The following is a 57,116-nucleotide window of genomic DNA, read 5'->3' as shown; positions in this document are numbered from 1 at the left end:
GCGTCCGGCGAACCGGACGCCGCGCGGATAGGCGTTGATCAGACCTGGTAGTAGCGCTTGGCGCGCTCGGCGGCGCGCGCCGCCGCCTGCTTCGGCGTCGCCGAGCCGGAGGCTGCTTCCGCGAACATGTCGACGACGACGAAGTCGCCCATCACCGCGGCGGAGGCATAGCCGAGATCGCCGGCAAAGCCGTTGTCGCGGCAGCGCTTCAGGCAGTCGCGATACGGGGTGATCTTCGGATCCGACGTCCACACCGGGTTGTCGTTGTAGGCCGGCAGCGGCGGCGACACGTAGCCGTTGGAAGCGACCTCCCAGGCGTCGTAATTCTCCTTGTCCATCATGAACTTGATGAATTCCTTGACCGCCTTGGGATACTTCGAGTGCTTGTAGCCGTAGTAGACCAGCACGTTCTGCTGCTCGGTCGACACGCCCACGGGGCCGATCGGCATCGGCGCGTGGTTCATGTCCTTGGCGATCTCCTGCTGCTTCGCATCGGTGGAGTTCTTGCCGACGGTCCAGATCGAGATGCCGTTCAGCGTCAGGCTGAGTTCGCCGTTCAGGAACGCCTTGTTGTTGTTCGAGTCATTCCACGACAGCACGCCCGGGATGAAGGTCTCGTAGAGCTGCTTGACGTATTCGAGCGCGGCGACCGTCTCCGGGGAGTCGATCACGACCTCGTTCTTGTCGTTGACGACCTTGCCGCCGAACGCCCAGAGCGCCCACTGGCACCAGCCATTGGCATCGCCCGTGGCATGGCCAAGCGCGAAGCCGGCCGGCGTGTTGTTCTTCTTCAACGCCTGGCAGAGCTTGAGGAAGCCGGCGGTGTCCTTGGGGAATTCCTCGAAGCCCGCAGCCTTCACGTGGCTGATGCGGTAGTTCAGGCAGCCGCCGGTCGCGCCCTGCGGAATGGCGATCCAGCTGTTACCCTTCTTGCCGTAACGTTCGGCAACCGGATACCAGCCACCATACTGCGCGCCGAGATAGTCGGCGACATCAGTCATATCGATCAGCTTTTCCGGGAATTTGTGGGGATCGTCGAGCGTGCCGATGATGAGGTCGGGGCCGGCGCCGACATTGGCGGCCACCGCGGCCTTGGGGCGGATGTCTTCCCAGCTCTCGGCCTCGAGCTTGATCTTGACGCCGGTCTTCTCGGAGAACTTCTTGGTCTGCTCGGCAAACTTGTCGAACTCGGCCTGGATGAACTGCTTCCAGCGCAAGACGCGGATGGACGCGTTCGGTTCGGGCGTGTTGGTCCACTCCGCGGCGCGGACCGGCACGATGCCCGGGCCGGCCAGCAGCGCTGCGCCGCCCAGGCCGGCCTTAAGCACACTTCGCCTGTCGAAATTGCTCATCGTTCTCTCCCTGAATTTTATATTTGTATTGGGTCGTTCTTGAACAGTCGTTGGGCAATCCTTAGGCGCGGCTACATGCGTTTGCCCGTCGCCTCGTCGAACAGATGAACCAGTGACGGGTCAGGCTTCAGCTTGACCTTGTCGCCCGGATTGAACTGGTGACGCTCGCGGAACACCGCGACGACCTGCTCGCCACCCACCTTCGCGAACACCTGCGTCTCCGAGCCGGTCGGCTCGACCACGATGATCTCGGCATCGGCGCCGTCGTCCGCGATGGTGAAATGCTCGGGTCGCACACCGTAGACGACAGGACGACCGTCGGACGCCGCCGGCGCGTTCTTGAGCGGCAGCTTGACGCCGTTCGGCCCCTCGAAGGTCGCAACGCCATTGACGCGCACATGGCCCTTCAGGAAGTTCATGGCCGGCGAGCCGATGAAGCCGGCGACGAACTGGTTGTCGGGCTTGTCGTAGAGCTCGAGCGGGGTGCCCATCTGCTCGACGATGCCGTCATGCATGACGACGATCTTGTCAGCCATCGTCATGGCCTCGATCTGGTCGTGGGTGACGTAGACGGTCGTCGTCTTCAGCCGCTGATGCAGCTCCTTGATCTCGGTGCGCATGGCGACGCGCAGCTTGGCGTCGAGGTTCGACAAGGGCTCGTCGAACAGGAACACCTGCGGATCGCGCACGATGGCGCGGCCCATCGCGACGCGCTGGCGCTGGCCGCCGGAGAGCTGGCGCGGATAGCGCTCGAGCAGCGGCGACAGCGCAAGAATTTCGGCTGCGCGCTTGACGCGCTTGTTGATCTCGTCGGAGCTCGCGTTCCGCAGCTTCAGCGAGAAGCCCATGTTCTCGCCGACGGTCATGTGCGGATAGAGCGCGTAGTTCTGGAACACCATCGCAATATCCCGCTCCTTGGGCTGGATATTGTTGACGACGCGGTCGCCGATCGAGATCGTGCCGGAGGTGATGTTCTCGAGGCCTGCAAGCATGCGCAGAAGCGTCGACTTGCCGCAGCCGGAGGGGCCAACCAGGACGACGAACTGGCCGTCCTCGATCGGAATCGAAACGCCGTGCAGGACTTCAAAATTGCCGAACGATTTCCGCACGTCGCGGATTTGCACAGACGACATCTAGCTCCCTCCTCGAAAGTCCACGACGCCTCACGCGCCGCGACCGTCTTGTTTTTCAGACTTCACCGAACGAAGCCCGATCTTAGCGAGCGACATTGTCGGCAGTTTGTGCGGTTTTGGCAATTTGTCTTTGGTTAGTCGTTGCTGGTAGCGCTGTCAACGTTCCTTTGTTTGCCGGACCGACTGTGATAAGAGCAACTAATGGGTCGAAAACGCACCAAGTCAGGTAAAATCCGGCTGGCGGAAGTTGCCGAGCTTGCCGGCGTCAGCCCGATCACGGCGTCCCGGTTCTTCCGCAATCCGGAGGCCCTGTCAGTCGCCAAGCGGACGCGGGTCGAGAGCGCGGCCAACGAGCTCGGCTATGTGCCGAACCTTGCGGCGCGGGCGCTGGCCTCGCAGCGCACCGAAGTGATCGGCGTCTTGATCCCGTCACTGACCAACAACGTGTTTTCCGACGTGCTGCGCGGCATCTATGACGCCTCCGAAGGCAGCCGGTACTCGATCCAGCTGTCCAACACACGCTACAGCATTCTCCAGGAGGAGAAGCTGCTGCGCCTGTTTCTCGCGCAGAAGCCGGCCGGACTGATCGTCACCGGCATCGACCAGACCGCGGAATCGCGCGCGATGCTGGAGGCGGCCGACTGCCCGATCGTGCAGATCATGGAGATCGGACCCAATCCGGTCGACATGATGATCGGCTTTTCGCACTATGATGCGGCCCGCGCGGCGATCGCCCACCTGTTCGCGCAAGGCCATCGCAAGATCGGCTTCGTCGGCGCGCGCATGGACCCGCGGGTGCAGCGGCGGCTGGACGGATATGTCTCGGCCATGAAGGACGCCGCGCTGTTCGAACAGCGCCTCGTCGTCACGACGGCGACACCGACCTCGGTGACGCTCGGCGGCACCCTGTTCACCGATCTGCTGGCGCGCGAGCCCGATATCGACTCGGTGTTCTGCGCCAATGACGACCTCGCGCTCGGCGTGCTGTTCGAATGCCGGCGCCGGGAGATCGCGGTCCCCGAGCAGATCGCGATCGTCGGATTCAACGACCTCGAATTCATGGCCTCCGCGGTACCCACCCTCACCAGCGTGCGCACCAACCGCTACGAGATGGGCAACACGGCCGCCACCATGCTGATCGAAGCGATCGACGGACGGCGCCCCGAGCAGCCGGTGCTCGATCTCGGCTTCAAGGTGATCGAGCGGCAAAGCTCGTCGTCGCGGCGGTCGGACGACAGGCCTGCCGCATCAGGCGCGGGCGCCGCGAACAAAATGATAGCGTTACCAAGTGGCCAAGACTAGTATCGCGCTTGTGAGGGAATGACCCGCCAACGGGCCTTTGAACCATGGATCGCGCCGTTGGGCATCGCACCAGCCGAAGCTGAGCTCCCGACGCCAGTGCGTTTGCATTGCAGGAGAAACCAATGACAAAAAAACCAACCAATGGGCATGCGCCCGCCAGCAACGGCGCTCGCCGCCACCTCCGCTCGCAGGAATGGTTCAACAATCCGCATAATCCGGGCATGACGGCGCTCTATATGGAGCGCTACCTGAATTACGGCCTCACCCGGGCCGAGCTTCAGTCCGGCAAGCCGATCATCGGCATCGCCCAGACCGGCAACGACCTTTCCCCCTGCAACCGCCACCATATCGAGCTGGCGCACCGCGTCCGCGAAGGCATCCGCGAAGCCGGCGGCATTGCGATGGAATTCCCGACCCATCCGATCCAGGAGACCGGCAAGCGCCCGACCGCGGCGCTCGACCGCAACCTCGCCTATCTCGGCCTCGTCGAGATCCTCTACGGCTATCCGCTCGACGGCGTGGTGCTGACCACCGGCTGCGACAAGACCACGCCCGCCTGCATGATGGCGGCGGCGACCGTGAACCTGCCCGCGATCGTGCTGTCGGGCGGCCCGATGCTGAACGGCTGGCACGCCGGCGAGCGCACCGGCTCCGGCACCATCGTCTGGAAGTCGCGCGAACGGCTCGCCGCCGGCGAGATCGACTATGAGGAATTCATGGAGATCGTGGCGTCCTCGGCGCCGTCGGTCGGCCATTGCAACACCATGGGCACCGCCTCGACCATGAACGGGCTTGCCGAAGCGCTCGGCTTCTCGCTGCCGGGCTGCGCGGCGATCCCCGCCCCCTATCGGGAGCGCGGCCAGATCGCCTACGAGACGGGAAAACGCGCCGTCGAGATGGTCTGGGAAGACCTCAAGCCGTCGGACATCCTGACCCGCAAGGCGTTCGAGAACTGCATCGTGATCAACTCGGCGATCGGCGGCTCGACCAACGCGCCGATCCACATCAACGCGCTGGCCCGCCACATCGGCGTCGAGCTCTCGATCGACGACTGGCAGAAATTCGGCCACGACGTGCCGCTGCTGGTCAACATGCAGCCGGCCGGCTTCTATCTCGGCGAGGAATTCCACCGCGCCGGCGGCGTGCCGGCCGTGGTGCGCGAGCTGATGAAGCACAAGCGCATCCACGAGGACGCGGTCACGGTGAACGGCCGCGGCATCGGCGAGAACTGCGCCAATGCGCCCGCGCCCGACAATGACGTGATCCGGGCCTACGACAAGCCGCTGGTGAAGGACGCCGGCTTCCTGGTGCTGAAGGGCAATCTGTTCGATTCCGCGATCATGAAGACCAGCGTGATCTCCAAGGAGTTCCGCGACCGCTATCTCAGCAACCCCAAGGATCTGAACGCCTTCGAAGGCCGCGCCATCGTGTTCGAGGGCCCGGAGGATTATCACGAGCGGATCGACGATGCCTCGCTCGACATCGACGAGAATTGCATGCTGTTCGTCCGCGGCACCGGCCCGATCGGCTACCCCGGTGGCGCCGAGGTCGTGAACATGCAGCCGCCGGCTGCGCTGATCAAACGCGGCATTCTCGCCCTGCCCTGCATCGGCGACGGCCGCCAGTCCGGCACCTCGGGCTCGCCGTCGATCCTGAACGCCTCGCCGGAAGCTGCCGCCAATGGCGGGCTCGCGATCCTCAAGACCGGCGACAAGGTACGCATCGACCTCAACAAGGGCAGCGCCAATATTCTCATTTCGGACGACGAGGTGAAGAAGCGCCACGCCGAGCTGATGGCCAATGGCGGCTTCAAGCATCCGGCGAACCAGACGCCGTGGCAGGAGATCTACCGCAACACGGTGGGCCAGCAATCGACCGGCGCATGCATGGAGCTCGCCACAAGGTATCAGAACGTCGCCGGCACGTTTGGTGTCGCCAGAGACAACCACTAACAGCCACGTCGTCATTGCGAGCGAAGCGAAGCAATCCTGAGATATCTCCAAGGAGACAGTCTGGATTGCTTCGTCGCAACAGTGCAAAATTGCTGCGCAATTTTGTCACGAGCTCCTCGCAATGACGAGCCGATAGACAAATTCAAGCCAAGGAGAAAAACAACATGGCAGACCGCCTCAAGGGAAAGCGCGCCGTCGTCACGGCTGCAGCGGCAGGCATCGGGCGCGCATGCGCCATCGCATTCGCGCGTGAAGGCGCAACCGTCATCGCCACCGACATCAACGAGGCTGGCATCGCGGGCCTGACCAAGGAAGGCATCGCCGAGGTCGCAAAGCTCGACGTCCGCAACACCGCCGACGTCAACGCCTTCGCCAAGCGCGTCGGCAAGGTCGACATCCTGCTCAACGCGGCCGGTTTCGTGCATCACGGCACCATCCTGGAGTGCTCGGAAGAGGATTTTGACTTCTCGTTCGACCTCAACGTCAAGTCGATGCACCGGACCATCCGGGCGTTCCTGCCCGAGATGCTGGCGGGCGGCGGCGGCAGCATCGTCAACATCTCGTCCTGCGCGGCGCTGCGGCCACCGGCCAACCGCTACGTCTACAGCGCGTCGAAGGCCGCGGTGTCGCTGCTGACGCGCGCGGTCGCGCTCGACTTCATCACCAAGGGCATCCGCTGCAACAGCATCTGCCCCGGCACCGTCGAGACGCCCTCGATGCTCGACCGCGCCGCCGCGCAGGGACCGCAGGGCAAGGAGATGTTCGTCTCCCGCCAGAAGATGGGCCGGCTCGGCACCGCCGACGAAATCGCATCCATGGCGGTCTATCTCGGCAGCGACGAAAGCGCATTCACCACCGGCGTCGACCTTGTCGTCGACGGCGGCTACATGCTCTGATCGCTCCTCATCCCGAGGAGGCGCGACAGCGCCGTCTCGAGGATGGGCCACGGGCTTCATGGTTCGAGACGCGCGCAAGTGCGCGCTCCTCACCATGAGGGATAGACAAGGGAGTTCTCGATGAACAAGATCGATCTCAACGGCCGCATTGCCGTCGTCACCGGCGGCGCGCAGGGCTTTGGCCGTGCCATCACCCGGCGTTTCATCGACTCCGGCGCCAAGGTCGCGATCTGGGATTTCGACTCGGCTCTCGCCGAGAAGACCGCGAATGAAGTCGGCGGCGAGACAAAAGTCTTCAAGGTCGACGTCACCGACCCCGCCGCCGTCGAGCAGGCGCGCGATGCGACGCTTGCCGCCTTCGGCAAGATCGACATCCTCGTCAACAATGCCGGCATCGCCGGCGTCAACAAGCCGGTCTGGGAGACCGATCTCGAGGAGTGGCGCAAGGTCCTGCGCATCAATCTCGACGGCCCTTTCATCGTCTGCAAGGCGATCGTGCCGACGATGCTTAAGCAGAAATACGGGCGGATCGTGAACATCGCCTCGATCGCCGGCAAGGAAGGCAATCCCAACGCCTCGCATTATTCGGCCTCCAAGGCCGGACTGATCGCGCTCACGAAATCGCTCGGCAAGGAATTGGCGGCACATGACATCCTCGTGAATGCGGTGACGCCGGCCGCGGCGAAGACCGCGATCTTCGACCAGATGACGCAGCAGCATATCGACTTCATGCTGTCGAAAATCCCCAAGGCACGCTTCGTGCTGGTGGAAGAGCTCGCCGCGATGGTGAGCTGGCTCGCATCCCAAGATTGTGCCTTCTCCACCGGCGCGGTGTTTGATATTTCCGGCGGACGGGCGACCTACTGAAGCTTTGGCCGCCCCTTGAAGGGGTGGACCATGCGGCTTGGACGTCGGGATTTTGGGCGTCGGGATTTCGTGAAGCTCGCAGCGGGCGCAGGCGCGCTGCCGTTGCTGTCGCGTGTTGCGCCCGCGCAACTGGCGCCCAGCCCGCCGAGCATCCGTCCGCCCTCGCCGGCCGAACGCGGCGCCATGGCGCGGCTCGCGCGCAGCTTCATGGACAAATACGACGTGCCGGCGCTGTCCTTTGCGATCGGCTATGCCGGCACTGTTGTCCACGAGGACGCCTTCGGTCTTGCCGATCGCGAGCGGAACGAGACCGTGACGCCGCGGCATCTGTTCCGGATCGCCAGCGTCAGCAAGATGATCACCTCGGTCACGATCTTCCGCCTGATCGAGGAGAACCGCCTCAAGCTCACGGATCGCGTGTTCGGCCCCGGTGCACTGCTCGGCACCGATTACGGGTCACCGCCCTACTCCGCCGGCATCGACCAGATCACGCTCGAGCATCTGCTGACGCACGCTGTCGGCGGCTGGAGCAACGACAACCGCGATCCCATGTTCACGCATCCGCGGATGGATCATGCCGAGCTGATCGCCTGGACGCTCGCCAACCGGCCGCTGGACCGGCCGCCGGGCCAGCACTACGCCTATTCCAATTTCGGCTATTGCGTGCTCGGGCGCGTGATCGAGAAGCTCACCGGCCAGGCCTATGCCGAGCATGTCCGCACCGAGGTGCTGGCGCGCTGCGGCGTCACCGACATGACCATCGCCGGTAATACCCGCGACCAGCGTCAGGCCGGCGAAGTCGCCTATTACGGTCAGGGCGAAAGTCCGTATGAGATGAAGGTGAGGCGGATGGATTCCCATGGCGGCTGGATCGCGACGCCGGCGGATCTCGTCCAGTTCCTGATGCATGTCGACGGCTACACGAGACCGGCGAACATCCTGCGGCCGCGCACCATCGAGGTCATGACCACCGCGCCCAGCTACAGCCCGAACTACGCCAAGGGCTTCTGTGTCAACAAATTCGACAATTGGTGGCACAATGGCAGCCTGCCGGGCACGAGCACGATTGCCGTGCGCACCCATGGCGGCTTCTGCTGGGCCGCCTTCACCAACACCAGACGCGGGAATTCCAACATGGATGGCGATCTCGACAATCTCAACTGGAGCATGGCGCGCCAGGTCGGCGAATGGCGGGTGGCCTGAGCCATGATCCGGGAAGGTGGATGCCTGTGCGGCGCGGTGCGGTTCAAGGCGGAGGGTGAGCCGCTCAACGTCCGCATCTGCCATTGCCGCCTGTGCCAGAAGGCGATGGGCTCGCCCTACTACGCCCGCGCGCAATTCGATCAACGCGCGCTGACCGTCGAGGGTGACATCGAGCGCTATGCCTCGTCCGAGAACATCGACCGCGTGTTCTGCAAGCGCTGCGGCACGCGCCTGTTCTCCTGGCGGCGCAACGGCACGCTGGCGGGCGTTTCGCTCACGACCTTCGACGATCGCAACGCCTTCGCGCCGACCGAGCACATCTGGGTCTCGGAGAAGGTCGCCTGGCTGAAGCTCGACGACGGCCTGACGCAATATCAGGGCACCATCCCGGCGTGACGTGGCGATCAGCCTGAGGCGCCAGCCGTTTCAACGCGCCGTCCCGTCGTCGTCGCGATCCAGATTCCGGCGAACACCGCGACAATGCCGGCCGCCAGATTCCAGCGCAGCGGCTCGTTCAGCAGCCAGGCGCCGACCAGCGAGGCCGTGATCGGGTTGACCGTCACCGAGATCGCGACGCGCGTCGGCGTGGTCCGCTCCAGCGCGAAGGCCCAGAGATAGAAGGTCAGCGCTGCGCCGAAGGCGCCGAGATAGAAAGCCGCCAGCCATTGCGGCGCACCGAAGCCGGCGACGGGCGCAAAACTGCCGCGGATATAAGAGAGCAGGATGAGGCAGGCTGCGCCGGCCGCCATGCTCATGGTCGTGAAGGCGATCGGGCCGGAGCGCCGGATCAGCGGCTTCGACCAAATGCCGTACAGCGCCATGCACAGCGCGGCCGCCATCATCAGGAGATCGCCGCGCCAGGCGCCGGATGGTGCCGAGGTCAGGTCGGAGAGCAGCGCGACGGCAACGCCAAACGTCGCGATCACCACACCGATCGATTTGCGCCAGCTCAGGGCCTCGGCGCCGAGCGCGGCGCCGATCACGAGCGACAGCAGCGGAAGTGTCGACAAGGCGAGCGCGCCGCGCGCGGCGGTCGTGAAGATCAGCGACGCGTTGAACAGGATCGGAAACAGCGCGAAGAACAGGATGCCGAGCCCGGTCGCGGCGGCCCAGTCCCCTCGCCCCGGCCAGCGGTCACCGCGGAGCAGCGTGAGGGGCAGCAGCAGCAGGAAGCCGATGCCGAACCGGAACGAGCCGATCGCCAGCGGATCGAGGCTGCCCACCAGATAGCGCGTGGCGCCGATCGAGGTGCCGCCGAGGCCGCTCGACAGCACCGCGGCCAGAACGCCGGAGATTTCGCCCACACTCCCTCCCTTGACGAGCCCTGAACGCAGCATACGAGGCGCGCCGAAACAGGGAATGGAGTTTCCGTCATGCTGGGATAAGTTTTCGTCATGACCACGCCTGTTCTCGATCCCGATCTGCTGAAGGCCTTTCTCGCCGTCGCGGAGCATCGCTCGTTCACGCGCGCAGCCCAATTGCTCAACCGGACCCAGTCGGCGGTCAGCGTCCAGATCAGGCGACTGGAGGAGCGGATCGGCACCAAGTTGTTTCAGCGCACCAGGGCCGGTGTCGCGTTGACCCCGGCGGGCGATGAACTCCTCGTTTATGCGAGACGGCTTCTCGACCTCAATGCAGAGGCGATCGATGTGCTCCGCGCACGCAAGCGCGACGCCGTGGTCCGCCTCGGCGTGATGGACGATTACGGTACGATCGTCATTCCGCCCTTGCTGGCGCATTTTGCCAAAAGCCATCCGGAGATCCGGGTCGAGATCGAGACCGGCCTGACCGCGACGATGCCGGCCCAGCTCGGCGAGGCCTATGACCTCGTCATCGCCATGCATCCGGAAGGACGCGGCGATGGCGAGCTGCTCCGGCGCGAGCAGGCGGTCTGGGCTGCGGCCAGGACATATCGAGCCGAAGCGCAGGACACGCTGCCCGTCGCGCTCTACCCGCCGGGCTGCCTGTTCCGGCAATGGGCCGCGGACGCCCTCGATGCCGCCGGCCGGCCCTGGCGATTGGCCTTTGTCAGCCGGACGCTGGCAGCGGTGGAAGCGATCGCGGCGCAGGGCCTCGCGATCACGGTCGTGAAGGCCGGCACCCTGCCCTCCCGCCTGCGCGTCGTGTCGAACGGCCTGCCGCCGCTGCCCGCCGCGGACATCCGCCTTCACCGCGCGCGCAACCTGTCGCAGCCGGCGGCGCTGCTGGCGGATCATTTACGGCTTGGGATTTCGGAACCCGCGTCCCATATCCTGACCTGACGCGTTGCCCCATCACCGGATCGGCCGGGTTAGCTGCAAGGCCACGAGGCACAAACGGGACGGACGAGCCGTGAACGTTTCCTTCTATGACATCTCAGTCTGGATCTTCCCGGTCCTGATCGCCATCACCTTCCACGAAGCCGCTCACGCCTTCGTCGCGCATCGCCTTGGCGATAACACGGCCTGGCAGCTCGGCCGCGTCAGCTTCAACCCTATCAAGCATATCGACCCGTTCGGCACCCTGATCCTGCCGGCGATGCTGCTGTTCGCGCACTCGCCGTTCCTGTTCGGCTATGCCAAGCCGGTTCCCGTCAATTTCCGCAAGCTCAACCATCCCCGGCTCGACATGGTCTGGGTGGCCCTTGCCGGGCCCGCCACCAACATCCTGCTGGCGCTCGCGGCGGCTCTTGCCCTCCATGCCGTGCCCTTTGCACCGGCTGGCTCGGCCCAGTGGATCTTCGACAACCTCAAGAACGCGCTGGTCATCAACGCGGTGCTGGCGGTGTTCAACATGATGCCGATCCCGCCGCTCGACGGCGGGCGCGTCGCGGTCGGGCTGTTGCCTCGGGCCCTCGCCATGCCGCTGGCCCGGCTCGAGCCGTTCGGGATGCTGATCCTGATCGGCCTGTTGATCCTCCTGCCGCTCGCGGGCTCGCAGTTCGGTCTAAATCTTGATGTTATTTCAGGAATACTGCGAACGTTGACCGGTTATGTGATTCAGGCTGTTCTCTTCCTGACCGGCAACGCGTAGTTCAACAGAACACCCGAACATAAGCCGAAGGGCTCGAGGCCGACTTGGTCAAAGCTGCCGATATGCTGATCGCGCGACGCGCGGACACCCGCGCCCGCGCCGATTTTGCCACCTGGAAGATGATGGCCAAGCTCAACGGGTCCTCCGCGCTGCCTGCCGAGGCGCAGGAGTTCCTGGTCAGCTACAAGAACCTGCTGGCGCGGATGAGCGAGGGCGAGGCCACCGAGGCCACGATCGGCGCGATCTACAAGGCCTACTATGCCGAGATGGGCGGCGCGGGAACTCCGCCCGACGTCCGCACCCGTCCGCCCGAGCCGGCGGCGGACAATGTTACCGCTTTCCGCCGCCCGCCTCCGAAACCGACGAAGACGGCCTCCTTCACGGCGGCGTTTAGCGGAGCCCAGAAACGGCCGCTCCCGGTGGCGCTGATCTTCGTCTGCCTGGTCGTGGTCTATGTCGGGATCCGGCTCTACTGGCGCTGAGCCGATTTCTTCTTTTTCTTCTCGTCCGGCGGCGTGAAGATGATGTCGACGGTCCGCTCGAACCGGTCTTCGGTCAGTCCGGCCGGGGGCTGCGGGATGGGATCGGACTTGCGGACAATCGAGAGCGCGGCCGCATCGTAGGCCACATCCCCCGATGACTCCACGACGTCGACGGACAGCACGTTGCCCCTGCGGTTGATCGCGAAGCTGACCTTCACCTTCTGATTATTGGGCTGCTTGCCCTCCGGGTTGACCTTGTGGGCCGTGAGGTGCGCACTGATCTTGCGATTCCAGTCGGTCGTGATCCTGAGGATGTCCTTGCCGAGGCCAAGCACCGGCGCTAGGGCCTTCTCGGCCTCGCGCGCGTCCTCGTCGAGTGTCTGCCGCGCCGTTGCAACCGACTGCGGCGAAGCCTCGGCAGCGGGTGTCTCGACCGCCGCGATCTTGGGATCCTCGTCCTGCGGCTTCTTCGAGATGTTTTCGGTGACGACCCGATCGGGATCGTCGACCTGTTGCGACTGGTCCTTTGGAAGCTCGGTTTCCTTGGTCTCGGCCTTTTGCTCGGGAAGCGCCTGCTGCTCCTGCATCGCTTCGCTGTCCGGTCCCGGCGGAAGGTCGGTCTCGGGCGCCTTGGGCGAGGCCATCTCGACGGCGAACTCCGCGCCGGACGCGCCCAGGCCATCGTCGTCGTCATCGGTCCGCAGATGGGCCAGGGCGAGCGCGGCCCCGCCCAGATGGAGCGCGAGCGCCGCCACCGCTGCCAAAATCCAGAGCTTCCGGGATGGTCTGGCTTCGTCCGACATCGTGCGCCTCTAAGGCTGACCGGCGCCTGCCACGGGCGCTCCGGGAGCGCCTTCCAGCGCGACCAGCTTCACCCGGGAATAGCCACCTGAGCGCAAGAGCTCCATGACGCTCATCAATTCGCCATACGGCACCGAACGATCGGCGCGCAGGAAGACATACTTGTCCTTGCTCATGTCGGACAGGCCGTCGAGGGTCCCGATCAACTCGGCGCGGTGGACCGGGTTTTCGCCGATCGCAAGCGTCAGGTCGGGCTTGATGCTGAGATAGGTCGGCTTGTCCGGCTTCTTCTGCGGGGTCGCGCTCGAGGTCGGCAGATCGATCGGCAGGTCGACCGTGGAGAGCGGGGCTGCGACCATGAAGATGATCAGCAGCACCAGGATGACGTCGATGAACGGCGTGACGTTGATGTCATGCGTCTCGCCGAAATCGTCGTCGTCATCATTGTCTGCGAGCGAAACGCCCATGGTTCACTCCGCCGCGCGCGAATGCGCGCTGCCGTGGCTGCGGTCGAGATCGCGCGAGAGCAGCCGCGCCGCCGCGCCCGAGGCACGGCTGACGAGCTCGAGATAGCTTTTCGTCATGCGCGAGAAGTGGTTGTAGATGATGACGGCGGGAATGGCGGCGACGAGGCCGATCGCCGTGGCGAGCAGCGCCTCGGCGATGCCGGGCGCGACGACGGCGAGGTTCGTGGTCTGCGACTTCGAGATGCCGATGAAGCTGTTCATGATGCCCCAGACCGTGCCGAACAGGCCGACGAAGGGCGACGTGGAGCCGATGGTCGCGAGCACACCCATGCCGACGCGGATGCGCCGCGCCTCCGCGCGCACGATTTCGGAAAAGCTCGAGGCCGCACGCTCCTTGATGCCGGCATCGCTGGACAGGCCGGCCGACATCCGCGCCTCACGCAGCGCTGCCGCCAGGAAGGACGGCAGAATGCCCTGCTTGGCGCCGAGCGCCATTTGCGCTTCCGCGAGCGAGCGCGCCTCCGAGATCTTCTTCAGTGCCGAACGAAGCTTGCCGGACGCGACCGACAACTCGATCGACTTGGCGATCAGGACGGTCCAGGTCATCAGCGATGCGAAGGCAAGCCCGATCATCACCGCCTTCACGATGACGTCCGCCGACATGAACATCACCCAGGGGGACAGCTCCTTCATGGCCGGCGCGATGGCGGCCGCGTCGGGCTTCGCCGCAGGCGCCACCACCGCCGGAGCGGCAGCCGGAGCCGGGCTGGCGGTGGCCGGCTGAGCCGTCGCCTGTGCCGGTGCAGGTGCCGCCGGCGGGGTCTGTGTCTGGGCAGAAACAGGGGATACGAGCCAGGCGGCCGCCAGCATCAAGGCGGCGGCAAGGCTTGCTTGGAAGGACATGATCTTCATACTTCGGCCCAGTAGCGAATGAGGTTGTGATAGATACCCGTCAATTTGACCGTTTCGGGATCGTCACGCCCGAGCCGTTCCACCAGCGCCTGTATCGCGGTGTCGAGGTCAAAGATCATGCTCCGGGCTTGATCGTCCCGTATCATGCTCTGAAGCCAGAAGAAAGACGCAACCCGCGTCCCCCTCGTCACCGGCGTGACGAGATGGAGGCTGGTCGAGGGATAGAGCACGCAGTCCCCGGCTTGCAACTTCACTTCGTGCGAACCGTAGGTGTCCTCGATCACAAGTTCGCCACCGTCATACTCTTCCGGCTCGGCCAGGAACAGCGTGACAGACAGGTCTGTGCGGATGCGAAGGCCGGTCAGGCGGTCGCCGCGGATCGCATTGTCGACATGCAGCCCGAAATGATGGCCGCTGTTCGCCGCATAGCGGTTGAACAGCGGCGGGAAGATCTGCAGTGGGATCGCCGCTGCCAGGAAACGCGGGTTCGACGTCAACGCCGAGATGATGCGGTTGCCGAGCTTGCGCGCGACCTCGCTGTCAGGCGGCAACTGCTCATTGCGCTTGACCATTGCTGACTGCGCGCCCGCGGTGGAACGGCCGTCTTCCCATTCGCTGGCGTCCATGATGCGGCGGAATTCCGCCACATCATCCTTGCTCAGGACGCCGTCTATGCATGTCAACATGGCACCTCGTCGTTACTCCATCAGTAGCGCGCCGAGATCACCAGATAGGCGGCGCGTCCCGGTGCTTCCAGCACGAAGGGCGCGGCGCTCTGGTACAGCGCGTCATAGTAGCGTTTGTCGAAGATGTTGTTCACGAACAGCTTCAACTGCCAGTTCTTGTTGATCTTGGCTTCCGCGAACACATCGAAGCGCCAGTAGCTCGGAAGCGACGTGCCTGCGTTGGCCGCAAGCAACGAGCCACCGTAGATCTTCGAGCGGTAGACGGCCTGCCCGCCCAGTTCCCAGATATCGTTGAACTGGTACTTCGACAGCATGCTGAACGACTGATGGGCAACGTTGGCCAGAGGAAGCCCGACATTGGTGGTGTAGAGAAGCGGCGCGGGCATGTTCGCGGGCTTCACGTTGGACGCCGTAACCTCCGACTGCATCAGGACGAGGCCGCCGAACACACTCCATTTGTCGGTGATCTTGCCGCTCACGCCGAGATCGATGCCGCGAATACGATAAGCGGAACCTGCGGTGATACACGATATGTTGCCGGTCGTGCCGGCGGGATAGACGCATCCCAACGCGGACGCCGTGGCCACACTATTGACGTTCTGTGCCTCGCGCGCATTGTCCTTGGTGGTCTGAAACAGCGCAGCCGTCAGGAGCAGGTGGCGGTCGAACAGCTCCCACTTGGTGCCGAGTTCGATGGCCGTGTTCTTCTCCGGCCCGAAGATCTGATTGTTGCCGCCGGCCAGAGCGGGATTGACGCCGCCATACGCGGTGCTGGTGCCGTCGAACTCGGCGCCCACCGGGTTCGCTGAGGTCGCGTAGGCCACGTACACGCTGCCGTTTGGCGCCGGCTTCAAGGTCAAACCGAGATTGAAGTTGGGAATCAGGAAGTTTGCCGATTGCTGCTTGAGAGCGTTGCCCGCCCCGTATGCAGACGTATCGAGGTTGTAGTTGTCGTAGCGGAAGCCACCATTGAGGATCAGGAGGTCACGATAGTTCGCACTGTCCATGACGTAGCCGCTGACAGTGTCGATGCCGATCTTGGCCGGCAGACCGGCCAGTGCGAGCGCCTTCCCGGGCAAGAACGTGTCCTGAGGGAAGAAGACGCTGACACCTGTCGGCGAGCCGCCTGGAGTGATCGGAACTCCGTTCCCTTCCGAGGTGAGCCCGAGATACTTGTCGATCGACGACCGCTCGCGATCGACTTCGATCCCGGCCAGCGCGGTGTGCTTGAAGCCGGCCCAGTCCTGGAACTTGTAGGTCGCTTCCGTCTGGTTGGCGAGCACGTCAGTGATCTGGAGACGGCTCTGCGGATTCATCGTGAGCGTCGAATTCGAAAGCGGGTTGGCGATCACCGGCTGCTCAGGCAGCGTTCCGACATAGTTCTGGGTCGAACGAGATACGCGGAACTTGTTGCTGACCATCAAGTCGGGCGTGATCTGCACTTCCGCGTTTAACGAGCCGATGTCCTGGCCGGTCCGGTAGAAGTCGCGGTTGATCTGGCCATACCAGTTGTTGCGGTTGGAGCCGAAGTCCGGGAACGGCCCACCGGCGGTCGTCGCCGTGCTCGGCCGGTAGTAGGGCACGCCGAAGTCCGGCACGCCGGTCAACTCGGTGTGGATGTAACCCCCGGTCACCCTGATCGTGTCGGTCGGCTTCCAGGTCGTGGCGACGAACGCGCCGTTGCGATTATCCTTGACGAAATCGCGACCGGCGACATCGGCGTCCTGGAACAGACCGCCGGCACGAACGGCCAGCGTCGGGTTGATCACCTGGTTGACGTCGAGCACCACACGCTTGGTCTGGTCGGTGCCAAACGTCGTGTCCATGTTGTAGAAACTGTTCTGCGTCGTCGCCTGCTTGGTGACGATGTTGATCGCACCACCGGCGACACCGCGGCCCGCGAAAGTTGAGCCCGGACCACGCAGAATTTCGACCTGCTCGGTGAAGAAGTTTTCGCGCACGCTGACACCGGCGTCGCGCACGCCGTCGATGAAGATGTCGTTGCGGGCATCGAAGCCGCGAATGAAGAAGCGGTCACCGAAGGCATTGCCGCCCTCACCCGTTCCGAGCGTCACGCCTGCCGTGCTCAGGATCGCCTGCTTCAGGGTCGTGGCGTTCTTGTCCGCGAGCACATCCTTTGTAAGCACAGTGATCGATTTTGGCGTGTTGAGGATTGGCTCAGGGAATTTACTTGACGCCTGCACTCTGGTGGCCATGTAAGGCGCGGCGGGATTTGCGTACGGATCACGATCGGCAGGACCAGGGCTCGGATCGGCGACAGGCGCTTGTGCGGCCTGCTGCCGCTGCGCCGCGCGCCGCAGGGCGTTGCGCGCACGAATCTGATCGGCGGTGGGCTTCGAAGCGGTCGGACGCGGACGCTGCTGAGGCGCATCGACGTTCACGGGGGGCAGATTGGTCTGCTGCGCCTGTGCGCCGGTCGAGACCGTCGCGACCGCGATCAGACTGGCGACCGTGGACACAGTCTTGCCGGTCGCAGCGTCGAAATTGTTGCCGAAGGATTTCCGATCCGCGACCGAACGCAACGATCGCGGTGTCTTCATCATGCCCATCACACGCCCCACAGTGCTTATGCTTCCATTGGTCGCGTTGCGACAACGCGACGCATTGGTGCTATCGGGCGTGTTCATGGGGGTCAACGCGATCTCTGCAACACTCCGTTTGAATCCGACCATTTCAAAGCAATTCTAAACTCGGTTGAGTGCGCCGCAGTTTTAAATGGTTCTAAACTTGAACCGTTCTAATCTGGACATTGATCGCTGCGATCTCGTCGTACCGCATCAACCTTCGAGCTGATGCGCTTCGTCGCTGCAGAAACGCGAACGATGGGGCGGTGCTATCGGTCGGAGAAAAGCAGGTCAATGCGATTGATCTGCCAGCACATTTGAATTCATCCAGATCGGACTCGGTGCAGATTTCAATCTGGAAACATGGGCGCATGCGAGAGCTGCGCAGGCGCGAGCAGCGGCGCCGCTGTCAATCGCTGCTCGGCGGCTTCATCAGCGAGAACAATTCGTCGACGGTTTTCTGCGCGACGGCGCGCACGCGATCGGAGTTGTCCATGCCGGCGATGTTGACGCCGCTAACGACGGCTTTGATCTCGTCGCGGAAGTCGGTCAGAAATCGCAAGGGATCGCGCTGCTCGTTGGCGACGCGCGCGATCAGTCCCGTGATCAGAATCTGGCACGCGATCAGCTTGCCGTTCAGTTCGTCCATCCTGCGCTCCCGTTGTGGCGGGGCCGATATGACCGATGCCGGATTTCCTGACAACCGAAACGCCGTGCAGGCGAATTAGAACCGTTCTCACGGGAGTTGTTTCCGGCTCACTTCGCAGCGCTGCCGGGGCGCCCTTGCGGACAGCTCTGCAGGCCGCCCACACCGGCTCCGGGCATTGCCCAAGATTTGCGCGCGGATCGTTCGCGCCGGGAAAATGCAGCACTGCACACCGTAGTGTCACGGAGCTGCCTAGACAGTGCAAAGCTTTCCAATTGTTTAGGATTCCGAACCGATAGTGCTGTTTACACTGGAACTTGGCGTGTATTATACAAGCGCGCTGGAACCCTATGATTGCTCCACAATTCGTAGTTTTGGGCGTAAGAGCCAACGAGCCGACATGAAAAAAACACGGCCGATCCTCTGGATTCTGATCATCGCGGCCGTGGCCTCCGCGGGTTACTATGGCTGGCAGAAATTCGGCTCGCCCGAGGCCGGAAAAACCCAGACGGCTCAGAAGGGTCCGGCGCGTCCGCCCGCCATCCCCGTCAGCGTTTCGCCGGTCCAGAAGGCCGACTTTCCGGTTTACCTGACCGGTCTCGGCACGGTTCAGGGCTTCAATACGGTACAGGTCCGGAGCCGGGTTGACGGCCAGATCGACAAGATCGCCTTCAGCGAAGGCCAGATGGTCAAGCAGGACGAGCTTCTGGTCTCGATCGATCCCCGGCCCTATCAAGCCACGCTCGACCAGGCCAAGGCCAAGAAGGCGCAGGACGAAGCGAATCTCGCCAACGCCAACCTCGAGCTCCAGCGTGCCATGAAGCTTGGCGAGTTCGCGACTGCGCAGCGGGTCGACACCCAGCGTTCCACCGTCGCGCAGCTGACCGCCCAGATCGCCGCCGACGAAGCCGCCATCTCCAACGCCCAGACCCAGCTCGACTACACCCAGATCAAGGCGCCGTTCACCGGCGTGGCCGGGCTGCGCCTGGTCGACGTTGGCAACATCGTCAACGCCTCCACGCAGACGGGAATCGTGACGATCTCGCAGGTCGAGCCGATCTCGGTGATTTTCACCGCGCCGGAAGACCAGCTGCCCTATATCAGCGAAGGCCAGAAGGCCGGTGCGCTCAAGGTGATCGCGTTCACCACCGACGGGAAAAAGACGCTTGCCGAGGGCAAGCTCGCGGTCATCAACAACCAGGTCGACACGACCAGCGGGACTATTCGGCTCAAGGCGGTGTTCGACAACAAGGAACACACGCTGTGGCCGGGCCAGTCGGTTTCGACGCGCCTCCTGGTACGCACCCTGAAGGATGCGACCGTGGTTCCGGATGACGCGGTTCAGCATTCGACCAACGGCCTCTACGCCTATACCGTCAATCAGGACAACAAGGCGGAAGTGCACAAGATCAAGGTCAGCTACGCGATCGACGGCCGTTCGGTCGTCGACGAAGGCTTGAGCCCGGGTCAACAGGTGATCACCGGCGGCCAGTTCAAGGTCCAGCCCGGAAGCCTGGTCTCGACGGCCGTAGCAAGCTCGGATCCGAGCCAGAACAAGGTACGACAGGAATGACCGAGGGCGGGATTTCGGCACCTTTCATCCGTTATCCCATCGGCACCTCGCTGCTGATGGCCGGCATTCTGTTCGTCGGTCTCGTCGCCTATCCCCTGCTGCCGGTCGCACCGCTGCCGCAGGTGGACTTCCCGACCATCCAGATCTCGGCCAATTTGCCGGGCGGCAGCCCCGAGACGATGGCCTCGTCGGTGGCCCAGCCGCTCGAGCGGCAATTCGCCCAGATCCCCGGCATCGCCCAGATGACCTCGACGAGTTATCTCGGCACCGCCTCGATCACCATCCAGTTCGACCTCAACCGCAGCATCGACGGCGCCGCCAACGACGTGCAGGGCGCCATCAACGCTGCAAGCGGCCAGCTGCCGAAAAATCTGCCCTCGCCGCCGACCTACCGCAAGGTCAACCCGGCCGACGCGCCGATCCTGCTGCTCTCGGCGACATCCGATACACTGCCGCTGACCACCGTCAGCGATGCCGTCGACGCCCAGCTTGCCCAGCAGATCAGCCAGCTCTCGGGCGTCGCGCAGGTCTTCATCGGCGGCCAGCAGAAGCCCTCCATCCGCATTCAGATCGACCCGGCGAAACTCGTCGCCAAGGGCCTGTCGCTGGAGGACGTGCGCAGCCAGATCGCGATCACCACGGTCGACAGCCCCAAGGGCAATATCGACGGGCCGAAGCGCGCCTACACGATCTACGCCAACGACCAGCTCACCCAGTCGAAGGACTGGAACGACGTCGTCATCGCCTATCGCAATGGCGGTCCGCTTCGAATCCGCGACATCGGACAGGCGGTGAGCGGCGCCGAGGACGCCAAGCAGGCAGCCTGGGCCAACGGCAAGCGTGGCGTGTTCCTGGTGGTGTTCAAGCAGCCGGGCGCCAACGTCATCGAGACCGTCGACCGGATCAAGGCCACCCTGCCCCGCCTCGTCGCGGCGATTCCGCCCGCGATCAAGATCGAGTTGATCAGCGACCGCACCACGACCATCCGCGCCGCGGTCGAGGACGTCCAGTTCACGCTGCTGCTAACCATTGCCCTCGTGGTCATGGTCATCTTCGTCTTCCTGCGCAGCTTCTGGGCGACGGTCATTCCCACCATCACGGTTCCGCTGGCGCTACTGGGCGCGTGCGCCCTGATGTGGGTGGTTGGCTATTCGCTCGACAATCTGTCGCTGATGGCGCTCACCATCGCGGTCGGATTCGTCGTCGACGACGCCATCGTGATGCTCGAGAACATCACGCGCTACATCGAGGAAGGCGAATCGCCGATGGCGGCCGCCTTCAAGGGCTCCAAGGAAATCGGCTTCACCATCGTCTCGATCAGCATCTCGCTGGTCGCGGTGTTGATCCCGCTGCTGCTGATGGGCGGCATCATAGGACGCCTGTTCCGCGAGTTCGCCGTCGTGCTGGCGATGACCATCTTCGTCTCGATGTTCGTGTCGCTGACGCTGACGCCGATGATGGCCTCGCGCTTCCTGCGCGCCCATGGCGAGGTGACGCACGGCAAGTTCTACCAGTGGAGCGAACGCGCCTTCGACGGCATGCTGCGCGGCTACGAGTACGTTCTCGATCATGCCCTGGCCTGGCGCCGCACCACGCTCCTGATCTTCTTCGCCACGCTCGGCCTGTCGATCTATTTGTTCATCCTGATCCCGAAGGGCTTCTTCCCGCAGCAGGACGTCGGCCTGATCACTGCGACCTCCGAAGCGTCCCAGGACATCTCCTTCGCCGAGATGCAGCGCCGCCAGGTCGAGCTCGGCAAGATCGTGATGGACGATCCCGACGTCGCCACGATCGCGATGAACATCGGCGGCAGCGGCCGCGCCGGCAACAACGGCAATTTGTTCATCACGCTGAAGCCGCGTAACGAGCGCAACGCGTCGGCGCAGGAGATCATTGCCCGGCTGCGTCCCAAGCTCGAGAAGGTGTCGGGCGCCCGCCTCTACATGCAGGCGGCCCAGGACGTCCGGCTCGGCGGCCGGCCGACGCGCACGCAGTTTGAATTCACGCTACAGGATGCCGATCTCACCGAGCTCAACGACTGGGCGCCGAAAATCCTCGCCAAGATGCAGACGCTGCCGCAACTGCGCGACGTCGCGACCGACCAGCAGACGCAGGGCACCACGGTCCAGCTCAAGATCAACCGCGACACCGCATCGCGCTACGGCATCCAGCCGCAGCTGATCGACGACACGCTGTACGACGCCTTCGGACAGCGGCAGGTCACGCAGTATTTCACCCAGCTCAACACCTACAAGGTGATCCTCGAGATCCTGCCGGAGATGCAGGGCAGTCTCGACAGCCTGAACAAGCTCTACCTGAAATCGCCGCTGACCGGCGATCAGGTGCCGCTGTCGACCTTTGCGACCTGGACCACCGATCCGGTCCGCCCGCTCTCGATCAGCCACCAGGGCCAGTTCCCGGCGATCACGATCAGCTTCAACCTCGCCCAGGGTGTCGCGCTCGGCCAGGCCACCGAGGCCGTGCAGAAGGCGATGGCCGATCTCGGAGCACCACCGACCCTGAATTCGAGTTTCCAGGGCACCGCGCAGGCGTTCCAGCAGTCGCTCGGCACCGTGCCGCTGCTGATCCTCGCAGCCCTTGTCGTGGTCTATCTGATCCTCGGCATCCTGTACGAGAGCTACATCCATCCGATCACGATTCTGTCGACCCTGCCCTCGGCCGGCGTCGGCGCGCTCCTGATCCTGATGGCGGCCGGCTTCGACTTCAGCCTCATTGCATTGATCGGAATCATTCTCCTGATCGGCATCGTGAAGAAGAACGGCATCATGATGGTCGACTTCGCCATCGCGGCCGAGCGCGACGAACACAAGACGCCGGAGGAATCGATCCGTCAGGCCGCGCTGCTGCGCTTCCGGCCGATCATGATGACGACGATGGCCGCCCTGCTCGGCGGCGTGCCGCTGATGCTCGGCCACGGCACCGGCGCCGAGATCCGCCAGCCGCTCGGCTACGCCATGGTCGGCGGCCTGATCGTCAGCCAGGCGCTGACGCTGTTCACCACCCCGGTGGTCTATCTCTATCTCGACGAGCTCAACAACTGGTTCTCGGGCTGGGGCCGTTCGGGTGACGGCAAAGGTCACGAGGCGCCCGAACACAGCACCGTCAAGCAGGCCGCCGAGTAAGCTTGCACCGCGGCTTCCGCGACGCTACAGCGAGGCCCTCGGTTCACGCCAACGCGGTTTCGCCATGTCCATGCAATCCAGACTTGTCGCCCTCGCCGCCGCCCTTCTGCTGTCGACAGGCGGCGCGTATGCCCAGCAGAGCGCCAAAAAGAACGCCGCTTCCCCTGCACCGGCCGCACAGCCCGCGCCAGCTCCGACCCAGCCGCAGGCTGACGGTGCGCAGCAAGCCGGATGGGTCGTGCGCTGCACCAGCGTCAGCCGCGACGCGCCGCTCGAATGCGCAATGGAGCAGAACGCGGTGCTGACCAAAACCGGCCAGACCATCGTCCTGATCAACATCCGCATCGCGCCCGACACCCGCACGCCGGTGGCGCTGCTGCAATTGCCGCTCGGCCTCAACCTGCCCGTCGGGGCCAAGCTCCAGGTCGACGAGGGCAAGACATTCGACCTCCAGATCCAGACCTGCGAGAACCGCGGCTGCTACGCCTCGACGCCGATCGCGGCGGACCTGCTCGCGGCCTTGCGGTCGGGCAAGCAGCTGAAGGTCTCCTTCCAGAACATGGCCAAGGAGGCGATCGCGATCCCGATGCCGCTGGGCGATTTCGCGGCGGCCTACGACAAGATCAAGTAAGGACCGCTCCCGTTTCCTGTTGGAGTGGACGCTCTCTCACCTCGTCATTGCGAGCGTAGCGAAGCAATCCAGCAATCTTTCCGCGGAGGCAGTCTGGATTGCTTCGCTGCGCTCGCAATGACGGCGCGGATGCTGCGCCGCCTCTTCCCTATCACTGCCGCGCCATCTGCGCGTTGCCGACGGCATCGCCGTCGAGCTTCTGGTCGTCGTGCATGGTGACGGTGACGCGCAGCAGCCGCCCCTCGAACTCGAACGGCGCCTCGTAATGCGACACGGGGCTGCCGCGGTCACGGCCGATGTCGAGGCCGGACCACGAGATCAGCGTGTGGAAGCCGAGCTGGGTCTGGAGCGCCCCCGCCGGCTCGCCGTCGATCAGCAGCGTGTATTCGGTGACACCGGTGCGCGAACCCTTGGCCGGCGGCTCCTTGCGGACGAGCCGCTCGACATGCACGCCGAGCCGCCGCGCGCCTGACGGCACCTTGCGGTCCGACCGAACGACCTGGTGGCTGCCGCCGATGTTGAGGTCGTGCACGAGATGGCCATCCCTGACGTAGAGGCTGTAGCCCGACGTCGCGTCGCCATGCGAGATCAGCACGCCATCGGATCCCCCCTCCTCGATCTCGACATGCGCCTCGATCGTGTAGCTGCGGCTGCGCACGTCAGGCGCGACATCGGTCGGCACGTGGCCCATGCCGGCGTGGAAGACGAAATGGTGGCGCGCACCATGGAAGCGCGCGGCGTTCTCGGCGAAGCGCGGACCGAAGCGGTCGTCGAGCGGCAGAACCTTGTGCTTCTCGGCCTCCGCCCACCACGTCGCGATCATTGCTGCCAGACGCTCCGGCTCCTTCGCGGCGAGATCGTCGGTCTCGGAGAAATCCTGGTCGAGATGAAACAGCTCCCATTTGTCGTTCTCGAACGGCGTGCCCGAGGGATGGAAGGCGACCGCCTTCCAGCCGCCCTGCCAGAGGCCACGATGGCCGAACATCTCGAAATATTGCGGCGAGCTCTTTGAGGGCGCGGACGCATCCGTGATCGAGCGCGCAAAGCTCTCGCCTTCCAGCGGCATCTGCGGGCACCCCGCGATCGTGCTGGGCGACTCGACGCCGATCAGCTCCAGTAGCGTCGGCGTGAGGTCGCAGGCGTGGACGAACTGGTGCCGCAGCTCGCCTTTGCCTGCGATCTTCTTCGGCCAGTTGATGACGAAGGGATCGCGGATGCCGCCGCCATGGGTGTTCTGCTTGTAGCGCCGCAGCGGCGTGTTCGACGCCATCGCCCAGCCATGCGGGAAATTGCTGTGGGTGTCGGGCCCGCCGATATCGTCGAGACGCGCGAGCTTCTCCGCAATCGGCTCCGGCTTGAAGTTGAACGGCCCCATCGCGTTGACGAAGCCGAGCGGCCCGCCCTCCTGGCTCGCGCCGTTGTCGGACATCACGATGATCACGGTGTTGTCGCGAATGCCGGCCGTTTCCAGGAACGAGACAAGCCGTGCAAGATGCCGGTCGGAATGATCGAGCATGCCGGCGAAAGCCGCCTGCAGGCGGGTGAAGACGCGGCGCTCGTCGGCCGAATGCTCCTCCCAGGCCTTCACGCTATCGTTGCGCGCCGGCATCCGCGCTCCCTCAGGCACCAGCCCCATCGCCTTCTGGCGTGCCAGACGCCGTTCGCGCTCGACGTCCCAGCCGTGCGCGAATTCGGCGTCATAGCTCATGATGATATCGGCCGGCGCCTGATGCGGCGCGTGGCAGGCGCCAAGTGCGACCCAGGTGAGCCAGGGAATGTCAGGACGATCGGCGACGTGATCGCCGATGAAGCGGATCGACTGGTCGATCAGGTCCTCGGTTAGATGATAGCCGTCCGCATACGTGCCCGGTGGATCGATATGCGTGTTGTCGGAGACGAGCTCGGGCGCGTACTGGTCGGTCTCGGCATCGAGGAAGCCGTAGAAGCGGTCGAAGCCACGGCCGAGCGGCCAGCCGTCGAACGGGCCGGTGGCTCCGCTTTCGGTCAGCGGCGTGACATGCCATTTGCCGACCATGTAGTTGCGATAGCCATGTAGGCGCAGCATCTCGGCAAGCGTCCCCGCCTCGCGCGCGATCTTGCCGCGGTACCCGGGATAGCCAGAATCGAAATTGGCAAGGCAGCCGACGCCGACCGAGTGATGATTGCGCCCTGTCAGCAGCGCGGCGCGCGTCGTCGAGCACATCGCCGTGGTGTGGAATCCGGAGTAGCGCAGCCCCTCCGCAGCGAGCCGGTCGATGGTCGGCGTCTTGATTGTCGAGCCATAGCAGCCGAAATCGGAGAAGCCGACGTCGTCGAACAGCACGACCAGGATGTTCGGCGCCCCCTCGGGCGGCTTCGGCGCATCAGGCCACCAGGGTTTTGACTCCGCGACCGTCTTGCCGACGGTGCCGCGGAACGGCGTGCCGCTGCCTGCGCTCATCTGCTTCTCCCTGCTGGTTGCCCGGCGGCTGCGGTTGACCCGCGGCTCGGCCACGTCTAAATTATAATCCGAATTATGATTATGATTTTTGCCGGATGCAAGCGCGGATGCGGCCAAGCTCGGACGAACCCGATTTCGACCTGCCCGGCGTTGCCCCGTCGCGGCAGAAGCGCAGCCGCGAGACGACGCTGGCGCTGCTGCGCGCCGGCGCCGACATGCTGCGCACGCGCAGCCTTGCCGAGCTGTCCATCGAGGCGCTCTGCACCGAGGTCGGCGCCACCGTCGGCGCCTTCTACAGCCGCTTCGAGAGCAAGGAGGCCTATTTCAACGCACTGATGGCGCTGGCTGCGCGCGACGGTGAGCAACGGCTCGGCGACATGCGGCGACCGTCACCGGATACGGACCTCGACAAGCTCTGCCACATCATCATCAGCGGCATCATCGCCTGGATGCGCAACCACGAGGGCGTCCTGCGCGCCGCGCTTCAGCACGACGACACCCGCCCGGACAAATGGACGCCGTTCAAGGCCCTCGCGAGGGCAACGACGGAACGCGCGACCCCTCTCCTGCTCCCGGCCATGGGCAAGGGGCGCAAGGCCGCCAAGACCCGCACCATCGCCTTCGGCTTTCAGGTCGTGCTGGGCACGCTGGTGAACGCGATCCTCAACGATCCCGGGCCGCTGTCGCTTGGATCAAAAGAGATGGAGACGCGGCTGGCCGGTTGCCTGTTGCTGTTGCTCGAGGCGGAGATCAATCAGTCGACGCCGAGATAGGCCTTCTGCACCTGCGGATCCTGTGCGAGCGCCGCGGCCGTGCCGGACAGCACGCTCTTGCCGACCTGGAGCACGGTGGCGAAGTCAGAGACCTCCAGCGCCAGTTCGATCGACTGCTCGGCGAGCAGGATGGTCAGGCCCTCGCGATGCAGGCGGCCGAAAGTCTCGTACATGGACTCGACCACCGCCGGCGCGAGGCCGAGCGACGGCTCGTCCAGCATCAACAGCTTCGGATCGCTCATCAACGCACGGCCGACCGCGAGCATCTGCCGCTCGCCGCCGGACATGGTGCCGGCGCGCTGGTTGCTGCGCTCCTTCAGCCGCGGGAAGATCTCGTAGACGCGCTCAAGCAAATTGGCCTGGCGCGACTTGTCGTGCAGCGGCGTCGCGCCGAGCAGGAGGTTGTTCTCGACGCTCTGCTGCACGAACAGCCGCCAGCCCTCCGGCGACAGCGCCAGCCCCTTGCGCACGATCGCAAAGGCCTTCTGGCCGGCGATGTCCTCGCCGCGAAAGCTGATCGATCCGGAATGCACGGGAATGAGACCCGCGATTGCGTTCAGCGTCGTGGTCTTGCCGCCGCCATTGGAGCCGAGCAGCGCGACGACACTGCCCTCCGGCACTTCCAGCGAGACGTCGGAGACGCCGATGAGGTCGCCATAGCGCACCTCGAGGTGCTCGATCCGAAGAAGCGCGCCGCTCATAGGTCCCGCCCGCCCATCAGCTCGACCGGCGTATGGCCCGCCGCGGCCTTCGCCGCGCGTTTGCCGAGATAGGCTTCGATCACTGCCGGGTTCGAGGTGACCTCTCGCGGCGAGCCGCGGGCGATCTCCTTGCCCTGGTGAAACACCATCACGCGGCTCGCGAGCGACATGATCACTTCCATGATGTGCTCGACGATGACGAGCGTGATGCCGGAACGGTGGATGTCGCGCACGAGATCGATGGCGAGCCTCACCTCGTGGGCGTTGAGCCCGGCCATGGCCTCGTCGAGCAGCAGCACCTTCGGCTCGGTCGCAAGTGCGCGGGCGATCTCCAGCCGCTTGCGGCCGGGCGTGCCGAGCGAGCGCGCCGGCGCATCCGCAAGCCTGCTCATGCCGACGCGCTCCAGCACCGCGCGCGCCCTGGTCTCGGCCTCGTGGCGATGCGAGGTGCGCAGGAAGGCGCCGATCATGACATTCTCGAGCACCGTCATGCCCTCAAAGGTCTGCGGCACCTGGAAGGTGCGCGCAAGCCCGAGCCCGGCGCGCTGCTCCGGCGCGAAGTCGGTGATGTCGGTCCCCTCGAACAGCACGCGGCCCGAGGTGGTCTTGAGGTCGCCGGTGAGGCAATTGAAGAAGGTGGATTTGCCGGCGCCGTTCGGGCCGATCAGGCCGAGAATATCGCCCTGCTCCAGCGTGACGGACGCATCGTCCACCGCCTTGAAGCTGCCGAACGCCTTTGTGATCCCGCGCGCCTCAAGGAGCATGGCCGGCTCCCTTATCTGCGCCGGGCTTGCGTCGTCCCATGAACAGGCTGAGCAGGCCGCCGGGCTGGAAGCGCGCGATCAGCACGATGATCGCGCCATACAGGACGAAGGTGAGGCCGGCCCCCTTGCCGCCAAGCCAGCTGTTGGAGATCTCCTCCAGCGGCACGAGGATCGCGGCTCCCACCAGCGGACCGAACAGCAACCCCGCCCCGCCCAGCGCCGCCATGATCAGGATTTTGACCGAGATCAGGATGCCGAGCCCGGACTCGGGATCGACGAAGCCGAACATCATCGCATAGAGCGCGCCGGCAACGCTCGTCAGCGCCGCGCTCAGCATGTAGGCGTAGAGCTTGGTCCGGCTCGCGGGTGCGCCCAGGGAACGTGCGGCCCTCTCGGAATCCTTGATTGCGCGCAGATAGAATCCCATGCGGCTGTTGGTCATCCACCAGGTGACGAGCAACGTGATCACGAGGACGACCAGGAAGAGGTAGTAGTACGGCAGCGACGACAGGAACGAGAGATCGAAGATGTTGCGCGGGACCGTTGGACCGGAAAGACCCACGGCCGCGCCGAGCCAGTCGGTGTTGGTGACGATCAGCCGCATGGTCTCGGCGACCGCGATCGTCGCCATGCTGAAATAGTGACCCGACAGCCGCAGCGTCGGCACGCCGATGATCGCGGCAAGCCCCACTGCCAGCACGATGCCACCGGGGATGCCGAATAGCGGCGACAGCCCGAACTTGGCGTAAGACCCCATCGCGGCATAGGCGCCGCAGCCGAAGAACACGACATGGCCGACCGAGACCTGGCCGGCATAGCCGCCGACGATATTCCAGGCCGACGCGGCGATGGCATAGAGCAACACCAGTGCGCCCAGGCGCTGCTGGAACGGCGAGGACAGCAGCAACGGATAGGCAATCGCCAGTGCTGCGACTATCGAGAGCCAGATCAAGCGCCGCATTGCAGCTTTCTCATCAGAGCTTGCCCATCAGGCCTTGCGGCCGGAACCAGAGGAAGAACAGGAACAGGACATAGACGACGATGTCCTTGTAGACCGCACCGATCAGATAGCCGGAGAGCGACTCGATGACGCCGATCAACAGGCCCGCGACGAGCGCGCCTGGCACGCTGCCGAAGCCGCCAAGGGATACCGTCACGAAGGCGACGATGCCGAGCGTCTCGCCGACCGTCGGCACGATGTAGAAGAAGTTCGCGATCAGCGCGCCGGCAAGGCCGGTGGCGCCGGCCGCGATGGCCCAGGCAATCGCCTGCATGGTATCGGGCCTGATGCCCATGAGCTGAGCCGCGGTCTGATCCTCCGCCACCGCCAGCATTTTTGAACCAAGCGATGTGCGCGTCAGGAGCAGATGGAGGCCGAATGTCACCAGCAGCGCGACGACACCGGCAAGCAGCCGCGAGGCTTCGATGCGCAGGCCCGCAAACGCATAAGTGCCGCCGACGATATTCGACGGCATCGACAGGAAGTTGGCGCCGAACCACCAGAACACGGAATAGCGCAGCAGCAGCGCGAGCCCGAACGTGCCGAGGATCTGCGCCAGCATCGGCCCCTTCATGATGTCGCGGATCAGGGCGAAATAGACCACGACCCCGACGGTCGCGAGCACCAGTGTCGCCAGCGGCGCGCCGAGGATCGGCCCTCCCCCCATCAGCGTATAGACGACATAGGCGACGTACATGCCGAGCATGACGAAGTCGCCATGCGCGAAATTGACGATGTTCATCATGCCCCACACCAGCGTGAGGCCAGAGGAAAACAGGGCGTAGACGGCACCGAGCAGAAGCCCGCCGGCAATCACCTGCACGAGAACAAAGGACATGAGCTGCGTTGCTCTGATCAAAACATTATGGGAAAGGCGGGACGCGCGGTCCCGCCTTCAGGCAATCTCACCAGCCCTTGTAGGGCAGTACCGGCGCCTTCTCGGCATTGGCCTTCGGCCATACCGCGACGTAGTTCTCGCCATCCTGGAGCTGGATGATGGCGCCGGAAGCCAGGATGTTCTGGCCCTTGTCGTCGAACTTCACGCCCTTGTAGCCGATCATGAGCTGCTCGGGCTTCAGGTCCGTCGCCTTCAGCGCGGCCTGGATCTTGGCAGGCTCGGTCGAGCCGGCGCGGTCGATGGCATCGGCCAGCACGAAGAAGCCCTGCATCTGGCGCGCCACAGTGTCGTCCATCTCCTCGCCGCTCTTCTTCTTGTACATGTCGGCGATGATGGCGGACGCCGAGCCCGGCGGTCCCACGACCCAGGACGAGCGGTTGAAGACGCCTTGCGAGATCTTGCCGACCGCCTTGGTGAAGGATGGATCGGAGTAGCCGGCATCGTCCGCCAGCAGCACGGCCGGCTTGTAATCGAGCGACTGCATGGTCTTGGCGAACAGGATCGCATCCGACGTGTAGCTGATCATGATGACGACGTCGGGCTTCTTGTCCTTGAGCTGGAGCACCTGGCCCTGCAAGTCGGTCGCATTGACGGGATAGGCGATGTCGAGCGCGATCGGTTGGCCCTTTTCCTTGAAGGCGCCGGCGATCGTGTTGGCGACCGAGGTGCCGTATTCGGTGTTGTCATGGACCACCGCGACGCTGTCGGTCTTGGCACCCTGCGCCTTGATGTCGGCGAGGAAGTCGACATAGATCTTGGCGAAATCGGTCGCGATCGGCGTGGTGCGGAAGAACCATTTGAAGCCGCGCTCGGTGAGATTGGCGGCGACCGATTCCGAGTTCAGGAAGGGAACGCCGTATTTCTCGGCGATCGCGCTCGACGTCAGCGTGACGCCGGACTGGTAGGAGCCGAACACGGCCGCCACCTTCTCTTCCGTGATCAGGCGTAGCGCCTGATTCTGGCCCGTCGCCGGGTTGCCCTGGTTGTCGGCGAACACAGCCTCGATCTTGGCGCCGCCGAGGCCGGCAAGGCCGGCGTTCTTCGCCAGCGGCAGATTGCCAAGCTCAGGATGGGCGTTGTTGATGATGTCCATGGCGACTTCGAGCGCCGCCTTGGCGTGCGCACCGATCGAGGCGGTGCCGCCGGACATCGGCATGATGACGCCGATCTTGATGACCTTGTCCTGGGCCTGCGCGCCGGAGCCGAGCGCAAGGAACATCGCGGCTGCGCAAAACAGCCCGGTGACGTGCTTGAAATTCATCAAATCAGACCTCCCAAAGGGTTTCCCCAACCAAGCTATTTTGGAAGCTGCAGGCTAAGCGCCCGCTTCCGTTTGTTTATGCCTGGTGGATCTAGGATGGCATGCCAGCCGGACACCGGCAAGACGAAACGGACTTGCGCAATGCTGCATGGGAGGCAGCGAACGCGCCGGCGCGGGCGGCGTTCAAATCCGGCGTCGCCCGGCGCGAACGCGGTAACCCGAACGGTGGACGTCATTGCCATCTGCAGGGGTGGGTTAACACTGCGACTGTGCCAAGCGCGGTCCGCTGGCGTAACCCGGCCCCCGTGTGTTTCCGCGAACGCAGAGGCGGTGGGTAAGGCTGTCGCCAACCCACCCTGCGAACGCCGTCAGCCGACGACGTCGCTCGCCCGCAGCAGCGTCGTGAAGCCGCCATAGATCATGCGCTTGCCGTCGAAGGGCATGTCGGCGCCCTTGAGCCGCTCATCGGCCATCACCTTCTTGTTGACGGCATCGCGGGTCTCCCGGTCACGGTAGACGATCCAGGAGAACACCACGACCTCGTCCTCCGTCGCGATCACCGCGCGCGGAAACGAGGTCAATTCGCCATAGGGCACGTCGTCGCCGATGCACTCGACGTAATCGAGCGCGCCGTGTTCCATCCACACCGCGCAGGCCTTTCGCGCCAGCGCCTTGTAGGCCTCGATCTTGTCCTTCGGCACGGCCAGCACGAAACCATCGACATAGGGCATCACGGGATCTCCTTTGGGTTGCCTGCCCCAAGGACGTAGCGGCGCACGGCGATCCGACACGTCATCGCACCCGCAAGGTGAGGCAAACTGTCGCGAGGATTTCGTGCGCTACTTCACATTTGAAGCTCGCGGCGCCGTGACATCATCCCGCACGTTTGCGCTCGCACATCGGCTACTTCAGATTGCAGTTGAGAAGGCAGCGTTCATGAGCACCCGCTTGTCATTGCTTTGCGTCCACGGCGTCGGTCACGCGGAGATCGACGCCGAGTTTCGAAAGTCATGGTCCGAGGCGATCATACGCGCCGTCCAGTCCGTCGATCAGAGCCTCAACCCGGCCATCGACTTCCTCTCGTATGACGACTTGTTCGACAAGAACCCGCCGAACCTCTTCACCTATGGCATCGCACTAGCAAAACTGCTCGCGAGCGCAACCGTCCACGGGGTCGATGATCTTCTCGCGGGCACACGCAGCCTGGATGATGTACCAACCCTGATCAGATGGACCGCGGGCATGGTCGCCCAGTGGTCGGTGGATGAGCAGCTGCAGGCCGCGCTGCGCGGCGCAGTCCTCGATAAGCTGAAGAGCGGCAACTACGACGTTGTCCTGGCTCACAGCCTCGGCTCGCTGATCTGCTACGACACGTTCGTGCGCAACCCCGCAGCGATCAGGGACAAAGTCTTCGTCACGTTCGGCTCGCAGATCGGCAATCCCGCGGTGCGCGACATCTTTGCAGGCCGCATTCAGGACCTTCCCTGCCGGAAATGGTACCATCTGTTCAACCGGGAAGATCGCGTTCTTACCTATCCGCTCGAGATCGCCGCAGACAATTTTCAGCAGGTGCTGACACCGTTCGATGTCCCCAACGATCTCCTGAATCACAACGCGACCTGGTACCTGTCGCGCCCCGAGACCGTCGCCACCGTCTGGCACGACGTGGTCCCGGTGCCGGCGTCACGCTCCATCGTCAGCGCCGCGCGGGGAATTGCCCGCATTGACACCCGGCCGACCCGCCGCGCCCTGCTCATCGGCATCAACGACTATCCCAAACCCGCGGACAGACTCGAAGGATGCGTCAACGACGTATTCCTCATGAGCTCGGTGCTACAGGAAAGCGGCTTCAAGCCGGACGAAATACGCGTCGTGCTCAATGAGCGGGCGACGGCGCAGGGTATCATGGAAAGGCTTCACTGGCTGCTCGAGGGCGTCCGCGACGGCGACGAGCGTATGCTGGTCTACTCGGGCCATGGCGCCCAGATTCCCAGATACAGCCCGAGCGGCGCACCGGATAGCGTCGACGAGTGCCTGGTCCCCTATGATTTCGACTGGACGCCCGAGCACGCGATTCTCGACCGCCAGTTCAGCCAGCTCTATTCACAGCTTCCGTACGACTGCTATTTCGTCGCCATGCTCGACTGCTGCCATTCCGGCGGCATGACACGTGACGGCGGTCCACGCATCCGCGGCCTGACGCCGCCCGACGATATCCGCCACCGGGCGCTGCGGTGGGAGGCAAGCGAAGGCATGTGGGTGCCGCGCGAGTTCCCTCCCCTCAACGAGAGTCTGAGCAAGAGCAAGAACGGCGCCGACTATCTCGGCGACAACGGCGCCACGCAGCGGCTCGGGCGCAGCATGGCGCTCCGCACCCAGCCCGACAAGGAATACAACAAGACGCGGGCCGAGCTCGGGCATCACGGTCCTTATCTGCCGATTCTCCTCGAGGCCTGCCAGGAGCAGGAGCTGTCCTATGAATATCGTGACGGCGTCACGTCGTATGGCGCCTACACGTTCTGCATGGCGAAGGTGCTGCGCGAACAACGAGACCGCGGCGCCAATCCGTCGTTCCAGGAGCTGAGCGAACTCGTCACGGCCAAACTCCGTCGCCTCAAATACAACCAGACGCCCAATCTCGTCGGCGCCAAGACGCGCGTCAGCGCGAAAATTCCATGGGGCGCGGCAGATGCAGGTCGCGGCCAGCGACGGGCGCCGAAAAAGCGTGCCGCCAAGACAGGCCGGAAGAAGCGCCGCTAGTCATTTCGCCTTGCATCGCCGCGCGGCGCATCGCGGGCGCGATAAGTCGGGCCAAGGCGCCGAGGCCGCACCGACGACGGGGAGGCCTGCCGACGGCACGTCAGGCTCGCGACGCGCGGGCCCGATTCAGAGCAGGTTATGATCTGGGTAAAACGCCCGGAACTGGCTGGGGAACCTGGATTCGAACCAAGACAAACAGAGTCAGAGTCTGTTGTGCTACCGTTACACCATTCCCCAATGGAATAGCCGAACAAATTCAATAGCTTGCTGACTTGTTCAGCTGCGGCCGGAAGCGCGTTTGGCGCAAATCACGGCTCAGGCGTGGCAGCGTTCTACCCGCTCGGCCTTGGGCTGGCAAGCGCTGCGGTGCACGGGCCTGTGAACCGGCGGCCCGACTGCGCCGGTAACCAAGACCCGCCGGCGCAGGCAGCGCCTGATCCAGTTCGCTGATGCCTGCGGCCGAAAATCCCCCCGTCTGCTGCTTCATCAGCGCCTAGGCTAGTTCGAGCCGCAGACTCGAACCACGATCTCAGCCTTGCCGTTCGCGATCATCACCTGGCCGTATTCGTCCTGCGGCGGGCTCTCCTCGTAGCGGAGCGGGATCGTGGTGATCGCTTCCTGCGCATCGCCGCCCGGCTGCTGCGTCTTGACGTCGAGGATCAGGATCTTCGGATTGATACCCTGCGGCGAGCGCCTGGTCAGCCGGGCCTGCCAGCCATCGGTCGATACTCTCACGTCGCCGACCATGACCAGCTTGGGCGGCGCGCCCGGCGCCCGGTCGATCCAGGCCTTGAAGGTGTTTCTCAGCAGGACAGTCATGACACGTCTCTCGGAAACCGCGGAGGACATCACGTTCCTGATGCTTCGGCAGCAGCCGACCCACTTTCCGATCGCAGGAACTTTCTTTCCGACCGACGGCTACAGCCGGATTTTCGAGTCACAAGGCAGGTTTCGCCTGCGGAGCGAAGGACGCCACGCGCACCGTGCGCGAGGCCTAGGCAGTCACGTCCGCAGCGACGTGCCGGATCCCCTGCCGAACGCGCAACGCGCAATGGGCTGGCACGTCGAGGCTGTCAGGCACAACTGGGTTGGCGAATTCTTCGAATGAGGGGCGAGCCCCGCGCTCAGCGGGGGCTCGTGAGGAAGCCGAGCCGACAGCGACCCGTCCGCCAGATAAGCGACCGTCGCCTACTCCAGCTTGATATTCGCCGCTTCGATCACCTTCTTCCACCGCTCGGTCTCGGAGGCGATGTAGGCCTTGAAAGGTTCGGAATCGACCGCAACCGCGGCCGCGCCGAGCTCGGCCATCTTCTGCACCGTCTCCGGCTGCTGCATGAAGGCGCGGATCTCGCCCGACAGCTTTTCGACGATGGGCTTCGGCGTGGCCGCGGGAACGAAGAAGCCGTGCCAGGCCACCGCTTCGAAGCCCGGCAGGAATTCGGCGACGGCCGGGACTTCCGGATCGAAGGCGGCGCGCTTGGGCGTTGCAGTGGCGAGCATCGCGAGCTGGCCGGTCTTCACCTGTGGCAGCAGCAGTGGCACGTTGTCGAAGGCAAGATCGATCTGGCCGCTCAACAGATCCGTCAGCATCTGGCTGGAGCCCTTATAGGGCACATGTACCATCTTGGTGCCGGTCATCTGTTGAAACAGTTCAGCGGCAAGATGCTGCGAGGTGCCGACGCCGGCCGAGCCGAACGAGACCTTGTCCGGGTTCGCCTTCAGATAGGCGATCAGCTCCGGCACGGTGCGCGCCTTGATCTTGTTCGGATTCACCACGAGCACATTCGGCACGACGCTGATCTGGGCGACCGGCACCAGGTCCCTGTCCGGCTGGTAGCTGAGCTTCGGACCGTAGAGCGTGGGGTTGATCGCGAGCGCGGAGGTGCTGGCAAGGCCGAGCGTGATGCCGTCAGGCGCCGATTTCGCCAGCCGCGTCACGCCGAGGATCGAGCCGGCACCGCCGACATTCTCGACCACGAACGGCTTGCCCAGCTTCACTTGCAGATGGTTCGACACCATGCGCGCGAAGATGTCGGCGGTACCGCCGGCGGCGAAGGGCACAATCACCGTCACCTGCTTGGACGGGTAGCCGTCCTGCGCCTTTGCCGGCGACGTCGCCAGCAGCACGGCTGACACAAGACCAAGCCACATCGATCTCATCGAAGTTTCCTCTACTGCTACTGTTTGTTGATTGGGTGCCGCGCGCGGCGGAGGTGACTAGAACGCGACCTCGTACATGTTCAGGATCGCATCCCGGCCGAGGTCTCGCGGATTATTGTCGAGCAGGCGGCGAATGGCATGGGCCTCGTCGGCCATCACGCCGAAGTCGTCCTTGGGCACGCCGAGCGCGGACAGACGCATCTCGATGCCGAGGTTCTTGCAGAACTCGTAAGTGGCGTCGAATGCGAGCTTCGCATCGTTCCGTGCCGGCAGGCCGAGCGCCGCCAGCACCGCGACCGTCTTCGCCTCGACTGCCGGCATGTTGAAGGCCAGCGTGTGCGGGAAGATCACGGCACAGGCGAGCCCATGCGCGACATGATGGCGCGTGCCGAGCGGATAAGCGACGGCATGCCCGGCAGTGGTGTTCACCGGCCCGAGGCAATAGCCGCCATAGAGCGAGGCCAGGGAGAGACCCGCGCGCGCCTCGCGATCGCCGCCGTCGGCGACCGCCCGCTTGAGATATTGCCCGACCAGCCGCGCGCCCTCGAGCGCATAAAGGTCGATCATCGGATGCGCCTTGCGGCTGGTATAGGCCTCGACGCAATGCGCCAGCGCATCGACGCCGGTGGCCGCAGTGACCTCCTTCGGCACGGTCATCGTGAGATCAGGATCGACGATGGCGATATCAGCAAGCATGAAGCGGCTCTGCACCGCCTGCTTGTTCTGGCTGACGGGATCGGTGACGAGCGCGCGGGTGCCGGCCTCGCTGCCGGTGCCCGACGTGGTCGGGATCTGCATCAGCGGCACGCTGCGGCCGGCGACTTTTTCCGGTCCAACGATATCGGCAAAGGCCACGTCGCTGGTGCAGAGCACCGCGACCAGCTTGGCGAGATCCATCGCGCTGCCGCCGCCGAAGCCGACGACGAGATCAGGCGCGACCTCTTTCGCCATCGCCACCGCCTTCTCCAGATTAGGCAGGTCCGGTTCAGGCTTGACGTCGCCAAACACTTTCACTGCACCCGGCAGCACCAGCGCATCGACGCGGCGCGCATTGAACGGATCGGAAATCACCAGCGGCCGCCTGGCGCCGATCCGCTCGGCGAAGCGCGCAGCAGCCGTGATGGTGCCGTTGCCGAATTCCAGGATGGTGGGACGTTGGATTTCGATGGGCGTGAAGGCGTTGGTCATCGTGCGCTAGATCTCATGACTTGGAGGCGGAGACGCCAGCGGAGAGCCGCTCGGCATAGTCGATGGCCTCGATCAGGCTGTGCTCGTTGGCAATGCCCTTGCCGGCAATGTCGAAGGCGGTGCCATGATCGACGGAGGTGCGGATGATCGGCAGGCCCAGCGTGATGTTGACGCCGGAGAGCTCCTGCCAGCGGCCGGTCGCGGGATCGACCTGGAAGCCCAGCAGCTTGACGGGGATGTGCCCCTGGTCGTGATACATCGCGACCGCAGCATCGTACTGGCCGGCGCGCAGCTTGACGAAGATGGTGTCACCGGGCACCGGGCCGACGACGTCGAGGCCATCGGCGACGGCCTTGGCAATCGTCGGTGCCGAAACGTCGATATCCTGCCGGCCGAACAGACCGCCCTCGCCCGCATGCGGATTGAGCGCGGCGATCGCAATCTTTGGCTTGGCGATACCGAGCCGCAGCAAGGCCTCGTTGGTGAGATCGATCACCATGCGCAGACGCTCCGGCGTCAGGCGCTTCGGTACGTCTTCCAGCGCCACGTGGGTCGAGACATGGCTGACGCGCATGTTGCCGTGGGCGAGCAGCATCACCGATCCGCGCACACCGGTGAGGTGCGCCAGCATCTCGGTATGGCCAGGGAAGTGATAGCCGGCCTTGTTGAGTGCTTCCTTGTTGAGCGGCGCGGTGACGATGGCCGCAGTCCGGCCGGCCTGGGTCAGACGCACGCCCTGCTCGATCGCCTTGTAGGCAAAGCGGCCGCCGTCTGCGCTGAGCACGCCCGGCTTGATCGGGGTGCCCTCGACATCCGCCTGGAGGAAGCAGAGGTTCGGCCAGTCAGCATCGTCGGCACTCACCTCCGGAATCGCAACGGCAGCGCCGAGCGCGGCCCTGGCATCCTCGAGCGCGGCGCCGCTGCCGATGATCAGGATGCGCAGATCGCCTGTCGCGATCCGGTCCTTCAGCCCGACGCAGGCCTTGACGATGATCTCCGGGCCGATCCCGGCCGGATCGCCCATGGTGATGGCAAGATGACGAGAGGTCATGTCGGGCTCCCCGTATTGAGCAAATGATTGTCCCGGAGCAGATCGCGCCACAGCTCGCTCGGGCCGAACGCGCCGGATTTCGAGATAACGTCGACGCCGGCCCAGCGGCCGCCTTGCAGAATCGAGCGTGGTAGCCCCGGCACGATACGCCCAGTCACCTGGAGCGCATGCGCGCCGAGCGCAATGCATACGGCCTTCAAGGTCTCGCCGCCAGCAACGATCAAGGTTCCGGGCGGATCGAGAGCCGAAATCAGCGTTGTCAGCTCACGCGCGATCCGCTGGGCGGCCTCGGCGCGCGAAAGGCCATCCGCGAGCGCGAATTTCACCAGCGCCACGCCATCGTCAGCCAGCTTGCGTTGAACGCCTGCGCCCCCCTCACCTTCGGCCAACGCGATGGTGGCTTCGCCACATGCTGCGAGCTGGGAGGCAGTGGCGGCCTGGTCGGAACCGAACAGCCCCAGCACCGGCCGCTTCAGCCGGCTCGGGGCATCGGCGCGATGGCCGCGGGCGAGCGCGCCGGCCAGCCCGCCGCTTCCGCACCAGAGCACGGGCCCCGGCATCTGCCCCGCCATTTCGACGACGCGATCGAGATCGATGTCGCTCTCGGCATCGAACACCTGAACGCCACCTTGCGCGAGCTTGCCAGGGCCGCCCTGCCGCGCCTCGATACCTTCCAGTTTCAATTGGTCCAGCAGGTTGTCGCCGACGCGATGCCAGTCACCTTGTACAGTGCGCGCGAATTGCTGGCCCTCGACGGTACGGCGTCCCTGATAGTCGAAGGCAGGCGCGACCACACACGAGGCCCAATCGCCGCCGCGCAGGCAGGCGCCGAGCTCGGCCGCCCAGGCACCGCGGAGCAGGCTATCGACCTTCTTGTAGGCGATCGTCCCACCCTGAAGCTGCGGCGCCAACCGTCCGACGATCTCGACGCTGTCGGCTTTCGACCGCTCGCGGGTGCCGCTGTCGATCGCGAGGCTTTGCGCGCCCGGAGCCGCGGGCGAATCCGCCCAGGTGACGTCGAACGGTCCGCACAGGCCGACGAACTCCGCCGCGGTGTCGAGCGCGCCGGTGAGATCGTCGGCAAGCAGGCGCACGACCGTCATCGTCATGCTGCTCCCGCGCCAAAGATCTTGCCGGGGTTCATCAGGCCGTTCGGATCGAGCAAGCGCTTGATGCCGCGCATCAGCTCGATATCGAGCGGATCGACGACACGGGCCAGCCGGACGCGATTGGTGATCCCGATGCCGTGCTCGGCACTGATCGCCCCGCCCTGCGCTGCTGTCTCGTCGTCGACGATCTCATTGATTTGCGCTACCAGGGCGGCCGTCGTCGACGGCTCCTGACAATGCGCACGGTCGATCAGGGCGATCACGTGGATGTTGCCGTCGCCGATATGGCCATGCATCACCACGCGGGCATGCGGTACCGTGGCCATAATTCGGGCCTCGACATTGGTGACGAAGTCCGCCTGGCGCTCCAGCGGCACAACGCTGTCGTGCGAGACGACATAGCCGCTGCGCTTGTTGCCTTCGGACACGCTGTGCCTGACGGCCCAGATTGCCTTCGCCTGCGCGAGGTTGGAGGCCAGGATGACGTCTTCGGCGATGCCGGCTTCCATCGCATCCGCCAGCGCCGTGGCGAGCGGCTCGTCGAGATCGACGCCCGCAAGCGTGTCCGTCAACTCGACAATCAGGTACCACGGCGTCGTCAGCTCGAACGGGATCGTGACGTGCGGCACGGTCTCCGCGATCGCCACGATCTGCGAGCGCGACATGATTTCGAGGCTGCCGAGCCGGTCGCCCACCGCACCGCGCAGGCGCGCCATGATCTCGAGTGCCTGCGCGACACCCTGCAATTTCACCAGCGCCAGCGCCGAGCTGCGCGGCGGCGAGAACAGTTTCAGCACCGCCGCGGTGACGATGCCGAGCGTGCCTTCCGCCCCGATGAAGAGCTGCTTGAGCGCGTAACCCGTGTTGTCCTTGCGCAGCGCGCGCAGGCCGTTGAAGATACGCCCGTCGGGCAGCACGGCTTCGAGCCCGAGCACGAGATCGCGCGTCGGACCGTAGCGCAGCACGGCCGTGCCGCCGGCATTGGTCGAGATGTTGCCGCCGATCTGGCAGGAACCCTCGGCACCCAGGCTCAAGGGAAAGTAGCGATCGACGCTACGCGCCGCATTCTGGACCTCGGCGAGGATGCAGCCGGCCTCGACCGTGATCGTATTGGCGAGCGGACTGACGTCGCGCACGGCTCGCATGCGGTCGAGCCGGATCACGACATTGCCAGCGTGATCGTCCGGCGTCGCGGCTCCGCACATGCCGGTGTTGCCGCCTTGCGGCACGATCGCAAGGCGCCTGTCAGTGCAGTATTTGACGACGGAGGCGACCTCGGCGGTCGAGCCGGGCTTCACCACCGCGACCGCGCGGCCGCGATAACGCCCGCGCCAGTCCACCACATAAGGCTCCTGGTCGGCTCCGGACGCGATGACGTGCTTGTCGCCGACGATCGCGGCGAGCCCGGCCAATGCATCCTGGAATGAGTCGGACATCAGGTCGCCTCGTCGTCCGTACCGAGCTTAGGCGGAAGCTGCGAATGCCGCAGCATTCGCAAGCAGCTCTTTCAGCTGGTCCGGCGGCAAGGATTCCAGCGGCGGCCGCAGGCGCTGCCAACCGGCGTGCTTCGTGCGATCAGCCGCAAGCGCCTTCAGCGAGGCCATCTGCGGAAATTGCGAGACCAGCTCGCGCGCCTTCACGATGCGCGCCTGCGCCGCCTTGAGCGCCGGATCGTCGTCGCTGTCGCCAAAGTGCTTGAAGACATAGGCAAGACTGCGCGCGACGACATTGGAGGTCGCGGTGATGCAGCCCGCGCCCCCCTTGCGCAGCAGCGGCAGCATCAACGGATCAGCACCACCCAGGACCGCGAAGCCAGGGAAGCGCTCGACCATCGCTGTCATGTTGGCGAAGTCGCCGGACGAATCCTTGATGCCCGTGAACGTGGCCGGATAGGCCTTGCGCAGCCGCTCGATCAGCGCATGCGAGATCGGCTGCGCCGACATCTGCGGGTAGTGATAGAGGACGACTTTCAGGCGCGCATCACCGATGCGCTGCACCACTTCGCTGTAGGAGGCATAGATTCCGTCATCTGTGACGTTCTTGTAGTAGAACGGCGGCAGCATCACCACGGTGTTGACGCCGACCGAGAGCGCGTGACGCGTCAGCGCGATGGTGTCGCTGAGCGCGGCAACGCCGGTGCCGGGCAAAAGCCGCCGCGGCGCGATGCCGGCAGCCACCACCGCCTCGAGCAGCGCGGTGCGTTCGGCCACCGAAAAGGAGTTCGCCTCACCCGTCGTGCCCAGCATCGCGATGCCGTCGCAGCCTTCGTCGAGCAGATAGCGACAATGGTCCACAAAGCGCGCATGATCGGGAGCAAGCTCGGCGTCGAGCGGCGTCAACGCGGCGGAGAACACGCCATGAGGGTGCAGCGATGATGTCGACAAAACTTCCTCCGATCGTCAGAACGATGTTGTTCGGAATGCGAACATTTGTTATTTGCTGGTGCAGTCGTAAAATCAGCTCGGCCCGACGTCAAGGGCATGGCTGTCATGGCGGGGCATTCGAGCATGACCAAGGCTGCAGGGAAGGCCGCGAAGCGCGTATCGGAAACTAGCGCCAAAAATCCCAAGAATTATGTCGCCTCCGTCGGCAAGGCCTTTGCCGTGCTCAAGAGTTTCACCAGCGAAACCTTCGAGCTGACCCTGAGTGAGATTGCCGCACGGGCTGATCTCGATCGCGGGACGGCGTTCCGCCTGATTCAGACACTGACCGAGCTCGGCTATCTCCAAGCCATTCCGCAAAGCCGCCGGTTCCGTCTCGGCGTCGCCTGTCTCGACCTCGGCTACACCGTGCTGTCGCGCGGCTCGTTGCGGCCGATCGTCGAGCCGCTGCTGCGCGACCTCGTCCCAGCGGTCGGCGATGCGGCCTCGCTCGGCATTCTCGATGGCGGCGACGTGGTCTATCTCGCGCGCGTCGGTGCCGGCCTCGACCGTCACAAGATGGACCGCCGGCCGGGCACGCGCATCCCCGCCTACAGCGCCGCGCTCGGTCATGTCATGCTGGCGCATCTGCCACGCGACCAGCAGATCGAGCGGCTCGAGTTGCGTCCTCGCGTCAAACTGTCGGAGCGAACGCTGACCGATCTCGATGCACTGCTCGCCCGGCTCGATCAGGTGAAGAAAAAAGGCCATGCCGTCTCCGACGGCGAGAATGCCTATGGCCTGCGCACGCTGGCAACGCCGATCTTCGACGCTCAGGGTTTTGTGATCGGCGGCTTGAGCGTCACGGTCGATGCGATGCGCATGGACATGGCGGCCTTCCGCGACCAGGCGTTGCCGCGGCTGATGCAGGCGACGGCCCAAGTCCAGGATCTCGCGATCAAGTCGGGATTGACGAGCTGAGTGCGGTGATGGCGATTAGATCACGATGCGATCGAAGTCGGCGGCGATCCGCGTATTCGGAAACACCCTTGTCGCTTCGGCCAATATCTCTTCATCCTCGTACCGTCCCGACATGTGGACCAGCACGAGCTGCTTGACGTTGTTGGCGGCGGCAAACGAAGCGGCTTCGGTCGCGGTGAGATGGCCGTAGTCCCGCGCGGTCGCGGCGTCACGATCGAGGAACGTCGCCTCGATCACCAGCATGTCGGCGTCGGCGACATGTCGAGATAGACCATCCGTGGTTTCGGTGTCGCCGACCACGACGAGCTTCCTGCCGCCGCCCGGCGGGCCCAGGACGTCCTCCGGATCGATGGTTCGGCCGGCGATCACGACCGGTCGTCCGGCGGCCAGCTCTCCGCGCATCGGCCCGTCCGGGACACTGAGCGACGCAAGCCGCTCGGGCAGAAGGTGGCGGCGCGCGGGGCTTTGGAAAGAGAAGCCAAAGCTGTCGGTGTCGCGGTGGCGGACCGGAAAACAGTCGATGGTGAAGTCACCGGCATCGATCACTTGCCCCTCGCTCAGCGGCGCGAACGCCACGGGGATCGGCGCCCTGCCCGCGCCCCACAGACCTGCGAGCATGCGAACGACGATGTCGAGCGTGCTAGGACCCGCATGAACGGTCATCACGTCGGAGGTCTGCCGCAACCCCAGTGTCGAGAAGAGACCGGGGATGCCGAGTACGTGATCGAGATGCCCGTGCGTCAGCAGGATGCGGTCGAGCTGGCGAAAGCCGGCGCCGCTGCGCAGCAACTGGCGCTGCGTGCCCTCGCCGCAATCAACCAGGATACGCTTGCCCGCGGCCTCCACCAGGAGGGCCGGATGGTTGCGCTCCACTGAGGGAACGCTTGCCGAGGTGCCGAGGAATGTCAGGGCGAACATGGTCGTCAGCGTCCAGAGACCGACCTCTTCCCGACAGCACCGCAACGGTCCGCACGGAGGATGGCCTCACCGTCCCCAATGCCATGCGAGCAGCAGCGCGTACAGGCCCATCGAGCCCGCATAGAGCACGGCGAGCAGTGCATATCCCGCGATCTGGCGGCCGAGCGCTGCCTTCGGCTTGATCCACCAGTCGAGCGCCCTGAAGGCGGCCGGCACGAGAAACCAGCCGAGCAGCTGGGTACTCACGAGATTGCCGACGAACAGCGACAGCCAGACCGGCACGCCGCGGCTGTCGATCAGCGGCGCGCTGACGAAATAGCCCCAGAGATAGACCACGGGATAGAGCACCAGCAGGACGATGAGGTTGCTCTTCCAGATTAAGCCAGGCCCTTGCTCCGGAGCCTGCGTCTTGCCGGCCGGGAACCAGAAATTGAAGCCGTAGCTTGCCCGCTTCACGTTCATGCCAGCGTTGAAGCGCGCGCCTTCCTCAAGCAGCGTCTGCCGCAAGGGCGAGTCCAGCCACGCGTTGAGGTTGGCATCGCTGTCGAACGACAGGATGACGATCCACTCGTCGAGCAGGCCCGGGATAGGCCGCTCGATCTTGTGGCGGAGGAACCCCCTGAACTCGGCCTCCGCGGCCTGGATGCGCTGTTGCCATTTGAGGAACGCATCCTCGAGTCCATCCGGCACCTTGAAGGAGATGACGGCGGAGACCGCGCTGTCGCGCTGAACGCCGGTGTCGGGAAGGATATGAACGTCCTCCGACCCGACGAAGAAGCGCTGCACGTCCGCGATCAACCGCGCCCGCACATCGCTCTGAAGCCAGGCGCGGGCAGCGGCCGGGTTCGCGAAACGCAGGATGGTCACCCAGTCCACATGCGCCGGCGGCTGCGGCGGCACAACCTCCTGGCTGAGGAAGCCGGGCCACGCCTTCAGCGCCTCGCCGACCTCGCCGTTCCACCGCGCGAACGCGGCAAAGCCGTCGTCGGCAATGCGGCGCTGGATGACGAGGGCGACCGCCAGGGCCGCCGGATCCGGAGATGCGCTCATCGCGACCGTCCGCTTCAGCTCTGCTTGTAGAGGCGTTTGCCCATCACCCAGGTCTCGTCGACGCAGCGGTCGTCGCCGACCATCATGACGGCGAACAGCATGTTCGCGACGTCGTCGACCGTGCGCGGACCAGCACCGTCGGCGATCAGCGACTGGTGCCAGGGTTGCGCCAGCTGGCCACCGTTCGGATCGAGCGCGACGAAATCGGCTTCCTTGCCGGGTTCGAAATTGCCGAGCTTGTCGTCGATATAGAGGCCTTCGGCACCGCCGAGCGTGACCGACCAGAAGCCGCGATAGGGCGAGAGCTTGTTGCGCTCGGCTTCCGCGAGATCCTTGCGCGCCGGATCGATGCTGCCGTCGAGCATCGTGTTGTTGCACATGCCGACCTTGTAGGCGTCGTCGAGCACGGAGATCATCGAGAAGCGGTTGCCACCGCCGACGTCGGTGCCGAACGACATCTTCACCCGATGCTCGGGATCGGTGGCGCGGCCGAGGCGGAACAGACCGCTGCCGAGGAACAGGTTCGAGCACGGACAGAACACCACCGCGGCGCCCTTCTTGGACATGCGGCGGAACTCGTTGTTCGAGAGATAGACACCGTGGCCGCCGGAGAACTTTGGCCCGACCAGGTCGAACTTCTCGTAGACGCCGAGATAGTCCTGGCAGTCCGGATGCTCGACCAGCACGCCACTGCACTCGGCCGGGTTCTCGGAGATGTGGGTGTTGACCCAGCAGTCCGGATGCTCGTGCTTGAGGCGCTGACACGCCTTGAGTAGTTCCGGCGAGGCGCCGAAGGCGAAACGCGGCGTGATGGCGTAGAGGTTGCGGCCCTTGTTGTGGTACTGCGCGATCAGCCGCTTGCTGTCGCGATAGAAGTTTTCGGGCGTGTCGATGAACTCGGCCGGCGCGTTGCGGTCGATCCCGGTGAGGCCCGCGATCACGCGCATGTTGCGGCGGGCCGCCTCCTCGAACAGCTCTTCGGTCGCGACCGGCGAGGAGCTGGTGAAGGCCTGGCAGGTGGTGGTGCCGGCGGCGAGCAGTGCGTCGAGAAAACGCTTCACGCCGTCGCGCGCGTAGTTGCGATCCTTGTACTTGATCTCCTCGGGGTAGATCGACTTCTGGAGCCACGGCAGCAGCTGCTCGCCATAGGCACCGAGCACGCGGGTTTGCGGCAGATGGATGTGGCCGTCGATGAAGCCCGGGACGATGATGCGGTCCTTGATATGGGTGACCTCGACGCCCGGATGCGCGGCGGCAATCTTGTCATGGGGACCGAACGCCTTGATGACGCCATCCGTGACGACCATCAGGCCGTCCTGATGGAAACGCGCGGCAGCCTGCTCGTTGCCGATGTGCTTCCAGGGATCGTCGACGAAGTCGAAGAACGTGCCGCGAAAACCGACGGTGGTCATGAATGGGTTCCTTCCTTAAGTCTGTGTGGCGTGGCGCGCCGAAGGCAGCGAGATCGCAAGCAGCGTGCCTGCGACGGCGCAGAGGCCGAGATAGAGCCAGCCGATCGGCGCCTGGGTCGCTTCGGGCAACACCGCCGCGATCGCCATGGCGCCGCTGACCGCGAGATAGCAGAGCGCGCTGATGAGGCCGCCGATCAGGCCGTGGTCGCGCTCGAACAGGCCGAGCGCCATGCCGTACATCATCGGGCACAGCACGCCGCAACCGCCGAGCACCAGCGCGCCGCCGATCGTGATCGACATAAAGTCGAGACCAAGCGTCATGCCGGTCGCGGTGAGGACCGCGGCACCCGCGACAAACAGCGCGAAGGCGCCAAAGCCCATCACGCGGGCCGGCATGAACCGCGCGAAATGCGCGCAGCCGAGCTCACCGGCGAGATTGACGCCGCCAAGGCCGAGCGCGACGAGACCGTAGATGGCCGCGGAATAACCGAGGCCCGTCTGGTAGAAGAACGGCGCGACGACGCCGAACGCCAGTTGCGCGCTGGCCGCGGCGGCGAACACCAGCACGAAGGACAGGAAACCCGGACGGACGAGCGCTTCGCGGAGAATGCTCGCCGTGCGGCGCGGATCGAACGGCGCGCGTCGCTCCGCCGGCAACGTCTCAGGCAGAAGCAGCACGACGATCGCAGCGACGATGGCCGCAGCGATGGCGATGATGACGAAGACCCCGCGCCAGGACGTCAGCTCGACAATGAAGCCGCCAGCCGCCGGTGCGAGCACGGGTGCAAGCCCCCAGGCAGCACCAAGCAGTCCAGAGATCGCCGTGAGCTCGCGGCCGCGAAAGCAGTCGGCCGCAACCGCATAGGCGACGACGAGGCAGGTGCAGCCACCGACGCCCTGCAGGAAGCGCAGCGCAAGCAGTAGCGATGCGCTGGTGGCGAGCGCACAGGCGATGCTCATCGCGATGAGAACCGATAGCCCCGCGAGCAGGACGTTACGGCGGCCGAGCGTGTCGGAGGCGATTCCAACCGGCACCAGCGCCAGACTCATGCCGAGCATGTAGGCGGTGACGGTGTTCTGCATCGATGCGGAATCGGTGGCGAGATCCACCACCATCTGCGGCAGGCCCGGCGTATAGGCATCGAGCGGAATCTGACTGAACGGCACCACGCATAGCAGGATCGGCACGATCCCGCCCTTCGCGCGACCAGCGTCCGAAGCAACTGCAGTCATGGCTCACGCCCCCTCGATGCCCGCGGGTCCCGTCTTTTCGTGCGCGCAATAAGAGGCGACGATGCAGGTTGCGGATATTGACGCGCGGAGCGTGCCAGAACTGTGTATAAAAACTCTTAGGAGGCCCGCTTCAATGCGGGCGGCTGATGCTCTGGTCCTCGTTGCCTGGGGCTGCTCCAACAAAAAATGCGAAAACAACCCCATGCACAGTACAAATCATTGAAGAATTTTGCTCCGGCATCGCGCGGGCCTAGCCCCGAGGACGTTTGACGCGTCGGGCAAAACAGGCGCAGCATTGAACCGTCCCCGCTTGTGAATTCGCTGTCGCACAGAAGCCATTAACCGTTCGGAAGGCATCGCCGTTTCGAGCGCAGGGTCGGCATCGGCCAGGCACAGATCAAAGCAGGAAGCCCTTGAGAGCTCCGAGAAACTGACGCGGCGACTGAAGCTGCGGCACGTGGGCGCAGCCTGGAATGACCTTGAGTTCGGCGCGCGGCAAACCGGCGGCCAGCTCGCGCGACATTGGCGGAGGCGTCGCTTCGTCGTGCTCACCGACCAGAACGAGGGCAGGAACTTTCACCGCGGCAAGTTCGGCGCGGAGATCGAGGCTTGCCAACGCGTCGCATGCGCTGCGAAACACATCGGGATCCGTCTGCAGAAACGCTTCACGACGATCCCGCATCAGTTCGGGATGCCGCTCCTGAAACTCCGGCGCAAACAAGCGTCGCATCGCAACGTCAGTGATCGCCTCGAGTCCCTTCTCCCGCGAGACCCTCGCCATGTTGCGAAACGCCTCGCGGCCGGGCTCCGAGAACGCCGCGCCGCAATCGGCGAGAACGAGCTTGCTGGCGATCTCCGGGTGCCGGATCGCCATCTGCAAGGCGACGAAGCCGCCATAGCCATTGCCGAGCACGATCGCGGGCGCACCGCCCGCAGCCTCTTTCACGGCCTCCGCCATTCTGTCTGCGACAACGACGAGCCCGCCTTCGACCGCACGTGAGCGGCCGAACCCCGGCAACTCCGGCACGATGGTGCGAAACGATCCCTCAAGCTCGGGCACGATCGCATCGAAGCTCGCACGGTCCGACAACAGCGAGTGGAAGAGAAACAGCGGCGGCCCATCGCCCGATTGCGCGGCGTTGACGGTCCCGTTGGCAAGAAGCCTGTCCATGTCCGGTCTTTCCTTAACTTCGTCGGCGGGATCACACCCGTTCGCGTGCCGTGGAGGCCCCCGATTGATAAATCAACTGTCAGGGAATTCAAGCATTTGGCTCTTGACGTGAAATATCAGGATTGCCAAATTGGAGCCAACGACGTCCCTAGAATCATGCTTTTGCGCGAAAACATCTACGATCTTCTGAGGTCTGATATTTTAGCCTGCCGGTTCGCTCCAGGCGATGAAATGCGGGAGCAGGATCTGGCCGAGCGCTATTCGGTGAGCCGCCAACCGGTTCGGGATGCGCTTTTGAGGCTGCAGCGCGAGCACCTGGTGACGGTGCAGCCGCGCCAGGGCTACCGGGTCACGCCGATCTCGCTGTCGGACGCCCGCGACCTCCTGCGCTTCCGTCTTGCGCTGGAGCCGGCCTGCGTCGCCGAGGCGATCGAGAGCGCTCCCGACAGCGTCCTGAAATCGCTCGACGAATTTCGCCGCTTCTCCGGCGACCACGAAGACTTCATCGCCTACAACCGCGGCTTCCACTCCGCGCTGGCTCATGCGTCCGGCAATCGCCGCATGGCGACGGCGCTGTGCGACCTGATCGGCCAGGCCGATCGGCTGGTCCGCGTCAGCGTGTCCAATCTGAAGGGTCACGATCCGGCAAAGCTCGTGGCCGAGCACGTCGCCCTGATCGACGCCATGCAGAGCCGCGAAACGCGAACCGCGGCGCGCATCATCAAGGCCCATATCGGGGCCACCGAAAAACGCGTTCTGCCGGCGCTCAAGCGCAACGCCGTCATCGTCGAGGAGAGATCATCATGAACATTCCATCGAAACCCGCGTCGATCGACGTCGAAACCCATGGCAATTTCATCGATGGACGTGAGGTCGAAGCCGGCAACGGCGTGATGCTCGACGTCCGCAACCCCGCGACGGGCGACGTGATCGCCCGCATCCCCAATTCGACCGCCGAGGACATCGACCGCGCGATGAAGAGCGCGCGCGCGGCGTTCGAAGGCAAGGCCTGGGGCGGCATGGACACACGCGCGCGTGCCAGACTGGTCAACAGGCTCGCCGATGCTTTCGAGGCCAATCTCGACAGCCTGTACCGGCTGGAAACCCTCAACAACGGCCGGCCGGTCAACGAGACCCGCGCCCAGCTGTCCCGCCTGCCCGATTTCTTCCGCCACTTTGCCGGCGTTGCGCTGGCGCGACGCGACTCCGTCATCCCCGTCGAAGGCGCCTATCTGAACTATACGCTTCGCACCCCGATCGGCATCGTCGCCAATTGCACGCCGTTCAATCACCCGCTGATGATCCTGTGCAAGTCGCTGGCCGTGGTGCTGGCGACCGGATGTGTCACCGTGGTCAAGCCGTCCGAATACACCCCGCTGACGACATTGAAGCTCGCGCAGATCTTCACCGAAGCCGGCCTTCCGCCCGGCGTCTTCAACATCGTTCTCGGCCTCGGCCAGAGCGCCGGCAAGATGCTGGCCGAGCATGGCGACATCAACAAGCTGGTCCTGACCGGCGGCACCGAGGCCGGCCGCATCGCCGGCAGCGCAGCCGCAAAAGTGTTCGCGCATCAGACCATGGAGCTCGGCGGCAAGACACCGGTGATGGTGTTCGACGATTTCGACGTCGACCGCGCCGTCAACTACGCCGCGTTCGGCGCTTTCATCGGCGCCGGACAGACCTGCGTCTGCGCCTCGCGCCACATCGTCCAGGCTTCGATCTATGACGAATTCGTCGAGAAACTGCAGGCCAAGACCCGCACGATCCGCGTCGGCGATCCCTTCGACGCGAGCACCCAAATGGGCCCCGTGATCTCCGCCCGGCAGCGCGACCGCGTTCTCACCTACGTAGGCTACGGCCACGAGGATGGCGCGCGTCTCGTCACCGGCGGTGTTGCCGCGAAGGTGCCGGGTCACGACAACGGATACTTCGTCGAGCCGACCGTGTTCGCCGACGTCACATCCGACATGCGCATCTTCCAGGAGGAAGTGTTCGGTCCCTTTACCTCGGTGACGCCGTTCAAGGACGAGGCCGATGCGCTGCGGCTAGCCAACAACTCGCCGTTCGGCCTCGCGGCGGCCATCCGAACCCGTGACGTCGCCCGCGCACACCGCGTCGCCGCCTCCGTCAAGGCCGGCATCGTCTGGATCAACGATCACCACCGTCTCGACCCGGCTTCGCCCTGGGGTGGCGTCGACGATTCCGGCATTGGCCGCGAATGCGGCACCGAGAGCTTCAACGACCACTTCAACACCAAGAGCGTGATGGTCGCGACCCACGAGCAGCCGTTCGACTGGTATCGCGACACGGCCAACCAACTGCGCCTGAACTAGCAAAAAAACGACAAGCGGCCGACCGCCCATAGAAGGCGGGCCGCATCGACCAGAACAACAGTCAGGGGAGAGCGTATATGTCGACATTGGTGAACGCAGGCAGCCGTCTGGATCGGCTGCCGATCGGGCCATTCCACCGCCGCATCATGCTGCTGATCGGCATCGGAATGTTTTTCGACGGTTTCGACATCTATATCGCCGGGACCGTGCTCAGCGTCACGCTGAAGACAGGCTTTTCAACCCTCGCCCAGAACGCGGTTTTCATCTCCGCGACCTTCGTCGGCATGATGCTGGGATCATTCGGCACCGGCTTCCTCGGCGACCGCTACGGACGCCGCTTCACCTATCAATTCAATTTGCTCCTTTTCGGCGTTGCCTCCCTTGCCGCGGCGTTCTCGCCGAACATGGCCTTCCTGATCGCCTGCCGCTTCGTGATGGGCGTCGGGCTCGGGGCGGAGAACGTCGTCGGCTATTCGACGATGACGGAATTCGTGCCCGCGCGCACCCGCGGCAAATGGCTCGGCTTCACCACCGTGTGCGTCGTCACCGGTTTGCCCGTGGCGCTATTGGTCGCGTCCGTGGTGGTGCCGCAATTCGGCTGGCGCTCCATGTTCGTGCTCGGCGGCGTCGGCGCGCTCGTGGTGTGGTACTGCGCAAGTCGCTGCCGGAATCGCCACGCTGGCTGGAAGCGGTGGGACGCACCGCTGAGGCGGAAGCGCTGATGCAAGCCATCGAGAAGGAAGCTGCGCAGGGTCAGCCTCTGCCTCCTCCCGCGGCCACGACACCGGTCCCGGCATCTGCGGATCTCGGCACGCTGTTCACCGCGCCCTTGCTGTCGCGGATGATCGTCGGCGCCGTCTGCCTGATCACCATCAACACCCTGCTCTATGGCTTCGTGACCTGGCTGCCCGTGTTCTTCGTCAAGCAGGGCCTCTCGATCGCGACCTCTTTCGGCTATTCGCTGCTGATGGCGCTCGGCGCGCCCGTCGGCTCGGCCATCGGCGCGCTAACCGCCGACCGCTGGGGCCGCAAGCCCACCATCATCGGTGCATCCCTGATCACGGTGGCGCTTGGAATCCTTTACCCCATGATCTCCGATCCGATCCTGCTGCCGGCCGTCGGCTTCGCGCTGACGGTACCGATCTACGTGCTGGTCGCCCTTCTGTTCGGCATCTATATCCCCGAGCTGTTTCCGACCGAGGTCCGCCTGCGCGCCTCCGGCCTCGTCAACACGCTGGGGCGCGGCGCTACCATCGTCACGCCGTTCCTCGTCGTGTCGCTGTTCGAGTCGCGCGGCGTGGCCGGCGTGATGGCGCTGATGATCGGACTGCTGGTGGTGCAGATCATCACTGTCTGGGCGCTGGGCATCGAACCCCGGCATCGCAGCCTCGAGGAACTCAAGGCGGAGGAATCTGCGTCGCCGGTGCTGAAGGAAGCTTCCTGAGGCTCTCCACCGCGTCATGGCCGGGCTTGTCCCGGCCATCCACGCCTTGCGACGCCGCACTGAGAACGTGGATGCCCGGGACAAGCCCGGGCATGACGACCAGATGCGATAGCGTCGTAGCCCGGATGAAGCGATAGCGTAATCCGGGTCATGCATCCGCGTCGGGATATCTCCTGGATTGCGCTGCGCTCCATCCGGGCTACAAGGTCTCAGTCGGGATACAAGGGAGCTCGTGATGACCGCAGATGCCGCTGACCTGGACTACGGCTCGATCAGCGCCCTGCTGACCGCCCTGCACGCTCGCAAAGTGTCCGCGTCCGAGTTGCTCGCGCATACGATCGCGCGCATCGAGGCGCTGGACGGGCGCATCAACGCGATCATCGTCCGAGATTTCGATCGCGCGAGAGAGGCCGCGCGCGCCGCCGATGCCGCGCTTGCCCGCGGCGAGCGGCTGCCGCTGCTCGGCATTCCCGTGACCCTCAAGGAACCGTTCAACGTCGCCGGCCTGCCGACGACATGGGGCTTCCCGCATTTCAAGGACTTCCAACCGGCGGAAGACGCCCTTGTGGTCTCGCGGTTGAAGGCGGCAGGCGCCATCATCATCGGCAAGACCAATATCCCGATCGGCTTGCGGGACTTCCAAAGTTACAACGACATCCACGGGACGACGAACAACCCGTGGGACCTCGGCCGGTCACCCGGCGGCTCCTCGGGCGGATCGGGCGCGGCGCTGGCGGCTGGTTTCGGTCCGCTCTCGATCGGCTCGGACATCGGCGGCTCGATCCGGGTGCCCGCGCATTTCTGCGGTGTGTTCGGACACAAGCCGAGCCTCGGCCTGGTGCCGCTGCGCGGCTACAGCCTGCCGCCGGCACTACCCGTCCCCGGCCAGGGCGATCTGGCTGTCGTCGGGCCGATGGCGCGCACCGCCTCCGACCTTGCGCTGTCGCTCGACGTGATTGCCGGCCCCGACGAGACGCGCGACGGGATCGGCTATCGCCTTGCGCTACCGGCCCCGCGGCACAACGATCTCAAGGATTTCAGGATCCTCTTGATCGATACCCATCCGCTGATGCCGACGGGCGATGCCGTGCGTTCAGCCATTGGGCGGCTGGCCGACCGGCTCGACAAATCTGGCGCGCGGGTCGCGCGCGCGAGCACCTCACTGCCCGATCTCGCCGACTCCGCGCGGCTTTACATGAAGCTGTTGAACGCAGCGAGAAGCCCGCGCCTGACACCGGCCGCTCTCGCGGAGGCGCAAGGAATTGCCGCGGCACTCTCGGCCGACGACCGCAGCCTGCAGGCCGAGCGCGCCCGCGGCTGGGGCATGATCCATCGCGAATGGCTGGCGACCGACGCGGCGCGCCTGCAGTTGCAGCAGCGGTGGCAGCAGTTCTTCCGCGAGTTCGACGCCGTGATCTACCCGGCCGCCGCCGTACCGGCCTTTCCGCACGACCAGTCCGAGCCGTTCGATGCGCGGCAGCTGGAGATCGATGGGAAACTGCATCCCTATGCCGATGCGTGCTTCATCTGGGCGGACCCGGCCTCGACCTGCGGACTGCCGGCGACCGCCGTCCCGGTCGAACGAACGCCGTCGGGCCTTCCAGTCGGGGTTCAGATCATCGGGCCGTACCTCGAGGACCGCACGACGATTGCGCTCGCCGGGCTGATCGAACGCGAGTACGGCGGCTTCGTCCCGCCGCCTTCGCTGCAATCGTCAAATTGACAACGGCGGGCGGCCGTCACGTTCTGTCGGCCGACTGCGCCTCGACCGCCTGCACGGCAACGCTCGCGACCTGACGCAGCGCCTCGCGGTCGGAGCCTGAGGACGCCATCACGCCCATGCCGACCGAGACGGCCGAGACGTAGCGCGCGAGCGCGGCGGGATCAGAGCTCGGCTTGAGATCGCCTTCGGCCTTGGCGCGAACAAAGCGGTCGCGGAGCTGGTCTTCATTTTGGGCGCGGCGGGCGGCGAGCTCGAACGGGACGTTCTCGGAGCCGCTGCCGCAGGCGATGCCGCCTTGCACGAGCAGGCAGCCGGGCGGGTTGGCGGGATCGGTCTGCTTGTCGGCGATGCCCATCAGCATCCGCTCGGCAACGTCGCGGGCAGTCGGCGCGGCGACCACCTCGTCCATCCAGACGCCCCGCAATTTGGTGTAACGGTCGAGCGCGGCCTTGAGCAGGCCTTCCTTGTTGCCGAAGCAGGCGTAAAGGCTCGGGGGATTGATGCCCATGGCCTCGGTGAGCTGGGCGATGGTGGCGCCCTCATAGCCATGGCGCCAAAACACTTCCATCGCCTGGTCCAACGCCGTTTCGGCGTCGAATTCGCGGGGGCGTCCCATGCCCATGTGCCTGTCTCCTCGGAATTCACGTTCTGCCTGAAGCTTAACGCCGAATCCTATCTATTTGTTCTAGCTTTATTTTCTCTGCTGTCTTCCAATTCTTGCGGTATGCCGCTACAATTTTTTTAGTGAATGATACATAAGTATCTTGCACTGCGACATCCAGCTCCACATCTGTAGTGAACACTACATATCTGGAGCGCGCAAATGCATCCCTCGCAAAACTCCCCTCGCACCGGCCGTTTCCGCCGCCTCCTCGGCGGCGTTGCCATCGTGGGCGCCCTCGCCGTGGCCGGCTCGATCGCGACCGGCCATTACTTACGTGCCGCGCAGGCGACCGCAACGGCTGCGGCAGCTGAGCAGGCCGTCCCTGTCACGGTCGCGCTGATCGAACCGAAGCAGACCGTGCTGTGGGACGATTTCTCCGGTCGGCTCGAGGCCATCAACCGTGTCGAGCTTCGTCCCCGCGTCGCGGGTGCGATCCTTGCGACCAACTTCACCGAAGGCGCGCTGGTGAAGGCCGGCGACGTGCTGTTCAAGATCGATCCGGCGCCTTACGCAGCAGAGGTCGACAAGGCCAACGCCCAGCTCGAGGCTGCCAAAGCGCGCGTCGTGTTCACCCAGAGCGAGCTCGAGCGCGGCGCGCAGCTGGTCGGCAATGCCGTGGTCACACGGCGCGACTACGACCAGCGCGACAATGCCAATCGCGAAGCCATCGCCAATGTGAAGGCGGCAGAAGCGACGCTCCAGACCGCAAAGCTCAATCTCGACTACACCGAGGTGCGTGCACCCGTGGACGGCCGCGTCGGCAAGTTCGAGATCACCGTCGGCAATCTCGTCGCCGCCGGCACCGCCTCCCCGGTGCTGACCTCGCTGGTGTCGGTCAATCCGATCTACGCCTCGTTCGATGCGGATGAAGAGGTCGTGCTGCGCGCGCTGAACTCGATCGCGGATGCCTCCGGCAAGCGCGGCAATCTCGACCAGATCCCGGTGGAAATGACGACATCCGGCGGTCTCTCGGCGAAGGGCCACATCCAGCTCATCGACAACCAGGTCAACGGCCAGAGCGGCACCATCCGGGTTCGCGCCGTGTTTAGGAACGAGGACGGGCGTCTCATCCCCGGCCAGTTCGCCCGCGTGCGCATGGGCCAGCCGAAGCAACAGACGCTGGTGATGATCGACGAGCGCGCGATCGGCACCGACCAGGACAAGAAGTTCGTGATGGGGGTCGGCGACGACAGCCGCGCGGTCTATCGGCCAATCACGCTCGGCGGATCGGTCGATGGCCTTCGCATCGTGACGGCGGGACTGAAGCCCGGTGATCGCATCATCGTCAATGGCCTGCAGCGCGTGCGTCCCGGTGCCCTCCTCAAGACGGAGGTCGCCGCGATGGGCGCGCGTGGACCGCAGCAGGCCTCCAACCACAGCAACCAGGACGTGGTGCAACGCTAGTTACATCATTCCGGACCGCGTGCCCGGAATAACGACGTCATAGAGCTACCAAGACATCGCATCTCGATTCCGGGTTCGCGGGTATTTCCCGCGTCCCGGTAACGGGAGAGCTGTCTCTCTTGCAGGGGCAAGGCCATGAATCTCTCAAAGTTCTTTATCGACCGTCCGATCTTCGCCGGCGTGCTGTCCGTCCTGATCTTCCTCGCAGGCCTGATCTCGCTGTTCGCGATGCCGATCTCGGAGTATCCGGACGTGGTGCCGCCCTCGGTGCTGGTGCGCGCGACTTATCCCGGTGCCAATCCCAAGGTGATCGCCGAGACGGTGGCGACCCCGATCGAGGAGCAGATCAACGGCGTCGAAGGCATGCTCTACATGTCGAGCCAGGCGACCACCGACGGCGCGATGACGCTGACGGTGACGTTCCGGCTTGGCACCGACCCCGACAAGGCGACGCAGCTGGTGCAGAACCGCGTGCAGCAGGCCGAGCCGCGCCTGCCGGCCGTGGTGCGTCAGCTCGGCATCATCACCAAGAAATCGTCCCCCGACCTCACCATGGTCGTGCATCTGCTGTCGCCGAACAACCGCTACGACATGACGTATTTGCGCAACTATGCCGTGCTCAACGTCAAGGACCGGCTGGCGCGCATCGACGGTGTCGGCGACGTCCAGCTCTAC

Annotated in this window: 50 protein-coding genes, 1 tRNA gene and 1 pseudogene (1 of these 52 running past the window's edge); 22 read left to right on the top strand and 30 right to left on the bottom strand. The window is 64.7% G+C overall.

Features of this window, described 5'->3' with window-relative positions; genetic code table 11:
• Nucleotides 1-38: 38 nt before the first annotated feature.
• Together IVB46_RS25510 and ugpC are read right to left on the bottom strand one after the other, a co-directional pair.
• Nucleotides 39-1,352, bottom strand: coding sequence for an ABC transporter substrate-binding protein (locus IVB46_RS25510; RefSeq protein ID WP_063983848.1), 1,314 nt, complete (start codon nt 1,350-1,352; stop codon nt 39-41).
• 71 nt (nt 1,353-1,423) lie between these two features.
• Nucleotides 1,424-2,485 carry a sn-glycerol-3-phosphate ABC transporter ATP-binding protein UgpC gene (ugpC, locus tag IVB46_RS25505; RefSeq protein ID WP_063983849.1) on the bottom strand — a complete coding sequence of 354 codons (1,062 nt, stop codon included), beginning with the start codon at nt 2,483-2,485 and terminating at the stop codon, nt 1,424-1,426.
• Nucleotides 2,486-2,686: 201 nt separating this feature from the next.
• Here ugpC and IVB46_RS25500 point away from each other — a divergent pair, with 201 nt between their 5' ends.
• From IVB46_RS25500 to IVB46_RS25475, 6 genes are all read left to right on the top strand, one after another.
• Nucleotides 2,687-3,787: a LacI family DNA-binding transcriptional regulator gene (locus IVB46_RS25500; RefSeq protein WP_166095128.1), complete on the top strand. Its 1,101-nt coding sequence runs from the start codon at nt 2,687-2,689 to the stop codon at nt 3,785-3,787.
• Between the two features lie 122 nt (nt 3,788-3,909).
• Nucleotides 3,910-5,739 carry an IlvD/Edd family dehydratase gene (locus tag IVB46_RS25495; RefSeq protein ID WP_028146570.1) on the top strand — a complete coding sequence of 610 codons (1,830 nt, stop codon included), beginning with the start codon at nt 3,910-3,912 and terminating at the stop codon, nt 5,737-5,739.
• 164 nt (nt 5,740-5,903) lie between these two features.
• Entirely contained in the window at nt 5,904-6,635 is a 732-nt protein-coding gene (locus tag IVB46_RS25490) for an SDR family oxidoreductase (protein WP_014495988.1), read from the top strand.
• Nucleotides 6,636-6,755: 120 nt separating this feature from the next.
• Entirely contained in the window at nt 6,756-7,502 is a 747-nt protein-coding gene (locus IVB46_RS25485; RefSeq protein ID WP_014495989.1) for an SDR family NAD(P)-dependent oxidoreductase, read from the top strand.
• 69 nt (nt 7,503-7,571) lie between these two features.
• Nucleotides 7,572-8,705, top strand: coding sequence for a serine hydrolase domain-containing protein (locus IVB46_RS25480; protein ID WP_247311939.1), 1,134 nt, complete (start codon nt 7,572-7,574; stop codon nt 8,703-8,705).
• Nucleotides 8,706-8,708: 3 nt separating this feature from the next.
• On the top strand, nt 8,709-9,101 hold the full coding sequence (locus tag IVB46_RS25475; protein WP_247311937.1) for a GFA family protein: 393 nt from the start codon (nt 8,709-8,711) through the stop codon (nt 9,099-9,101).
• A gap of 8 nt (nt 9,102-9,109) precedes the next feature.
• Here IVB46_RS25475 and IVB46_RS25470 read toward each other — a convergent pair whose 3' ends face one another.
• Nucleotides 9,110-10,009 carry a DMT family transporter gene (locus IVB46_RS25470; RefSeq protein ID WP_247311934.1) on the bottom strand — a complete coding sequence of 300 codons (900 nt, stop codon included), beginning with the start codon at nt 10,007-10,009 and terminating at the stop codon, nt 9,110-9,112.
• Nucleotides 10,010-10,099: 90 nt separating this feature from the next.
• On the opposite strand from IVB46_RS25470, the gene IVB46_RS25465 reads away from it, so the two are divergent.
• The 3 genes from IVB46_RS25465 (at nt 10,100) to IVB46_RS25455 (ending at nt 12,199) form a co-directional block, all read left to right on the top strand.
• Nucleotides 10,100-10,966 (top strand): LysR family transcriptional regulator, encoded by an 867-nt coding sequence (locus IVB46_RS25465; protein WP_247311930.1) that lies wholly within the window; start codon nt 10,100-10,102, stop codon nt 10,964-10,966.
• Nucleotides 10,967-11,036: 70 nt separating this feature from the next.
• Nucleotides 11,037-11,717 (top strand): site-2 protease family protein, encoded by a 681-nt coding sequence (locus tag IVB46_RS25460; protein ID WP_208086248.1) that lies wholly within the window; start codon nt 11,037-11,039, stop codon nt 11,715-11,717.
• Nucleotides 11,718-11,779: 62 nt separating this feature from the next.
• Nucleotides 11,780-12,199 carry a hypothetical protein gene (locus IVB46_RS25455; protein ID WP_028157721.1) on the top strand — a complete coding sequence of 140 codons (420 nt, stop codon included), beginning with the start codon at nt 11,780-11,782 and terminating at the stop codon, nt 12,197-12,199.
• Here the strand turns inward: IVB46_RS25455 and IVB46_RS25450 are convergent.
• From IVB46_RS25450 to IVB46_RS25425, 6 genes are all read right to left on the bottom strand, one after another.
• Nucleotides 12,187-13,002 carry an energy transducer TonB gene (locus IVB46_RS25450; protein WP_071914947.1) on the bottom strand — a complete coding sequence of 272 codons (816 nt, stop codon included), beginning with the start codon at nt 13,000-13,002 and terminating at the stop codon, nt 12,187-12,189. The genes IVB46_RS25455 and IVB46_RS25450 overlap by 13 nt on opposite strands.
• A 9-nt stretch (nt 13,003-13,011) precedes the next feature.
• On the bottom strand, nt 13,012-13,467 hold the full coding sequence (gene exbD, locus IVB46_RS25445) for a TonB system transport protein ExbD (protein ID WP_071914949.1): 456 nt from the start codon (nt 13,465-13,467) through the stop codon (nt 13,012-13,014).
• A gap of 3 nt (nt 13,468-13,470) precedes the next feature.
• On the bottom strand, nt 13,471-14,379 hold the full coding sequence (exbB, locus tag IVB46_RS25440) for a tonB-system energizer ExbB (protein ID WP_085401996.1): 909 nt from the start codon (nt 14,377-14,379) through the stop codon (nt 13,471-13,473).
• The gene (locus IVB46_RS25435; protein ID WP_028146578.1) at nt 14,376-15,065 is read right to left on the bottom strand and encodes a Fe2+-dependent dioxygenase; all 690 of its coding nucleotides are present in this window, start codon (nt 15,063-15,065) and stop codon (nt 14,376-14,378) included. Before IVB46_RS25435 ends, exbB begins: the two co-directional genes overlap by 4 nt.
• Nucleotides 15,066-15,085: 20 nt before the next feature.
• Nucleotides 15,086-17,635: a TonB-dependent receptor gene (locus tag IVB46_RS25430; RefSeq protein ID WP_247311927.1), complete on the bottom strand. Its 2,550-nt coding sequence runs from the start codon at nt 17,633-17,635 to the stop codon at nt 15,086-15,088.
• Between the two features lie 424 nt (nt 17,636-18,059).
• Entirely contained in the window at nt 18,060-18,299 is a 240-nt protein-coding gene (locus IVB46_RS25425) for a hypothetical protein (protein ID WP_071914955.1), read from the bottom strand.
• A gap of 397 nt (nt 18,300-18,696) precedes the next feature.
• Between IVB46_RS25425 and IVB46_RS25420 the strand changes: the two genes are divergently transcribed.
• The 3 genes from IVB46_RS25420 (at nt 18,697) to IVB46_RS25410 (ending at nt 23,643) form a co-directional block, all read left to right on the top strand.
• Entirely contained in the window at nt 18,697-19,869 is a 1,173-nt protein-coding gene (locus IVB46_RS25420; RefSeq protein ID WP_071914957.1) for an efflux RND transporter periplasmic adaptor subunit, read from the top strand.
• Nucleotides 19,866-23,012, top strand: a complete 3,147-nt coding sequence (locus tag IVB46_RS25415) for a multidrug efflux RND transporter permease subunit (RefSeq protein ID WP_247311923.1) — start codon at nt 19,866-19,868, stop codon at nt 23,010-23,012. Before IVB46_RS25420 ends, IVB46_RS25415 begins: the two co-directional genes overlap by 4 nt.
• 64 nt (nt 23,013-23,076) lie before the next feature.
• Nucleotides 23,077-23,643, top strand: a complete 567-nt coding sequence (locus IVB46_RS25410) for an invasion associated locus B family protein (RefSeq protein WP_063983864.1) — start codon at nt 23,077-23,079, stop codon at nt 23,641-23,643.
• A gap of 151 nt (nt 23,644-23,794) precedes the next feature.
• Here the strand turns inward: IVB46_RS25410 and IVB46_RS25405 are convergent, their stop codons facing one another.
• Complete coding sequence (locus IVB46_RS25405) at nt 23,795-26,083, bottom strand: arylsulfatase (protein ID WP_247311920.1); 2,289 nt, start codon at nt 26,081-26,083, stop codon at nt 23,795-23,797.
• 107 nt (nt 26,084-26,190) lie between these two features.
• On the opposite strand from IVB46_RS25405, the gene IVB46_RS25400 reads away from it, so the two are divergent.
• Nucleotides 26,191-26,856: a TetR/AcrR family transcriptional regulator gene (locus IVB46_RS25400; RefSeq protein WP_247311917.1), complete on the top strand. Its 666-nt coding sequence runs from the start codon at nt 26,191-26,193 to the stop codon at nt 26,854-26,856.
• On the opposite strand, the gene IVB46_RS25395 is transcribed toward IVB46_RS25400, so the two are convergent.
• The 6 genes from IVB46_RS25395 to IVB46_RS25370 form a co-directional block, all read right to left on the bottom strand.
• The gene (locus IVB46_RS25395; protein ID WP_247311914.1) at nt 26,838-27,557 is read right to left on the bottom strand and encodes an ABC transporter ATP-binding protein; all 720 of its coding nucleotides are present in this window, start codon (nt 27,555-27,557) and stop codon (nt 26,838-26,840) included. The genes IVB46_RS25400 and IVB46_RS25395 overlap by 19 nt on opposite strands.
• Complete coding sequence (locus IVB46_RS25390) at nt 27,554-28,321, bottom strand: ABC transporter ATP-binding protein (protein ID WP_071914964.1); 768 nt, start codon at nt 28,319-28,321, stop codon at nt 27,554-27,556. Before IVB46_RS25390 ends, IVB46_RS25395 begins: the two co-directional genes overlap by 4 nt.
• Nucleotides 28,311-29,282, bottom strand: a complete 972-nt coding sequence (locus tag IVB46_RS25385; protein WP_071914966.1) for a branched-chain amino acid ABC transporter permease — start codon at nt 29,280-29,282, stop codon at nt 28,311-28,313. The genes IVB46_RS25390 and IVB46_RS25385 overlap by 11 nt, the downstream gene beginning before the upstream one ends.
• A 13-nt stretch (nt 29,283-29,295) precedes the next feature.
• A complete protein-coding gene (locus IVB46_RS25380) occupies nt 29,296-30,159 on the bottom strand; it encodes a branched-chain amino acid ABC transporter permease (RefSeq protein ID WP_028157734.1) in 864 nt (287 codons plus the stop codon).
• 67 nt (nt 30,160-30,226) lie between these two features.
• Nucleotides 30,227-31,480: an ABC transporter substrate-binding protein gene (locus tag IVB46_RS25375; RefSeq protein ID WP_247311909.1), complete on the bottom strand. Its 1,254-nt coding sequence runs from the start codon at nt 31,478-31,480 to the stop codon at nt 30,227-30,229.
• A 368-nt stretch (nt 31,481-31,848) separates the two neighbouring features.
• Nucleotides 31,849-32,211 (bottom strand): DUF1428 family protein, encoded by a 363-nt coding sequence (locus IVB46_RS25370; protein WP_247311907.1) that lies wholly within the window; start codon nt 32,209-32,211, stop codon nt 31,849-31,851.
• Nucleotides 32,212-32,416: 205 nt separating this feature from the next.
• Here IVB46_RS25370 and IVB46_RS25365 point away from each other — a divergent pair, with 205 nt between their 5' ends.
• A complete protein-coding gene (locus IVB46_RS25365) occupies nt 32,417-34,240 on the top strand; it encodes a caspase family protein (RefSeq protein WP_247311904.1) in 1,824 nt (607 codons plus the stop codon).
• Between the two features lie 163 nt (nt 34,241-34,403).
• Here the strand turns inward: IVB46_RS25365 and IVB46_RS25360 are convergent.
• Together IVB46_RS25360 and IVB46_RS25355 are read right to left on the bottom strand one after the other, a co-directional pair.
• Nucleotides 34,404-34,477 (bottom strand) — tRNA-Gln (locus IVB46_RS25360).
• 261 nt (nt 34,478-34,738) lie between these two features.
• Entirely contained in the window at nt 34,739-35,059 is a 321-nt protein-coding gene (locus tag IVB46_RS25355; protein WP_247311901.1) for a hypothetical protein, read from the bottom strand.
• Here IVB46_RS25355 and IVB46_RS25350 point away from each other — a divergent pair.
• Nucleotides 35,058-35,348, top strand: a complete 291-nt coding sequence (locus tag IVB46_RS25350) for a hypothetical protein (RefSeq protein WP_247311897.1) — start codon at nt 35,058-35,060, stop codon at nt 35,346-35,348. The genes IVB46_RS25355 and IVB46_RS25350 overlap by 2 nt on opposite strands.
• Nucleotides 35,349-35,428: 80 nt before the next feature.
• Here IVB46_RS25350 and IVB46_RS25345 read toward each other — a convergent pair whose 3' ends face one another.
• From IVB46_RS25345 to IVB46_RS25320, 6 genes are read right to left on the bottom strand one after another with little or no spacing between them, the layout of a single operon-like run.
• A complete protein-coding gene (locus tag IVB46_RS25345) occupies nt 35,429-36,400 on the bottom strand; it encodes a tripartite tricarboxylate transporter substrate binding protein (protein ID WP_247311894.1) in 972 nt (323 codons plus the stop codon).
• A gap of 57 nt (nt 36,401-36,457) precedes the next feature.
• Nucleotides 36,458-37,588 (bottom strand): iron-containing alcohol dehydrogenase, encoded by a 1,131-nt coding sequence (locus tag IVB46_RS25340; protein WP_247311890.1) that lies wholly within the window; start codon nt 37,586-37,588, stop codon nt 36,458-36,460.
• A 13-nt stretch (nt 37,589-37,601) separates the two neighbouring features.
• On the bottom strand, nt 37,602-38,639 hold the full coding sequence (pdxA, locus tag IVB46_RS25335) for a 4-hydroxythreonine-4-phosphate dehydrogenase PdxA (protein ID WP_247311886.1): 1,038 nt from the start codon (nt 38,637-38,639) through the stop codon (nt 37,602-37,604).
• The gene (locus IVB46_RS25330) at nt 38,636-39,742 is read right to left on the bottom strand and encodes a four-carbon acid sugar kinase family protein (RefSeq protein ID WP_247312237.1); all 1,107 of its coding nucleotides are present in this window, start codon (nt 39,740-39,742) and stop codon (nt 38,636-38,638) included. Before IVB46_RS25330 ends, pdxA begins: the two co-directional genes overlap by 4 nt.
• 2 nt (nt 39,743-39,744) lie before the next feature.
• Nucleotides 39,745-41,184: an FAD-binding oxidoreductase gene (locus IVB46_RS25325; protein ID WP_247311883.1), complete on the bottom strand. Its 1,440-nt coding sequence runs from the start codon at nt 41,182-41,184 to the stop codon at nt 39,745-39,747.
• A gap of 27 nt (nt 41,185-41,211) precedes the next feature.
• Nucleotides 41,212-42,132, bottom strand: coding sequence for a dihydrodipicolinate synthase family protein (locus tag IVB46_RS25320; RefSeq protein ID WP_247311880.1), 921 nt, complete (start codon nt 42,130-42,132; stop codon nt 41,212-41,214).
• A gap of 123 nt (nt 42,133-42,255) precedes the next feature.
• Here IVB46_RS25320 and IVB46_RS25315 point away from each other — a divergent pair, with 123 nt between their 5' ends.
• Nucleotides 42,256-43,089: an IclR family transcriptional regulator C-terminal domain-containing protein gene (locus IVB46_RS25315; RefSeq protein WP_247311877.1), complete on the top strand. Its 834-nt coding sequence runs from the start codon at nt 42,256-42,258 to the stop codon at nt 43,087-43,089.
• Between the two features lie 15 nt (nt 43,090-43,104).
• On the opposite strand, the gene rnz is transcribed toward IVB46_RS25315, so the two are convergent.
• From rnz to IVB46_RS25290, 5 genes are all read right to left on the bottom strand, one after another.
• The gene (rnz, locus tag IVB46_RS25310; protein ID WP_247343710.1) at nt 43,105-44,007 is read right to left on the bottom strand and encodes a ribonuclease Z; all 903 of its coding nucleotides are present in this window, start codon (nt 44,005-44,007) and stop codon (nt 43,105-43,107) included.
• Between the two features lie 66 nt (nt 44,008-44,073).
• Nucleotides 44,074-45,057 (bottom strand): antibiotic biosynthesis monooxygenase, encoded by a 984-nt coding sequence (locus IVB46_RS25305; protein ID WP_247311872.1) that lies wholly within the window; start codon nt 45,055-45,057, stop codon nt 44,074-44,076.
• A 14-nt stretch (nt 45,058-45,071) separates the two neighbouring features.
• Nucleotides 45,072-46,469 (bottom strand): guanine deaminase, encoded by a 1,398-nt coding sequence (gene guaD / locus IVB46_RS25300; protein ID WP_247311869.1) that lies wholly within the window; start codon nt 46,467-46,469, stop codon nt 45,072-45,074.
• 15 nt (nt 46,470-46,484) lie between these two features.
• Nucleotides 46,485-47,702 carry a multidrug effflux MFS transporter gene (locus IVB46_RS25295; RefSeq protein ID WP_247311866.1) on the bottom strand — a complete coding sequence of 406 codons (1,218 nt, stop codon included), beginning with the start codon at nt 47,700-47,702 and terminating at the stop codon, nt 46,485-46,487.
• 397 nt (nt 47,703-48,099) lie between these two features.
• Complete coding sequence (locus tag IVB46_RS25290; protein WP_247311862.1) at nt 48,100-48,873, bottom strand: alpha/beta fold hydrolase; 774 nt, start codon at nt 48,871-48,873, stop codon at nt 48,100-48,102.
• Between IVB46_RS25290 and IVB46_RS25285 the strand changes: the two genes are divergently transcribed.
• The 4 genes and pseudogenes from IVB46_RS25285 (at nt 48,832) to IVB46_RS25270 (ending at nt 54,373) form a co-directional block, all read left to right on the top strand.
• A complete protein-coding gene (locus tag IVB46_RS25285) occupies nt 48,832-49,680 on the top strand; it encodes a GntR family transcriptional regulator (RefSeq protein ID WP_247343706.1) in 849 nt (282 codons plus the stop codon). The two genes, IVB46_RS25290 and IVB46_RS25285, sit on opposite strands and share 42 nt — an antisense overlap.
• A complete protein-coding gene (locus IVB46_RS25280; RefSeq protein WP_247343704.1) occupies nt 49,677-51,206 on the top strand; it encodes an aldehyde dehydrogenase in 1,530 nt (509 codons plus the stop codon). Before IVB46_RS25285 ends, IVB46_RS25280 begins: the two co-directional genes overlap by 4 nt.
• Before the next feature lie 77 nt (nt 51,207-51,283).
• A pseudogene (locus IVB46_RS25275) lies at nt 51,284-52,650 on the top strand (MFS transporter).
• Between the two features lie 235 nt (nt 52,651-52,885).
• A complete protein-coding gene (locus tag IVB46_RS25270; protein ID WP_247307284.1) occupies nt 52,886-54,373 on the top strand; it encodes an amidase in 1,488 nt (495 codons plus the stop codon).
• 16 nt (nt 54,374-54,389) lie between these two features.
• On the opposite strand, the gene IVB46_RS25265 is transcribed toward IVB46_RS25270, so the two are convergent.
• Nucleotides 54,390-54,995, bottom strand: a complete 606-nt coding sequence (locus IVB46_RS25265; protein ID WP_247307282.1) for a TetR/AcrR family transcriptional regulator — start codon at nt 54,993-54,995, stop codon at nt 54,390-54,392.
• A 201-nt stretch (nt 54,996-55,196) separates the two neighbouring features.
• Between IVB46_RS25265 and IVB46_RS25260 the strand changes: the two genes are divergently transcribed.
• Nucleotides 55,197-56,441: an efflux RND transporter periplasmic adaptor subunit gene (locus IVB46_RS25260; RefSeq protein WP_247307278.1), complete on the top strand. Its 1,245-nt coding sequence runs from the start codon at nt 55,197-55,199 to the stop codon at nt 56,439-56,441.
• A 135-nt stretch (nt 56,442-56,576) separates the two neighbouring features.
• On the top strand, nt 56,577-57,116 hold the 5' portion of the coding sequence (locus IVB46_RS25255; RefSeq protein WP_247307276.1) for a multidrug efflux RND transporter permease subunit. The gene runs 2,664 nt beyond the window's last position; 540 of the gene's 3,204 nt are visible here — the first part of the coding sequence; it begins with the start codon at nt 56,577-56,579; its stop codon lies beyond the right edge, outside the window.

Source organism: Bradyrhizobium sp. 61 (assembly GCF_023073075.1).
Lineage (GTDB): Bacteria > Pseudomonadota > Alphaproteobacteria > Rhizobiales > Xanthobacteraceae > Bradyrhizobium > Bradyrhizobium barranii.
This window is presented reverse-complemented; position numbering and strand designations above follow the sequence as displayed.

Coding starts and splice junctions, on each gene's coding strand:
- IVB46_RS25510 (WP_063983848.1), bottom strand. CDS start 1,352: ATGAGCAATTTCGACAGGCGAAGTGTGCTTAAGGCCGGCCTGGGCGGC.
- ugpC (WP_063983849.1), bottom strand. CDS start 2,485: ATGTCGTCTGTGCAAATCCGCGACGTGCGGAAATCGTTCGGCAATTTT.
- IVB46_RS25500 (WP_166095128.1), top strand. CDS start 2,687: ATGGGTCGAAAACGCACCAAGTCAGGTAAAATCCGGCTGGCGGAAGTT.
- IVB46_RS25495 (WP_028146570.1), top strand. CDS start 3,910: ATGACAAAAAAACCAACCAATGGGCATGCGCCCGCCAGCAACGGCGCT.
- IVB46_RS25490 (WP_014495988.1), top strand. CDS start 5,904: ATGGCAGACCGCCTCAAGGGAAAGCGCGCCGTCGTCACGGCTGCAGCG.
- IVB46_RS25485 (WP_014495989.1), top strand. CDS start 6,756: ATGAACAAGATCGATCTCAACGGCCGCATTGCCGTCGTCACCGGCGGC.
- IVB46_RS25475 (WP_247311937.1), top strand. CDS start 8,709: ATGATCCGGGAAGGTGGATGCCTGTGCGGCGCGGTGCGGTTCAAGGCG.
- IVB46_RS25465 (WP_247311930.1), top strand. CDS start 10,100: ATGACCACGCCTGTTCTCGATCCCGATCTGCTGAAGGCCTTTCTCGCC.
- IVB46_RS25455 (WP_028157721.1), top strand. CDS start 11,780: ATGCTGATCGCGCGACGCGCGGACACCCGCGCCCGCGCCGATTTTGCC.
- IVB46_RS25450 (WP_071914947.1), bottom strand. CDS start 13,002: ATGTCGGACGAAGCCAGACCATCCCGGAAGCTCTGGATTTTGGCAGCG.
- exbD (WP_071914949.1), bottom strand. CDS start 13,467: ATGGGCGTTTCGCTCGCAGACAATGATGACGACGACGATTTCGGCGAG.
- exbB (WP_085401996.1), bottom strand. CDS start 14,379: ATGAAGATCATGTCCTTCCAAGCAAGCCTTGCCGCCGCCTTGATGCTG.
- IVB46_RS25435 (WP_028146578.1), bottom strand. CDS start 15,065: ATGTTGACATGCATAGACGGCGTCCTGAGCAAGGATGATGTGGCGGAA.
- IVB46_RS25430 (WP_247311927.1), bottom strand. CDS start 17,635: ATGGGCATGATGAAGACACCGCGATCGTTGCGTTCGGTCGCGGATCGG.
- IVB46_RS25425 (WP_071914955.1), bottom strand. CDS start 18,299: ATGGACGAACTGAACGGCAAGCTGATCGCGTGCCAGATTCTGATCACG.
- IVB46_RS25420 (WP_071914957.1), top strand. CDS start 18,697: ATGAAAAAAACACGGCCGATCCTCTGGATTCTGATCATCGCGGCCGTG.
- IVB46_RS25415 (WP_247311923.1), top strand. CDS start 19,866: ATGACCGAGGGCGGGATTTCGGCACCTTTCATCCGTTATCCCATCGGC.
- IVB46_RS25410 (WP_063983864.1), top strand. CDS start 23,077: ATGTCCATGCAATCCAGACTTGTCGCCCTCGCCGCCGCCCTTCTGCTG.
- IVB46_RS25405 (WP_247311920.1), bottom strand. CDS start 26,083: ATGAGCGCAGGCAGCGGCACGCCGTTCCGCGGCACCGTCGGCAAGACG.
- IVB46_RS25400 (WP_247311917.1), top strand. CDS start 26,191: ATGCGGCCAAGCTCGGACGAACCCGATTTCGACCTGCCCGGCGTTGCC.
- IVB46_RS25395 (WP_247311914.1), bottom strand. CDS start 27,557: ATGAGCGGCGCGCTTCTTCGGATCGAGCACCTCGAGGTGCGCTATGGC.
- IVB46_RS25390 (WP_071914964.1), bottom strand. CDS start 28,321: ATGCTCCTTGAGGCGCGCGGGATCACAAAGGCGTTCGGCAGCTTCAAG.
- IVB46_RS25385 (WP_071914966.1), bottom strand. CDS start 29,282: ATGCGGCGCTTGATCTGGCTCTCGATAGTCGCAGCACTGGCGATTGCC.
- IVB46_RS25380 (WP_028157734.1), bottom strand. CDS start 30,159: ATGTCCTTTGTTCTCGTGCAGGTGATTGCCGGCGGGCTTCTGCTCGGT.
- IVB46_RS25375 (WP_247311909.1), bottom strand. CDS start 31,480: ATGAATTTCAAGCACGTCACCGGGCTGTTTTGCGCAGCCGCGATGTTC.
- IVB46_RS25370 (WP_247311907.1), bottom strand. CDS start 32,211: ATGCCCTATGTCGATGGTTTCGTGCTGGCCGTGCCGAAGGACAAGATC.
- IVB46_RS25365 (WP_247311904.1), top strand. CDS start 32,417: ATGAGCACCCGCTTGTCATTGCTTTGCGTCCACGGCGTCGGTCACGCG.
- IVB46_RS25350 (WP_247311897.1), top strand. CDS start 35,058: ATGACACGTCTCTCGGAAACCGCGGAGGACATCACGTTCCTGATGCTT.
- IVB46_RS25355 (WP_247311901.1), bottom strand. CDS start 35,059: ATGACTGTCCTGCTGAGAAACACCTTCAAGGCCTGGATCGACCGGGCG.
- IVB46_RS25345 (WP_247311894.1), bottom strand. CDS start 36,400: ATGAGATCGATGTGGCTTGGTCTTGTGTCAGCCGTGCTGCTGGCGACG.
- IVB46_RS25340 (WP_247311890.1), bottom strand. CDS start 37,588: ATGACCAACGCCTTCACGCCCATCGAAATCCAACGTCCCACCATCCTG.
- pdxA (WP_247311886.1), bottom strand. CDS start 38,639: ATGACCTCTCGTCATCTTGCCATCACCATGGGCGATCCGGCCGGGATC.
- IVB46_RS25330 (WP_247312237.1), bottom strand. CDS start 39,742: ATGACGGTCGTGCGCCTGCTTGCCGACGATCTCACCGGCGCGCTCGAC.
- IVB46_RS25325 (WP_247311883.1), bottom strand. CDS start 41,184: ATGTCCGACTCATTCCAGGATGCATTGGCCGGGCTCGCCGCGATCGTC.
- IVB46_RS25315 (WP_247311877.1), top strand. CDS start 42,256: ATGACCAAGGCTGCAGGGAAGGCCGCGAAGCGCGTATCGGAAACTAGC.
- rnz (WP_247343710.1), bottom strand. CDS start 44,007: ATGTTCGCCCTGACATTCCTCGGCACCTCGGCAAGCGTTCCCTCAGTG.
- IVB46_RS25305 (WP_247311872.1), bottom strand. CDS start 45,057: ATGAGCGCATCTCCGGATCCGGCGGCCCTGGCGGTCGCCCTCGTCATC.
- guaD (WP_247311869.1), bottom strand. CDS start 46,469: ATGACCACCGTCGGTTTTCGCGGCACGTTCTTCGACTTCGTCGACGAT.
- IVB46_RS25295 (WP_247311866.1), bottom strand. CDS start 47,702: ATGACTGCAGTTGCTTCGGACGCTGGTCGCGCGAAGGGCGGGATCGTG.
- IVB46_RS25290 (WP_247311862.1), bottom strand. CDS start 48,873: ATGGACAGGCTTCTTGCCAACGGGACCGTCAACGCCGCGCAATCGGGC.
- IVB46_RS25280 (WP_247343704.1), top strand. CDS start 49,677: ATGAACATTCCATCGAAACCCGCGTCGATCGACGTCGAAACCCATGGC.
- IVB46_RS25270 (WP_247307284.1), top strand. CDS start 52,886: ATGACCGCAGATGCCGCTGACCTGGACTACGGCTCGATCAGCGCCCTG.
- IVB46_RS25265 (WP_247307282.1), bottom strand. CDS start 54,995: ATGGGCATGGGACGCCCCCGCGAATTCGACGCCGAAACGGCGTTGGAC.
- IVB46_RS25260 (WP_247307278.1), top strand. CDS start 55,197: ATGCATCCCTCGCAAAACTCCCCTCGCACCGGCCGTTTCCGCCGCCTC.